Raw genomic sequence first — 57,671 nt, forward strand, 5'->3', positions numbered from 1 at the left:
GCTGACGTAGGCGAAGATCGACGCCATCGCCAGCCCGGCCACGAGCACCAGCCCGACGAAGGGCCGGTCGCGCAGCAACGAACGGTAGAGGCGCGCGGTGGACACCACGCCGCCGCGCTGGCGGCGGGCCGGTGGCAACGTCTCCCGCAGACCGAAGACGGCGACCAGCATCAGCAGGACGCCGAAGACGGCGAGCGCGGCGAACACGCCCTGCCACCGGGTCCAGCGCAGCAGTTCGCTGCCGAGCGTCGGCGCGAGGACCGGCGCGGCCCCCATCACCAGCAGCAGGCGGGACAGCACCTGCGCGAAGGCCGTACCGCTGAACAGGTCGCGGACCACGGCCATGGCGATCACGGCGGCGGCTGCGGCGCCCAGGCCCTGGACGACCCGCAGCGCGCCGAGCACGGCGACGTTCGGGGCGAGCGCGCAGAGCACCGAGGCGACGATGTGCAGCGCGGTGCCGGCGATCAGCGGCTTGCGCCGACCGACGGCGTCGGAGAGCGGGCCGATCAGCAGTTGGCCCAGCGCGAGCCCCACCAGCGTGCCGGTGAGGGTCAACTGGACCGCCGCCGAGCTGGTGGCGAAGTCCTCGGCGATGGCCGGCAGCGCCGGAAGGTACATGTCGATGGTGAGCGGCCCCACCGCGATCAGGGAGCCGAGGACGAGGATGAGCCGTACGCGTTGCCGGGGGCTCATCAGGTCGCCCGGCATCAGCGCGCCCGGCGGCGGGGCGCTCATCGGAGGATCTCCGGCCGGTCCGGACGCTGAGCAGGCAGTGGTGCGACGGTCATATCTGGCTCCAACCCGCAACCGGCGAGCTGATTCCCGGTCGACGTATTGGTAACGCAGCTCACAGCCGGTCGGGCGCGGGTGACCGCCCCGTCGTCGGGTGCGGGCGGACCGTCGGGTGGACGGCCCGCCCGACCGTCACGACAACCCGATCAGCGACCGGTGGACCTGCTGCTGGGAACCCTGCACGAAGAGGTGCACCTGACCGCCGTACAGGGTGGTGCCGGGCGCCGAGGCCAGGTCGACCGGGCCGGTCGCCGCCGACCAGCCCGACCAGGTGCCGGTGTTCAGCGTGTACGCGGCGGTGCGGACCGTGCCGCTGTCGGCGTCGCTGACGTACAGGCGCAGGTCACCGCCGTACACCTGGGCGGCCGGGCCCGACGGGGCACCCGCCGAGCCGGGCACCGTGGACCAGCTCGTCCAGGTGTCGGTGGACAGGTCGTACCGGACAGTGCGCAGGTTGCCGGCCGGGCCACGGACGAACACCCACAGCCAGCCCCCGTAGACCGCGGTGGCCGGCGCGGAGGTCGCGCCCTGCAGACCCGCCGGCGTCGACCAGGCCGACCAGGTGTCGGTGGAGAGGTCGTACCGGGTGGTGCGCAGGGTGCCCGCCGTTCCCCGGACGAAAAGGTGCAGGTATCCGCCGTACACCGCGACGGCCGGCTCCGACGTGACGGCGCCCGACCCGGGCACCGTCGACCAGGCCGACCAGCTCGCGGTCGTCAGCGAGTACCGGGAGGTCCGGATGGTGCCCGCCGGTCCCCGGACGAAGAGGTGCAGGTCACCGCCGTAGAGGATGACCGCCGGTGCGGAGGCCGCCCGGGCCGGGCCCGGCACGGTCCGCCAGCCCGACCATGCCTCGGTCTCCAGGGAGTACCGGTTGTGCACCACGCTGTCGCCGGGGCCCTCGGCGACCAGGTGCACCTCCCCGCCGTAGACGGTGGCCGCCGGCCGGGACAGCACCGGGGTGGTGCCGGGCACGGTCGTCCAGCCCGGGGGTGACGATGGCTGTGCCGGGGCGGCGCCGGCCGGTGCGGCGGACAGCACCGTGCCGACGAGGGTGAGGGCAAGCAGGCGGCTGACCAGCCGCACGCGGCGCATCGATGACATGGCGGACTCCAAGATGGACGGTGGTCGAAGCATACTGCCCTCAGGCGGCTCGGATGAGGTCTGCGGCGCGCCACGCCAGTGCCATCACCGGCGCGTTGAGATAGCCGCTGACCAGGGTCGGCAGCACCGAGGCGTCGACCACGCGCAGACCCGTCACACCCCGGACCCGCAGCTGCGGGTCCACCACGAAGTCGTCGCCGGGACCCATCGCGCAGGTGCCGACCGCGTGGTACCCGCAGTACCCGAGCGCCAGCCCCGCCTGGATGATCTCGTCGTCCTCGCGGACCGCCGGGCCGGGCAGCGTCTCCACCGAGACCCGCTTGGCGATCGGGCCGGTGGCGAAGAGTTCCCGGGCCCGCCGGAAGGCGTCGACCGCCACCCGCCGGTCGTGCGCCGCGTCGAAGTAGCCGGCGACGATCCGGGGCGGTGCCTCCGGGTCGGCGGAGGTGATGGCGAGGCTGCCCTCGCTCTCCGGCCGGGTCACCGTGACCTGCGCCATCAGCCCCGACTCGGCCTCCAGCTCCAACGCGCGTCCGGGCCGCCGGGGCGCCGCCGAGAAGGGCGCGACGAGCAACTGCGCGTCCGGGTGCCGGGCGGTGGGCGTGGAGCGGAGGTACGCGCCGACGTCGTACACCGGCAGGGCCAGCGGACCTCGCCGGGTCAGCAGGTAGCGCAGCAGCTCCCGGCCCTGCCTGAGCGGCCCGCTCAGGCGTGGGTTGTAGCCGACCCGGCCGGTCAGCCGGAACTGGATCGGGGTGGTCCGGTGCTCCCGCATCCCGGCACCGACCCGGGGCCGGTCGAGCAGCACGTCGACCCCGGCCCGGCGCAGCGTGTCGGCCGGGCCGATCCCGGAGACCTGCAACAGGTGCGGGGTGGCGATCGCCCCGGCGGCGAGGACCACCTCCGCCCGGGCCCGGAACTCGACCGGCTGCCCGCCCCGGTGCGCGTGCACCCCGACCGCGCGACCGTTCTCCACGAGGACGCGACGGACCACCGTGTTCACCGCGACGTGCAGGTTGGGCCGGTGCCGGACCGGGTGCAGGAAGGCGTCGGCGGCACTGCTGCGGCGGCCGTCGCGGATGGTGGCCATCAGGTAGCCGATCCGCTCGTCGTCACCGGCGTTCAGGTCGTCCGTCCGGCGCCAGCCGAGTTCCTCCCCGGCCGCGATGGTCTCCTCGCAGACCTCGTCGGTGCCGGTGGCGGTGGACAGTCGCAACGGCCCGCCGACACCACGGACGTCCGAGGCGCCCAGCGGGTTGTCCTCCAGCCGCTTGAAGATCGGCAGCATGGTGTCCCAGCCCCAGCCGGGGTTGCCGAGGCGCTCCAACTCGTCGTAGTCGAGCCGGTCGCCACGGGCGTACACCATGCCGTTGATCGAGCTGGAGCCGCCGACGAGGCGTCCGCGCTGCCAGACCTCCCGCCCGCCGGAGGGCACCTCGGCGGGGTAGTGCCACGCGGTGCGCCGGTCGTCCATCAGCTTGCTGAAGCCCTTGGGGATGCGGACCCACGGGCTGCCGTCCCAGCCGCCGGCCTCGATCACCAGCACCCGGACGCCGGGGTCCTCGGTCAGGCGGTTGGCCAGCACGCAGCCGGCCGAACCCGCGCCGACCACCACGTAGTCGTACTCCGTCATGGGAATCCTCCGGTTCGGCGGCCCGGCAGCGGACTTACCGTATTGCCTCGGTCACGCAAAGGGAAGAAGTTGTCGATACGTACGCGATTTCCGTACGCAGAGTGATCATGCATCGTGGTGAAACCACCGTCGTGGGCCAGGCGTCATGAGGCTGTACGGACCGACACCCGGACCGGTCGGACGGGCTCGGGGCGGTAGCCGGAAGGTGGGAGGCCATGATGGTGACGGGTAGGTGGCTCGCCGGTACGGGCCTGGTGGCGCTGGTCGCCGCCGCAGTGGGGGTGTACGGGGTGGCGTCGGCGTCGGAGAGTGCGCCACCGGCGGTCGCGCCGCTGTCGATGGCCGCGCCGGTCGTCGCGGCGACGTCCCAGCCGACGCCGAAGCCGGCGGTGGAGCCGGTACTCTCCGGCACGCGCCGGGTCACGATCGTCCGGGTCGGCGCGTTCGAGTCCGGGCTGTCGTTGCTCGACGGCGGGCGGCTGGCCGAGGTGGACGACGACCAGGGGCGGCAGGTGTTCGTGCCGACCCCGCTGGGCGGGCAGGAGTTCCTCATCAAGTCGTACTACGGCGGCGGCACCGGGCGGCCGGTCTGCTGGCAGGCGCACAACCCGGGCAACACCCGACCGCTGGTGGTGCGGGGCGCCACCTGCCGGGCCGGTGACCCGCTCCAGCGGTTCGTCGTCACCAGGGCGCAGGGCGGCGGCGCCCGCGAGTTCGTCATCAGCAACAGGTGGGCCTACCTGCGGACCACCGCGCGCAACGGGCTGATCCTGGAGGAGCTGGGCGACGCGTCGCCGTTCGACAGCTTCCGGTTCAACGACACCGGGCCCGCGCCTCGGCAGGGCTGACGTTCGGCGGGGATGCGGCATGACCAGGAGCGACCGGATCGGCTGGAGACCGTGATCGATGCGCGACGCTGACGAGTTCGACGCCTTCTACGCCGCGTCGGCCCAGCGGGTGCTGGGCCACCTCTACGCCATGATCGGCCGTCGGGCCGAGGCGGAGGACGCGGTGGCGGAGGCGTACGCCCGGGCCTGGGACCGGTGGGCGACCGTCCGCGAGTGCGACAGCCCGGAGGCGTGGGTGCGCAGCGTCGCGTACCGGGTGGCGGTGAGCGCCTGGCGCAAGGCGGTCAACCGGCTCACCGCCCACCGGCGTCAGGCCGCCGAGGAACACGTCGAGGGCAGCTCGGTCGACCACGTCGCGATCGTGGCCGCGCTGCGCCGCATCCCCGCAGAACAGCGCCGGGTGGTGGTCCTGCACCATCTGGTGGGCCTCAGCGTGGCGGAGATCGCCACCGAGGCGGGCACCAACGTGAACACCGTCAAGACGCGGCTCGCCCGGGGGCGACGCGCCCTCGCCGCCCATCTGGGCGACGACGAGCGCCAGGTCACCAGCGGAGGGAGGGGACATGACCGCTGACCGCGAGCTGGACGACGCCCTGCGCGGGTTGGCCCGGCACGGCGGGCAGGGCCGGGTCCACGCCGCCGCCGAGATCCGGCGTCGGGGGGACACCCGCCGTCGCCGTCGACACGTCGCAACCGTCACGGTCGGAGTCCTCCTGGTCGCCGCGCTCGGTGCCGGCACCGCCGCCATCCGCCTCGCCGGGCCGCCGCACACCATCCCGGTCGGGCCGGCCGGACCGACCCCGGTCCCGGCCACCGACCCACCCGAGGTCACGCCGGGTCCCGCCGTGATCGATCCCCCCACCGGCTCGTCGAGTCCGCCCACCGCGCCGTCCCGCCCCGGCCCGGACGGCACCCGGCCGTCCGTCACGGACCCGTCCAGCCCCGCCTCGGGCACCTCCGGGTCGCCCTCGGCGGGTGGCGGCGGGGTGCTGTCCGGGCAGCGCCAGGCCACCGTCGTCCGGGTCGACGGGATCGGCGGGGTGTCGCTGCGCGACGAGGGCGGTCTCGGTGAGGTCGACGGGGACGAGGGCCACCAACTGTTCGTCTTCGTGCCGCAGGGCGGCGACACCTATCTGGTCCGGGTCGCCGGGGCGGGCGACACCTGCTGGGAGTCGCGCTCCTCGGGCAGTTCGCCGTTGCGGGTGGTGGGTGCCGCCTGTGACCCGGACGCGCCGAGGCAGCGGTTCTCGATCGTGCGGGACGGCGAGCGGGGCGGCGCGCCCACGTACGCGATCAGCAACCACTCGGCGTTCCTCCAGCACTCGCCGACCCGGGGGCTGATCCTCGAAGAACTGGGCGACGCGTCGTTGACCACCTACTTCCGGCTGGTCGACAACGGGGCCGCGCCGGACTGACGAGGCGACGCCCGACCGGGCGCACCGGGTGCTGATCGGGCAACCCGGGGCGTCAAACGGGCGGTCGTTCTGCGCGGTAAGGGGCTGATGCCCGTTATGCGCTGCCCGTTCGGGCTGGCTTACGGGCAACAAACCCACCAGAATCACCCGCATGTGACCGGAGTCACCTCACCGTCCACGGTGGTACAAAAAGACACACACGCCGACGGGAGGTGCACAGTGGACGCGAACCAGCGCCGCCACCACATCCTCGCCGTCGCGCGCCGGCAGGGCGACGTGGACGTCCGTCACCTCGCCGCCGAGCTGAGCGTCGCGCCGGAGACCATCCGTCGCGACCTGAGCCTGCTGGCGCAGCAGGGCCTGGTCCGCCGGACACACGGCGGCGCCTACCCGATGGAGACCGCCCGCTTCGAGACGACCCTGGAGACCCGGGCCACCCGGATGGTCGTGGAGAAGCGGCGGATCGCCACCGCAGCCGTGGAACATCTCGGCGACGCAGAGTCGATCTTCATCGACGAGGGGTACACCCCGCAGCTCATCGCCGAGGCGCTGCCCACCCACCGGCAACTGACCGTGGTCACCGCCTCGCTGCACACCGCGGCGACACTGGCCGCGTACCCGTCGGTCACGGTGCTGTTGCTCGGCGGCCGGGTGCGCGGACGCACGCTGGCCACCGTCGACCACTGGGCCACCCGGATGCTCGCCGGCTTCGTCATCGACCTGGCCTACGTCGGGGCCAACGGCATCTCCCGCAAGCACGGGCTGACCACACCAGACCCGGCCGTGGCCGCCGTGAAGGCCCAGGTGATGTCGGTGGCCCGGCGGGTGGTGTTCGCCGGGGTGCACACCAAGTTCGGCGGGCACAGCTTCTGCCGGTTCGCCGACGTGGCGGACCTGGACACCGTCGTCACGGACACCGCGCTGCCGGCCTCCGAGGCGCACCGCTACTCACTGCTCGGCCCGGTGGTGCTGCGCGTCTGAGCGCCGGCCGATCGTCCCCTCACCCTCACCTCACCACCACTTCCGGAGGTTCGCTGTGCCCAGAACACGATCTCCGCGCCGATGGCGCGGCACGCTCGCCGTCGGCCTCGCCGTCGCGCTGGTCTCGACCGCCTGCTCCGGAGCCGGCGGCGGATCGTCCGGCGACGGCACGGCCATCACCGTGCTGATGGTCGGCAACCCGCAGATGGAGGACCTGGCCAAGGTCACCGCCGAGAACTTCACCAAGGACACCGGGATCACCGTCCGGTTCACCATCCTGCCCGAGAACGAGCTGCGTGACCGGGTCACCCAGGACGTGGCCACCCAGGGCGGCCAGTACGACGTGGCCACCATCGGCGCGTACGAGGCGCCCATCTGGGCGCAGAACGACTGGCTGCACGAACTCAGCTCGTACGCCGACGGGGACACCGGCTACGACAAGGGCGACCTGCTCGAACCGATGGTCGCCTCGCTCTCCGGCCAGGACGGCAAGCTCTACGCCGCGCCGTTCTACGGCGAGTCGTCGTTCCTGATGTACAACAAGGAACTCTTCGCGGCCAAGAACATCACCATGCCGGAGCGCCCGACCTGGCAGCAGGTCGCCGGGTTCGCCGCCCAGCTCGACGACAAAGATGCCGGAATCTCCGGCATCTGCCTGCGCGGGCTGCCCGGCTGGGGTGAGCTGTTCGCGCCGCTGACCACCGTGGTGAACACGTTCGGCGGCACCTGGTTCGAGAAGGACTGGACGCCGAAGGTCAACGCGCCGGAGTTCACCGAGGCGACGAAGTTCTACGTCGACCTGCTCCGCGCGCACGGTCAGCCGGGCGCCCCGCAGTCCGGGTTCACCGAGTGCCTGAACACGTTCGGCCAGGGCAAGGCGGCCATGTGGTACGACGCCACCTCCGCCGCCGGCACCCTGGAGGACCCCAACTCCAGCACCGTGGCCGGCAAGGTCGGCTACGTGTACGCGCCGGTCGAGAAGACCGACTCGTCCGGCTGGCTGTGGGCCTGGGCGCTGGCCATGCCGAAGACCACCAAGAACGCCGACGCCGCCTGGAAGTTCATCTCCTGGGCGACCGGCAAGGAGTACGAGCGGCTGATCGGCGGCTCGCTCGGCTGGTCCCGGGTGCCGGCCGGCAAACGCCAGTCCACCTACGAGATCGCCGAGTACCGCGAATCCGCGAGCGCCTTCGCCGACATCACGCTGAAGTCCATCCAGGAGGCCGACCCGGTCGACCCGGGCGTGCAGCCCCGGCCCGCGCTCGGGGTGCAGTTCGTCGGCATCCCCGAGTTCGCCGACCTCGGCACCAAGGTCTCCCAGGAGGTATCGGCGGCGATCGCCGGCCAGAGCACCGTCGAACGGGCGCTCGCCGACGGCCAGCGGTTGGCCGAGGAAGCCGCCAGCAAACACCGGTAGCCGCGCGTCGGGGCCGGTCGACCGGCCGGCCCCGACCCTGCCCTGTGAGGCGGATCGATGACCACGACCACCACCACCGGCCCGGACGCGAGCACGCGTCCCGCCGTACGTCCCACCCGGCCGGACCGCAAGCAGCGCTGGGCCCGCCGCGCCCCGCTGCTGCCCGCGCTGGTCTTCGCCATCGTGGTGACCCAGCTCCCGTTCCTGTTCACCCTCTACCTGTCCACCCAGAGCTGGAACGCGTTGCGTCCGGGCAGCCAGGAGTTCATCGGGCTGGCCAACTACGCGACCGTGCTCAGCGACGCGCGGCTGCGGGCCGCCCTGGTCAACACCGTGGTGCTCACCGCCTCGTCGGTGATCGTCTCGGTGCTGCTCGGCCTCGGCCTGGCCCTCCTGCTGGACCGGAAGTTCCCCGGCCGTGGCATCGTGCGGACGCTGCTCATCACCCCGTTCCTGGTGATGCCGATGGCGGCGGCGCTGCTCTGGAAGCACGCCATCTACAACCCGTCGTACGGCCTGATCAACGGCATCTTCGGCGGCAGCACCGACTGGGTGTCGCAGTATCCGATGGTGGCCGTGGTCGCCTCGCTGGTCTGGCAGTGGACCCCGTTCATGATGCTGATCATCCTGGCCGGGTTGCAGGGCCAGTCCCTGGAGACGCTGGAGGCCGCCCGGGTCGACGGCGCCGGACCGTGGCAGACCTTCACCCGGATCACGCTGCCCTACCTGCGGCCCTACCTGGAACTCGGTGCCCTGCTCGGCGCGATCTATCTGGTGCAGACGTTCGACGCGGTCTTCACCATCACCCAGGGTGGCCCCGGGCGGGCCACCACCAACCTGCCGTACGAGATCTACCTGACCACCTTCCGCAAGTTCGAGTACGGCGAGGCCGCCGCGGCCGGTGTGGTGGTGGTGATCGGCACGATCGTCGTCGCCACCTTCGCGCTGCGGCTGCTCTCCAGCCTGTTCCGGATGGAGGACGCGCGATGACGCGTACCGCTGCCCCGGTCCGGCGTGGCCCGGGCTTCACCGGCGCGGTCTGGACCGTGCTGGCCTGGCTCGCCGGACTGTTGTTCTTCCTGCCGGTGGCATGGATGGTGCTGACCGGCTTCAAACGCGAGGTGGACGCCGCCAGCAACCCGCCGACCTGGTTCTTCACCCCGGTGCTCGACGGCTACCGGCAGGTCTTCGACCGGGACCTGATGCCGTACCTGCTCAACTCGTTGATGGCCAGCGTGATGTCGACGCTGCTGGTGCTGCTGCTGGCCACCCCGGCCGCGTACGCGCTGTCCATCCGGCCGGTCGCCAAGTGGCGCGACGTGCTGTTCTTCTTCATCAGCACCAAGATGCTGCCGGTGGTCGCCGCGCTGCTGCCGATCTACCTGCTGGTGCAGAACCTCGGCATGCTGGACAACGTCTGGACCCTGGTCGTGCTCTACACGGCGATGAACCTGCCGCTGGCGGTCTGGATGATGCGGTCGTTCATGCTGGAGGTGCCGACCGCCCTGATCGAGGCGGCGGCGATGGACGGCGCCAGCCTGCTGGTCACCATCCGACGGATCCTGTTGCCGATCGTCGCGCCCGGCCTGGCCGCCACCGCGCTGATCTGCTTCATCTTCAGCTGGAACGAGTTCTTCCTCGCGGTCAACCTCACCGCCACCAGGGCCGGCACCTCGCCGATCTTCCTGGTCGGCTTCGTCACCTCCGAAGGGCTGTTCCTGGCCCGGCTCTGCGCGGCAGCGACGATCGTGTCGTTGCCGGTCGTGCTGGCCGGCTGGATCGCCCAGAAACAACTCGTCCGAGGACTCTCCATGGGGGCGGTCAAGTGAAGGCAGCAGTCATCGTCACGCCGGGTCAGATCAGCGTCGAGTCCGTACCGGACCCCACGCCCGGCCCCCGGGACGTGGTCGTCGAGGTGGCCGGCAGCGGGATCTGCGGCACCGACCTGCACATCATGGACGGCGAGTTCGCGCCCGCGTACCCGATCGTGCCGGGTCACGAGTTCGCCGGCACGGTGGTCGCGGTCGGCGGCGACGTCACCGAGGTCCGGGTCGGCGACCCGGTCGCGGTGGACCCGTCGCTGCACTGCGGCGAGTGCTACCAGTGCCGGCGCGCCCGAGGCAACCTCTGCGAACGGTGGAACGCCATCGGGGTGACCGTCGCCGGGGGCGCGGCCGACTACGCCCTCGCCCCGGTCCGCAACTGCGTGGTGCTGCCCGAGGGCGTCGCACCGGCCGACGCGGCCCTGATCGAGCCGCTGTCCTGCGCGGTACGCGGCTTCGACGTGCTGCCCCGGCGGCTCGCCGACCACTACCTGATCTATGGCGCAGGCACGATGGGCCTGATGATGCTCGAACTCGCCAAACGGTGCGGCGCGGCCACGGTCAGCGTGGTCGACCCGAATCCCGACCGCCTCGCCACCGCCGTCGCGCTGGGCTGTTCGGCGAGCGCGGCGGGCGCGGACGAGCTGGACCGGCCGCGCGGCTGGGACGTGGTGATCGACTGCACCGGCGTGCAGGCGGCGATCGAAGACGGCCTGGGCCGGGTCGCCCCCGCCGGCACGTTCCTCCAGTTCGGTGTCTCCGAGTACGCCACTCGGGTGCCGGTCGAGCCCTACCGCATCTACAACAAGGAGATCACCGTCACCGGCTCGATGGCGGTGCTGCACAGCTTCGAACGCGCCGCCGAACTCTTCGCCGTCGGGGTCCTGGACCCGGCCGTCTTCATCAGCCACCGGTTCCCGCTGGAGAAGTACGCCGACGCGATGGCGCAGTTCCGGGCCGGTGTCGGTCGCAAGATCCAGATCGCCGCCGCGTGAAATGCGCGGCGGCGTCTCCGATCCGGGCCGGGCCTAGCGACCCAGCGCGAACGCCAGCACGATCGTGGCGACCAGCGCCAGCGCGGCCAGCACCGCGAGGGTGATCTTCAGCGCGCTGTACGGGCGCTCGCCGATCACCTCACCGGTGCGGGCGTTGACCAGGATCTGGTACGACCGCCCGGCGTGCAGGTAGGCGGCGACCCAGACCGGCAACAGCATCAGCTTGTACGTCACGTCCGAGTAGCTGGTGTCGACGGAGTCGACGCGCTGTTCGTCGCCACCGATGTCGCGGCGGCAGTCACCCTGGATGACCGGTGCCATCCGGGTCTTCGCCGTGGCCAGCCCCGCCTCCGGCTCGGTGTCGTAACGCAGCGCGTGATAACCGGCCAGGTAGTCCCCGTGGTACGCGACCGCCTCGGTCAGCGGCCACGGGGCCAACCGGTCCAGTTGCTGCTCCGGGAGGTACCGGGTGGCCGGGACCAGCACGTCGTCGAAGTCCCGCCGAACGGTGCCGCCGGCCGGATACCACCGGGTGCGGCGTACCTGCCGGGTCCGCATCTCGGTCTTGCCGTCGACGATCACCGTGTAGCTCTCGGTGACCCAGTAGTGCTGGCCGCGCTGCCCCCGGTACTGCGACACGGTCCGCGCGTCGAACGTCCAGTGCGGCAGGTAGGTGCCCTTGAGCGTCTCCGCCTCGCTGACCTTCTTGAGGCTGTTCGGCGCGAACCAGCGGCTGCGGCACCAGGTGCTCAGCGCCGTCCGCACACCGGTGCGGTCCACCACGAACGGCAGCACCCCCTCGGGGGCGATCAGGCTGCCCGTCGCGTGGTCGGCCACCAGCGGCGCGGTGCAGAACTGGCAGCGCTTCGCCAGCGCGTTGCTCTCGGTCCGGGCACCGCAGCCCGGGCAGACGAAGGTGTACGCGCCGACCTGCGCCACCGGCTTGCGTGCCAGCGTGGCCAACTGGGCGTACGCGTGCTCGCGTACCTCCCGGCCGGCCCCGGCGATCTCCTGCTGGGTGCCGCAGTACGGGCAGCGCAGCACCGCCGCGCCCGGCGCGTACTCCACCCGGGCGCCGCAGCCGCCGCATCCGAACGTCGGCGGGACGGTCGCGCCGCTCATCGCGGCGGCAGCGGCGGCGGAACGCTGGCCAGCACCGAGGCGAGCTCGGGAAGCTGCCCGGCGGGCTGCCACTGTGCCATGCCGGACCGCCAGGCCAGGGTGTCCGGGCCCAGCCTCCCGGCGGCCACCTGGGCGGCCAGCCCACCGAGGTCGAACGGGCCCTGTCGCTGCCCGTCGACGCCGATGAACCACTGGGTCTGGTGCGGCAGCGGCGGTGGCTCGGCGCTCGGCGGTGTGGGGGCGTGCGTCGCCGGGGCCTGCGGTGTGGGCGCGTGCTGCGTCTCGCCGGCCATCGTGCGGGCCATCTGCTGCCCCATCGCCATGCCCATGCCGAGCCCGACACCGGCGCCCGCCTCGCCGCCCGGGTTGCGTGCCGCCTCCTCAAGTGCGGTCGCGGCCTGGAACTGGGTGAACCGGTCCAGATCGCCGACCGCGCCCATGCTGGTGCGCTTGTCCAGCGCCCGCTCGACCTCCGGCGGCACGGAGATGTTCTCGATGACGAAGGTGGGGATCGCGATGCCGACCTCGGCCAGCTCCGCCGTCAGGACCCCGGCCAGCCGCCGGCCGATGGCGTCCTGGTGCGCGGCCAGGTCCAGCAGCGGTACGCCGGCCGTGGCCAGCGCCCCGCCGAGCCGTCCCACGATGAGCTGCCGCAGGTACTCCTGCACCTCCTCGGTGCGGAACTGCGGATCGGTGCCGACCAGCTCCCGCAGCAGACGCTGCGCGTCCACCACCCGGGCCGCGTACGCGCCGAACGCGCGCAGCCGGACCACGCCGAACTCGGCGTCCCGCAGGATCACCGGGTTCTGGGTGCCCCACTTCATCTCGGTGAACTGCCGGGTGTTGACGAAGTACACCTCGGCCTTGAACGGCGAGTTGAAGCCGTACTTCCAGCCCTTGAGGGTGGACAGGATGGGCAGGTTGCGGGTCTCCAGGGTGTAGGTGCCGGGCGGGAAGGCGTCGGCGATCTGCCCCTCGTTGACGAACACCGCCGTCTGCGACTCGCGCACGATCAGCTTGGCGCCCATCTTGATCTCGTTCTGGTATCGGGGGAAGCGCCAGACGATCGTGTCCCGGCTGTCGTCCAGCCACTCCACGATGTCGACGAACTCGCCCCGGAGCCGGTCCATGAGTCCCATCGCGTCCCTCCCTGTCGGCCCACGTGATCATCGTCGTCGCGGGCGACCGTATCAACCGGTGACCACCAGCACCGCCCGGGTGCGGGCCTCGGCCGGATGCCGCGCCGGCCGCGCCTCCGGACGACGGTACCGATCGCCGGTCAGGTGCTCACCGCCGGTTGGCGCGGCGCGTCGACCGGGCGGCGGGGCTTGACCAGGTGGACGACGCCCTGTGCGGCGTCGACCTCGGTCACCGTGTAGCCGGCCCGTTCGTACACCCCGATGTTGCGGGTGCTGCGGTGGCCGGTGCACAGCGCGTGGTGCGTGGTGGTCTCCGGCGCCTGCGACTCGGCGTGGGCGAGCAGCCAGGACCCGATCCCCCGGCCGGCCTCGTCGGGAGCGACCATCAGGCGGCCGACCAGCCAGGCCTCCCCGTCGGCGCGAGCCCGCACCGACCCGACCAGGCGACCGTCGCGGCGCAGGCACCAGATCCGCCAGGTCGACATGGAGGCGCGCAGGTCCGCGAAGGACTCCTGCAACGGCGGCAGGTCGAGGGTGTCGTTGAGGATCGCCTCCTGCACCCAGCAGCAGCGCTGGAGCACGAACAGCTCGGCCAGGTCCTCGTCCCGGACCTCGGCCAGGGTCAGCCCCTCGACCGGCCCGGCGGTGAACTCCGGGGGCGCGGGCGCCCGCAACGGGCGCAGGGCCCGGGCCACCCGGTCGAGTTCGCGCAGCGCGGTGCGCGCACCGTCGGCCAGCGTGGGGGAGTCGACCACCTGCCCGTCGCGGGTGTGCTCGGCGAGGCGTAGCGCGACGGTGGCGCCGATCGGCACCATCCGCAGCGTGGTGACGACCTGCTTGGCCATCTGCACCGCTCGGGTGCCGGCCGAGGTGTTGCCGTAGCTGACGAACGCCACCGGCTTCCACGCCCACTCCTGATAGAGGAAGTCGAAGGCGTTCTTGAGCACCGCCGGCATGCCGAAGTTGTACTCCGGGGTGACCACCACGAACGCGTCGGCGGCGGCGACCCGGCGACTCCACTCGCGGGTGTGCTCGTGCGCGTACTCGCCGCGCGACGGGTGCTCGGGCTCGTCGAACATCGGCAGCCCGACGTCGGCCAGGTCCGCGACCTCGACGTGGGTCCGGTGCCGGGCGGCGTCCGGCGCGGTGGCCCGGACGAACCAGTCGGTGACGGCCGGTCCGAGTCGGCCGGGCCGGGTGCTCGCGACGATGACGAGGACGCGCAGGGGTGCGGACGGAACAGTCGATGACATGTCAACGAACGTACCCGGATTTTCGATGACATGTCAACGACAGGTACGGTGGTGGCATGGCGACACCGTGGCTGAACGCCGACGAGGAGCAGACGTGGCGGGCGTTCCGGCGTCTGCTCGTCACGCTGCCCGCCCGCCTGGACCGGGACCTGGTCCGCGACTCGGGGCTCTCGCCGGCGGACTACGAGGTGCTCAGCACGCTGTCGGAGAAGCCGGACCGCCGCTGGGCGCTCAAGGACCTCGCCGCCAAGATGGAATGGTCCCGCAGCCGGCTCTCCCACCACACCACCCGGATGCAGGCCCGAGGGCTCGTCGCCCGGGAACCCGACCCGCAGGACGCCCGGGGCTGCCTGCTGCGCCTGACCGACGACGGCTTCGGCGTGCTGGAACGCGCCGCACCGCACCACGTGGTGTCGGTACGCGCCCGCTTCCTCGACCACCTCGACGCCGACGAACTGGCGTTGTTGCGTGCCCTCTCCGCCCGCATCGCCGACCTGCCCGACTGAGCGGCGCGCGGCCGGACGTCGACGGGCGCGATCTCGTACTTTCGGTCGGGCCGCCTCCTGCCGGGGACCGGTGCGGTCGCGGCCCGCGTGCCGATGAGTCGCCCCCGCCGCGAACGCCACCATGGCGTCATGAAGGCGATCGTTGCGCACCGATACGGCTCACCCGACGTGTTGCGGCTCCAGGAGGTCGACCGGCCGGTCCCGGCCCCCGACGAGCTGCTGGTGCGGGTGCACGCGGCCTCGCTCAACGCGCGGGACTGGCACGTCCTGCGCGGCGACCCCTACCTGGCCCGGCTGGCCGCGCCGCAGATGATGGGGCTGCGCGGGCCCCGGCGCGTGATCCGGGGCACCGACTTCGCGGGCACCGTCGAGGCGGTCGGCGCCGACGTCGACCGGTACCGCCCCGGCGACGAGGTGTACGGCGACACCGGCGACCTGCACGGGGCGTTCGCCGAGTACCTGTGCGTACCCGCCGCGCAGGTCGAGTCGAAACCGGCGAGGCTCAGCTTCGCGCAGGCCGCGGCGCTGCCGCTGGCCGGCAACACGGCCCTGCTCGGGGTACGTGACGTAGGGCGGCTGCGCGACGGGCAGCACCTGCTGGTCAACGGCGCCTCCGGCGGGGTGGGGACGTTCGCCGTCCAGATCGGCAAGGCGCTCGGGGCCACCGTGACGGCGGTCTGCCGGACCCGCAACGTCGACCTGATCCGGTCGCTCGGCGCGGACCACGTGGTCGACTACACCACCCACGACTTCGCCCACGGGGATCGCCGCTACGACGTCGTGCTCGACCTGGTCGGTAACCGTTCGCTGGCCGACCTGCGACGCGCCCTGGTCCCCGGCGGCACGCTGGTGCTCTCCGGCGGCGGGACCTTCCGGGGCCGGCCCGCCCTGGTCGGGCCGATGGCGCTGCTCGTCCGGGCTCAACTGGCGGCCCGTGTCGTCGGTGAGCGGATGGTGCTGCTCACGACGCCGCAGAGCCGTGAGCTGCTGGCCGGGCTGCGCGACCTGGTCGAGGTCGGTCTGGTCGACCCGGTTGTCGACCGCACGTACCCGCTCGCCGAGGTGCCCGAGGCGATGCGCTACCTGGAGGGCGAGCACGCCCGCGCCAAGGTGGTCGTCACCGTCTGAGCGGGACCGGTGCGGTTCAGTCGCGGTGGATCGGGCTGTCCAGCTCGGTCAACGGACGACCCGAGCCGCCCCAGGACTCGGCGACGATCTCGGCGGCGATGGCCACCGCCGTCTCCTCCGGGGTACGCGCACCGAGGTCCAGCCCGATCGGGGAGCGCAGGCGGGCCAGGGTGTCCTCGTCCACCCCCGCCTCGCGCAGCCGACGCATCCGGTCGTCGTGGGTGCGGCGACTGCCCATCGCGCCGATGTAGCGCGCGGGCGTCCGCAGGGCGACCTGGAGCAGCGGGACGTCGAACTTCGGGTCGTGGGTCAGCACGCAGAGCACGGTGCGCTCGTCGACGGTCGTCTCGGCGAGGTACTCGTGCGGCCAGCGCACCACGAGGTCGTCCACGTCGGGGAAGCGCTTCCGGGTGGCGAACACCGGACGGGCGTCGCAGAGCGTGACGTGGTGGCCGAGGAACCGGCCGATCCGCGCGACGGCGGCGGCGTAGTCGATCGCGCCGAACACGATCATCCGGGGCGGCGGCACGTACGACTGGACGAAGACCGACACCTCGTCACGGCGCTGCTCGCCGTGCGTGCCGAGATGGACGGTGCCGGTGCTGCCCTGGGCCAGCATCCCGGCGGCCTGCTGCGCCACCGCGCGGTCCAGGTCGGGGTCGCCGAGGCTGCCGGCAACCCGGTCGGGCCAGACCACGAGCTGGGCGTCCCCGGTCGACGCGGTGGCCACCGGCCGGCCGCCGGTGATCGCCTCCAGGACCGCGTCGGTCTCGGTCAGCGCCGCCTGCGGTTGCACCAGGATCTCGATGGTGCCGCCGCAGGTCAGACCCACCCCGAACGCGTCGTCGTCGCTGACGCCGTAGATCTCGGTCCGTGCCTTGCCGGTCTCGATGGCCTCCCGGCACAGCTCGAAGACCGCGCCCTCGACGCAGCCGCCGGAGACGCTGCCCAGCACCTCACCGTCGGCGTTGACCGCCATGGTGGCCCCGGGCTGCCGGGGCGCCGAGCGCCAGGTGCGGACGACGGTGGCCACGGCGAACGCGACGCCGGCCGTACGCCAGTCCGTCAGTCCGTCCGCGATGTCCCGCATGGCTGCACCATCCGTGGCCACCGGTGTCATCGTCAACCCGACCTAAGCAATTGCTTAGGTCGACGTTGACTTTGTAAACGGCCCCGACCAGATTCTGGCGGGACCGTGGAGGAGCGACATCATGCAGGTTCCGGCACCGTTCGAGTACGAGCGCGCCACCAGTGTGGACCAGGCCATAGGTTTGTTGGAACGGCTGGGCGGGACAGCTCGGCTGATCGCCGGTGGGCACAGCCTGCTGCCGATGATGAAGCTGCGGCTGGCCAATTTCGACTATCTGATCGACATCAACGATCTGCACCCGGAACTCGGTTACATCCGGCCCGGCCGGCACGAATTGCGCATCGGCGCGCTGACCCGGCACCGCGAGTTGTTGGAGTCCGCCGAACTGGCCGCCGCGTTCCCGATCTTCGCCGACGCGGAGCGGGTGATCGCCGACCCGATCGTGCGTAACCGGGGCACTCTGGGCGGCTCGCTCTGCCAGGCGGACCCGTCGGAGGACCTGTCGGCGGTCTGCACCACGCTGGACGCGAGCTGCGTCATCCGAGGCCCCGGCGGTGTCGAGCGGATCGTGTCGATGGAGGAGTTCCACGTCGGACCGTACGAGACGGCGGTCGGCGAGGCCGAGATGCTGATCGAGGTCCGGCTGCCGGTACGCCCCGGCGGCGGCAGCGCGTACGAGAAGGTCGAACGCCGGGCCGGCGACTGGGCCGTGGTCTCGGCCGGCGCGGCGATCTGGCTGGACGGCGGCGTGATCTCTGACGCCCGGGTGGGGCTGGCCGCGGTCGGTCCGAACACCACCGGCATCCCGGAGGTGTCGGCTGCGCTGCGCGGGCAGGAGCCGACCGAGAGCGTGTTCGCGCGGGCCGGCGAGATCGCGGCGAGCCAGTGCGAACCGGTCACCGACCAACGCGGCAGTGCCGACTACAAGCGGCATCTGGCCGCCGAGCTGACCAAGCGGGCCCTGCGCCGGGCCGCCGAGCGGGCGAGGAGCTGAGCATGCAGGTCACCATGACCGTCAACGACGTCGAGGTCACCCGGGAGATCGAGGGTCGGCTGCTGCTCGTGCACTTCCTGCGGGACGTGCTGGGCCTGACCGGCACGCACTGGGGCTGCGACACCAGCAACTGCGGCACCTGCGTGGTCTGGCTGGACGGCGAGCCGGTGAAGTCGTGCACGGTGCTCGCCGCGATGGCCGGCGGCCACGAGGTGCGTACCGTCGAGGGGCTGGCCAAGGGCGCCGAGCTGGACCCGGTGCAGCAGGGCTTCATGCAGTGCCACGGCCTCCAGTGCGGTTTCTGCACGCCGGGCATGATGATGACCGCGCGGGCGCTGCTGAACCGCAACCCCGACCCGAGCGAGCCGGAGATCCGCGAGGCGATCTCGGGCCAGATCTGCCGCTGCACCGGATACTCCACCATCGTCCGGTCCGTGCGCTGGGCCGCCGTGCACGAGCAGGCCGCCGCGGCCAAGGTCGCCGAGTCCACCGAATCACCCGCCGCCGGCGAGATCTCCGACGCCGGCCAGCCTGCCGGGAGCCCCGCATGACGACCGTGCACGAGCCCGTGGACACGTTCCACGACAACGACCAGAAGCCGGTCGGGTACGGCCGGATGCTGCGCAAGGAGGACCCGCGCTTCGTGCGTGGCCGGGGCCGCTACGTCGACGACGTGCAACTGCCCGGCATGCTGCACCTGGCCATCCTGCGGTCGCCGGTGGCGCACGCCCGGATCGTCTCCATCGACACCAGCGCCGCCGAGGCGTCGCCCGGGGTCAAGGCGGTGGTGACCGGGGCGATGCTGGCCGAGCAGAACCTGGCCTGGATGCCGACGCTCTCCAACGACGTGCAGGCGGTGCTCGCCACCGACAAGGTGCGCTTCCAGGGCCAGGAGGTGGCCTTCGTGGTCGCCGAGGACCGGTACGCCGCCCGCGACGCGCTGGAGCTGATCGACGTCGAGTACGACATCCTCGATCCGGTCGTCGACGTGCGCCGCGCGCTGGAGCCGGACGCCCCGGTGATCCGCGACGACCTCGAGGGCAAGGCGAACAACCACTGCTTCGACTGGGAGACCGGCGACGAGGCGGCCACCGAGGCCGCGTTCGCCCGCGCCGACGTGGTGGTCAGCGAGGACATCGTCTACCCCCGGGTGCACCCGGCGCCGATGGAGACCTGCGGCGCGCTCGCCGACTTCGACCCGATCGAGGGCAAGCTGCGGCTCTGGTCCACCACCCAGGCGCCGCACGCGCACCGCACCCTGTACGCCATCGTGGCGGGCATTCCCGAGCACAAGATCCAGGTGATCTCGCCGGACATCGGCGGCGGATTCGGCAACAAGGTGCCGATCTACCCCGGGTACGTCTGCGCCATCGTCGCCTCGATCGTCACCGGCAAGCCGGTGAAGTGGATGGAGGACCGCTCGGAGAACCTGATCAGCACCGGTTTCGCCCGCGACTACATCATGCGCGGCGAGATCGCGGCGACCCGGGACGGCCGGATCCTGGCCATCCGCACCAACGTGCTGGCCGACCACGGCGCCTTCAACGGCACCGCCGCGCCGGTGAAGTACCCGGCCGGGTTCTTCGGCGTCTTCACCGGCAGCTACGACATCGAGGCCGCCTACTGCAAGATGACTGCGGTCTTCACCAACAAGGCCCCCGGCGGTGTCGCGTACGCCTGCTCGTTCCGGATCACCGAGGCCGTGTACCTGGTGGAGCGGATCGTCGACTGCCTCGCCGACGAGCTGGGGATGGACCCGGCCGAGCTGCGGCTGAAGAACTTCATCCAGCCCGAGCAGTTCCCGTACACGACGAAGACCGGCTGGGTCTACGACTCGGGCGACTACGAGCCGACCATGCGGCTGGCCATGGAGATGGCCGGCTACGCCGAGCTGCGCCGCGAGCAGGAGGAGAAGCGTGCCCGGGGCGAGCTGATGGGCATCGGCATCGCCTTCTTCACCGAGGCCGTCGGCGCCGGTCCCCGCAAGAACATGGACATCCTCGGGCTGGGCATGGCCGACGGCTGCGAGCTGCGCGTGCACCCGACCGGCAAGGCCGTGGTCCGGCTCAGCGTGCAGTCGCAGGGGCAGGGCCACGAGACCACGTTCGCGCAGATCATCGCCGAGGAGATCGGCATCCCGCCGGCCGACATCGACGTGGTGCACGGCGACACCGACAACACGCCGTTCGGTCTCGGCACGTACGGCAGCCGGTCCACCCCGGTCTCCGGGGCCGCCGCCGCGCTGGTCGCCCGCAAGGTCCGGGACAAGGCCAAGATCATCGCCTCGGCCATGCTGGAGGTGTCCGTCGCCGACCTGGAGTGGGAGAAGGGCGCCTTCCACGTCAAGGGCGACCCGGGCAAGTCCGTCACGATCCAGGACATCGCCATGCGCGCGCACGGCGCCGGTGACCTGCCCGACGGGATCGAGGGCGGACTGGAGGCGCAGATCTGCTACAACCCGTCGAACCTGACCTACCCGCACGGGGCGTACATCTGCGTGGTGGACATCGACCCGGGCACGGCCCAGGTGACGGTGCGCCGGTTCATCGCGGTCGACGACTGCGGCACCCGGATCAACCCGATGATCATCGAGGGGCAGGTGCACGGCGGCCTGACCGACGGCGTCGGCATGGCGCTGATGGAGATGATCGCCTTCGACGAGGACGGCAACTGCCTCGGCGCGTCCATGATGGACTACCTCATCCCGACCGCGCTGGAGGTGCCCGACTGGGAGACCGGCTACACGGTCACCCCGTCGCCGCACCACCCGATCGGCGCCAAGGGCGTGGGGGAGTCGGCCACCGTCGGCTCGCCACCGGCGATCGTCAACGCGGTCGTGGACGCCCTCAAGCCGTTCGGCGTCCGGCACGCCGACATGCCGCTGACGCCGTCGCGGGTCTGGGACGCCATGCGCGGCCAGGCCCGACCGCCGATCTGAGGAGGCGACGTGTCGACGACGATCACCGAACGCGCCCGCGCGCTGAGCGCCGCCCGGGAACCCTTCGTGCACGCCACCGTGGTCCGCGCGCAGGAACCCACGTCGGCGCGGCCGGGTGACGACGCGGTGATCCTGCCGGACGGGTCGATCGAGGGCTTCGTCGGTGGGGCGTGTGCCGAGAGCTCGGTCCGCGCCGCCGCGCTGGACACCCTGCGCGACGGCAACACCCTGCTGCTGCGCGTGCTGCCGGACGGCACGGACACCTTCCCCGACACCCCGGGTGCGCGGGTGGTGGTGAACCCGTGCCACTCCGGCGGCGCGGTCGAGATCTTCCTCCGGCCGATGCTGCCCGCGGCGGTGCTGGGGGTGGCCGGCACCAGCCCGATCAGCGCCGCCGTGGCGACGCTGGCACGCTTCCTCGACTTCGAGGTGGTCGAGGGCGGTGACTACTCCGGTGCCACCGCCGTCGTGGTGGCCGGTCTCGGCAAGGGCGAGCCGGAGGCGATCCGGGCCGCGCTGGACGCGGGCGTGGGCCACGTCGCGCTGGTCGCCAGCCGTACCCGGGCCGCCGCGCTGCTGGACGAGCTGACCCTGACCGACGACGAACGGGCCCGCGTACACGCGCCGGCCGGGCTGGACATCGGTGCGCGTACCCCGCCGGAGATCGCCCTGGCGATCATGGCCGACGTGGTACGCGCGGTCCGGCGCGACGACCTGCGGCCCCCGGCCGGGGCGCCCGTGGTCCGTCCGCAGCAGGCGGTGGACCCGGTGTGCGGGATGACGGTGACCGTCGGACCGGACACCCCGCACGCCCGGGTGGACGGTGCGGACCACTGGTTCTGCTGCCCCGGATGCCTCGCCCGCTTCACGGGCGGGTAGCCGTGAACGTGACCGGTCTGGTGCTCGCCGCCGGCGCGTCGGTGCGCCTCGGCGAGGCCAAGCAACTGCTGCCGTACCGGGGGCGGACCCTGCTCGACGCCACCCTGGACCTGGCCCGCTCGTGCGGCTTCGGTCAGCTCCTGGTGACCCTCGGCGGCGCGGCGGACCAGGTCCGGGACCGGGTGGACCTGACCGGGTGCGAGGTGGTGGAGAACGCGGCCTTCAGCACCGGCTGCGGCTCGTCGATCAGCACCGCCGTGCGGGCGGTCGACCCGCGCGCCGACGCGCTCGTGCTGCTCCTCGGCGACCAGCCCGGCGTACGCGCCGACGACGTGCGGCGCCTTGCCGCCACGGACACGCCGCTCGGGGTGTGCCGGTATGCCGACGGGCTGGGGCATCCGTTCCGGTTCGGTCGGGCGGTCTTCCCCGACCTGGTCGACCTGCACGGCGACAAGGCCGTCTGGAAGCTGCTGCACTCCGGCCGCCATCCGGTGACCGAACTGCCGGTGGACGGTCCGGTGCCGATCGACGTGGACACCCGCGCCGACTACGAGCGACTGCTGACGGAGCAGGCCCGGTGAAGGACGCACCCGACGTCGCGCGTCGCCTCGACGCCGTCGACTACCTCACCGACGACGGCCTGGCGATGGCGCTGTTCCTGGCCGTACGCCTCGGCAAGCCGTTGTTGCTCGAAGGGGAGCCCGGCGTCGGCAAGACCGCCGCCGCCAAGGCGCTGGCCCGGGCGCTGGACACCACGTTCATCCGGTTGCAGTGCTACGAGGGCCTGACCGCCGGTGAGGCGCTCTACGAGTGGAACTACCAGCGGCAACTGCTCGCCATCCGGCTCGCCGAGGCACAGGGGGCCCGGCTCACCGACGGCGACCTGTTCAGCGCCGAGTTCCTCCAGGAGCGACCGATCCTGCGGGCGGTACGCCACCCGGGGCCGGTGCCGCCGGTGCTGCTGATCGACGAGATCGACCGCGCCGACGACGAGTTCGAGGCGCTGCTGTTCGAGTTCCTCGGCGAGGCCGGCATCACCATCCCGGAACTCGGCACGTTCACCGCGCACACCCCGCCGATCGTCGTGCTCACCTCCAACCGCAGCCGGGAACTGCACGACGCGCTGCGCCGTCGCTGCCTGTACCACTGGATCGAGTTCCCGGCGCCGCAGCGGGCCGCCGAGATCGTCCGCCGGGCGGTACCGACCGCCGGCGAGCCGCTGATCCGCACCGCCACTGAGTTCGTCAGCGCCGTACGCGGCCGGGAACTGGACAAGGCGCCCGGGATGGCCGAGGCCATCGACTGGGTGGCCGCGCTGTCCGTACTCGGTGCCACCGACCTCGCCGGTGACGACGTCCTACAGACCATCGGCACCATCGCCAAGACCCCCGACGACCGCGTCACCGTGGCCGCCGCGCTCGGCACACACCAGGGGTCAGTGCTCGGCACACACCAGGAGAGTCAGTCGTGAAGCTCAGCAATGATTTCGTGGTCAACATCCCGATCGACCGGGCCTGGGCGGTCCTCACCGACCTGGAGGGGATCGCCCCCTGCATGCCGGGCGCCCGTCTCACCGGCGTCGAGGGAGACGTCCACAAGGGCAAGGTGAAGGTCAAGGTGGGCCCGGTCGTCTCCGAGTTCGCCGGCACCGCGCAGTTCGTCGAGAAGGACGACGCCGCGTGCCGCGCGGTGATCGACGCCAAGGGCCGCGACGCCCGCTCGGCGGCGAACGCCGCCGCCGTGGTCACCGCCGCCCTGCGGCCCGACGGCGACCGGACCCTGGTCAGCGTCGACACCGACCTGCGGATCTCGGGCAAGCTGGCCCAGTTCGGCAGCGGCATGATCAAGGAGGTGTCGGGCAAGCTGCTCGCCCAGTTCGTCACCAACCTGGAGGCCAAGCTGGCGGCCGAGGAGGCCGACGCCGCCGCACCGGCCACGGTGGACGCCGCGCCGGTAGCGGCCGACGCCGCGCCCGCCTCGGCCACGTCGCGCCCCGCGCCCGCCCCGACCGGCGCCGCAGCGGCGACCGACGCACAGGCCGCGCCGGCAGCGGGGGAGACCGTCACCGCCGGGGCGCACCCGAACTCGGTGGAGCTCACCCCTGCCGCAGAGGCCGTCGTCACCGAGGCGACCGCCGGCGGCGGGGACCCCCTGCAGACCGCGACCGCTGCCCCCGCCGCCGCGATGATGACCACTGGGGACGCCACGACCACGCGGCAGACCGTGATCGCCGAACCGGCATCGGTACCCACCGCCCCGGTGACCCGGGGCGCCGCCCCGCCGGCCCGTGCGGACGACGACGACGAGGCGCTGGACCTGCTCAGCATCGCCGGTGGGTCGATCACCAAGCGCGTGGTGCCGCTGGTCGTCGGTCTCGTCGTGGTCGGCGCGGTGATCGCCTGGTTGATCGCCCGCAGGTGACCTCCGGGGTGCTGCGCGGCGTCGACCGGGCCGCGTTCGCCGTGGCGCTGGCCGACCGGTTGCGTCGTGCCGGCGTCCCGGCCGGGCTCACCCAGGTCGACGACTTCGTCCGGGCGTTGGTCGCCGCGCCCCCGGCGGACCGTTCGACGCTGTACTGGAGTGCCCGGGTCAGCCTGGTGCGGCGACACGCCGACCTGGCCACCTTCGACGCTGTCTTCGAGGCGGTCTTCGCCGACGCGCCACCGTTGCCGTTGACCCGGGCGGCGACCGGGCCGGGTCGTCGTGACGAGGTGCACGTGCCGGTGCCCGCCGACACCGACAGCGCGGGGTCGGGCGGTGGGCTGCCCTGGGCGACGCTGCCTCCGGCGGTGGCCGAGGCGGAGGAGTCCGACACGGCGCTGCGCCTGCCCGAGCGGCGTCCGGCCGCCCTCGCCGGGCTCGCCGACCGGCCCTTCGAGGACCTCGACGACGAGCAGGTGGCGCTGCTCGGCGAGGTGCTGCGGGCCGCCGTGCGCCGCTGGCCCACCCGGCGTACCCGGCGGCACCGGGTCAGCCCGGCCGGTCGGCGGATCGCGCTGCGGCCGACCGTGGCCCGGGCCCGCCGCACCGGCTGGGAGCCGGTGGAGGTGGTCCGCGAACGACAGGTCCGCCGGCCGCGCCGGGTGGTGCTGCTCTGCGACGTCAGCGAGTCGATGCGGGCCCAGGCGACCGCCTACCTGCATCTGATGCGGGCGTTCGCCATGGTCGCCGACGCCGAGGTGTTCGCGTTCGCGACGAGGTTGACCCGGCTCACCACCGTGCTGCGGCACTCCTCGCCGGTGGCGGCGGTGGACCGGGCCGGTGCGGCGGTGACCGACCGCTTCGGCGGCACCCGGATCGCCACCAACGTGCGTACGCTGCTCGCCTCCCACCACGGCGATCTCGTCCGAGGCGCGGTGGTGGTCATCGGGTCGGACGGCTGGGACAGCGACCCGCCCGACGACCTCGCCGCCGCCATGGCCCGGCTGCACCGTCGGGCGCACCGGGTCGTCTGGCTCAATCCGCGCGCCGGGGTGCCCGGCTTCACCCCCCGGGTGGCCGGCATGGCCGCCGCGCTGCCCTACTGCGACAGGCTGCTGCCGGCCGGCACGTTCCAGGACCTGCTGGACGCCGCCGGTCAGCTCCAGAGCGTGACGTGGACCGCCGGCTTGAAATGACCCATGCTGACGCCCGCGCCCCGCATCATCGCCTGGATGGCACGCGAGGTGGAGGCGAACCGGGACAGCTCCGCCGCGGCCGAGGGCGTGCCCGAGCTGGACAGCAGCAGCGAGTGCCAGCCGTCCTCGACGGGGGTGTGCGGCCCGGCCAGCAGCAGCAGGTCACCGCTGCGGACCTCCGGTGCGACGGTGAACGCCAGCGCGGGCGCGACGCCCTTGCCCCGTTTCGCCTCGCCGAGCGCGGCGGCGTGGCTCTGGAAGATCTGCTGCCGGTCCTCGGGTACGGCGAGTCGGCGCAGCATCGCGGGCACCGCGCCCAACTGGGTGGTGGCCGAGGGGCCGAGCAGCCAGGTCTGCTCGCGCAGTTGGGCCGCTGACGCTCGTACGCCGGCCAGCGGATGGTCCGGTCCGACGACGGTCACGAGCCGGTAGTTCATCACCGGACGGCAGGTGATCGCCGGGTCGACCACCGGCGGCTGCGGCCCGATGGCGATGTCCACGGCGCGGGTCAGCAGCAGCGTCTCGAAGGAACCCGCGTCGCGCACGCTCAGTTCGACGTCGAGGTCGGCGGCACGCCTGGTGAACAGCTTGATCAGGCCGGGCGCGGCGAGTTCGGCGAAGAGGCTGCACGCGGCGACGCGCAGCATCCGGCGTCCCCGCGCCGCAGCGGTCACCTCGACCACCGTGCGGTCCTGCAGGCCGAGCAGTTCCGAGGCGCGGCTGGCCAGCCGCAGCCCGCCGGGCGTGAAGGCGAGCCCGACGGCGGTGCGGGAGAACAACTTGTCGCCGAACTCCTTGCGCAGTTGCGCGATGTGCAGCGAGACGGCCGACTCGGAGACGTCGAGTTGGGCGGCGGCCTGCTTGACCGAGCCCATCCGCACCACCGCGACGTACGCGCGTAGCTGTGCCGGCGTCATCGACGGCGTCCCTCCTCCCACCCCGATCTCACGATCCGGACGGTCCCTCGCAGCGAAACACGATCATGCCCGTTACGCCGCGTCGTCGCCAACTCTCCTGTCGGCCACCATGGTGCCCTGCCGCCGGGGCGGACGGAGGACCCGCCCGCCCCGGCCGCCCACGTCAGAGCCGACAGCCGCCGGAGACCTCGATGTCCTGGGCGGTGATCCAGCGACCGGCGTCGTCCAGCAGCGCGGCGATGGCCACCCCGATGTCGTCCGGTTCGCCGACTCGGCCGAGCGCGGTCCGGGCCGCCAGGTGCGGGATCACCTCCGGGTGTCGGGCGAAGGCGTCGTCGGCGATGCGGGTGCGGGTGGAGCCGGGGGAGACCGAGTTGCGGTGGTCAGCACCCGGGCGAGCCAGTCGGTGCGGGTACGGCGGGCCGTGGTGGAGATGGCCGCCTGCGGCAGGATCGCGTCGAAACCGTGGCAACCGCCCGCCCACACGTGCAGTTCGGCCTGCCCACCGGCGGCCCAGATCCGGCTGGCGTAGTCGACGCTCTCGTCCCGGAAGACCTCGGCCGAGCCGACGTCGACGTAGGTGGTGGGCAGTCCGGACAGGTCGTCGGCGAGCGCCGGTGACACGTACGCGGGCACCGGCCGGTCACCGTCCTCGCCCAGCACGCAACGCCAGCAGAACTCGTTCGACTCGCCGGTCCAGACGTCGGGACCACCGGCGTACTGACGACTGGAGACGGTGTCGTTGCGGTGGTCCAGCATCGGACCGATCAGCATCTGGGCGGCGATCGGCGGGGTGCCGAGGTCACGGGCCATCAGGGTCACCCCGGCGGCCAGGCCACCACCGGCGCTGGCCCCGGCGACGACCAGGCGGGCCGGGTCGATGCCCAGGTCGGCGGCGTGCGTGGCGGTCCAGAGCAGGCCCTGGTAGCAGTCCTCGACCAGCGTCGCGCCGCTGAACTCGGGCGCCAACCGGTAGTCCACCGAGATGACCACGGCACCGAAGCGGTCCAGCCATTCGAGGGGGATGTCGAGTTGGGCGTAGCGGTCGCCCAGGACCATCCCGCCGCCGTGGATCCAGTAGACGCACGGCGCCGGTGTGTCGCCGGTGCTTCCGGCGGGGCGCAGCACGGACAGCGGGATCGGGGTGCCGTCGGCGGCTGGGACGGTGATCTCCTGTCGGTCCACGGACGCGCCGTCGAGCAGGGTTTCCACGGGCGTGGTGGCGTAGGGCCGGATCTGCGCGAGCACGTCGAGGTCGAGTCGGGCGACCAGCGGCAGGTCGGCGAGCAGCGCCCGCAGGTCGGGGTCGAGGTCGGGGCGGGGCAACGTCATGTCGGGTCCTCGGGTCGGCGGGGTGGGTGTCGGCTCAGAGGGCGGCTCTGCCGCCGACCGGCACCTCGTCGGTGTAGGTCGCCTCGGCGGCGAGCAGCGGTTCGAGTCGCGTGACGAGGTCGCGCGCCGGGGAAGCCCCGGTCGACGGTCATGTCGGTGATTCCTCCAGGTGAGCCGCTGTCGTTGGTAGATCGACCAACCCATATAAGCATTGTGGGCAGCGAGGACGGTAGGCAGTTTCTCCCGGCCTCTTGCCTGATCCTCTCGTTGTGGCGAGGATCGGTTTCCTGCTCCAATGGCCCGGTGAGCCTCGACGAGTTACGTGACCTGCTCGACCGTCACGCCCGCCCGGACCAGCACATCGCCATCGACGACCTGCTGATCTCGCGGGTCGACCGGTCGGCGCCGCCGTCGCCGTCGATGTCGGGCACGGTGTTGGCGCTCATCGCCCAGGGCGCGAAACGACTCGCGACCGGCGACCGGGTGTACGAGTACCGCGCCGGGCAGTACCTCGTCGCCTCGGTGGACCTGCCGGTCACCGGCGAGTTCCTCGGGATCGACCCGGACCACCCGGCGCTCGGCGTCGGCCTGGTCCTGCGTCCGGCAGCGGTCGCCGAGGTGCTGCTGCGGGCGACGCCCGGAGACCTGCCGCAGGTCGGCGGCGGCGCGCCGTCCGGCCTGGCCGTCAGCGACGCGCCCCCGGAGCTGCTCGACGCGGCGGTCCGACTGGTCCGCCTGCTCGACCGGCCACGCGACGCGGCGGTGCTGGCGCCACTGGTCAAACAGGAGATCCTCTGGCGGCTGGTGACCGGCGAGCACGGGGCCACCGTGCGGCAGCTCGGTCTCGCCGACAGCAGCCTCAGCCACGTCGCCCGCGCGGTCCGGTGGATCCGGGAGCACTACGCCCGAGCGTTCCGGGTGGAGGATCTCGCCCGGCTCGCCGGCATGAGCGTCTCCGCCTTCTATCGCAACTTCCAGGCGGTCACCGCGATGAGCCCGATCCAGTTCCAGAAGCAGATCCGGTTGCAGGAGGCCCGACTGCTGCTCGCCACCCGCCCCGACGACGTCACCGGCGTCGGCCGTCAGGTCGGCTACGACAGCCCGTCCCAGTTCAGCCGCGAGTACCGCCGCCAGTTCGGCCTGCCGCCCCGCCAGGACGCCGCCCGCCTGCACGGCGAGCTGGGCCGACCCGCTCCGGTGCCCCGTCCGGTCCCCACGCCGGCCGGTCTTCTTCCGTAGGGTGGCGGCATGGCGGTGCCACGGGAGCAGCGGAACGTGTTCGGCGAGGTCGCCGAGGCGTACGAGCGGAGTCGGGCGGACTATCCGGCCGCCCTGCTGGACCTGATCACCGGGTACGCCACCGGCACACCGGCCGAGGTGGTCGAGGTGGGCGCGGGCACCGGCAAGGGCAGCGCGTTGCTGCGTCGTCTCGGCGTACCCCTGACCTGTGTCGAGCCGGACCCGGCGATGGCCGCGCTGCTGGCGCGACGCTTCACCGACGACGACCTGGTGTCGGTGGTGGTCGACCGGTTCGAGGACTGGCGTCCGCCGCCCGGCGGGGTCGACCTGCTGGCCAGCGCGCAGGCGTGGCACTGGGTCGACCACACCCGACGGACCGGCCTGGCCGCCGAGGCACTGACGCCCGACGGGGTGCTCGCGATCTTCGGGCACGAATACGGCTTCGCCGACGCGGAACTGCGCGCCGCGATGGACGCGGTCTACCAGCGCCACGCCCCGGAGATCGCCGACCTGCCCGGACGGCCGGTGCACACCCGGCACCCGGGCGCCTTCGACCCGCAGGAGCTGCGCACGGCACCCGGGTTCACCGACGTCACGCACGAGCGGGTGGTGACCGTGGTGCCGTACGACACCGCGCGCTACCTCACCCTGCTGTCCACCTTCTCGCCGCACCGGATGCTGCCCGAGCAGCAGCGGGTCCGCCTGCACGACGCCCTGGCCGACCTCGTCGACAGCCACGGTGGCGTCGTCGAACACGAGCTGACCACCGGGCTGTGGCTGGCCCGGCGACGCGGCCCGGCGGTGGCCGGCGGTTCTTGACCCTCGAGCAGGTCGAGGGCGCAACCTGGTGCGGTGCGGGACACCGACCCGCCCGGTGCGCCACCCGCCGCTGCGGCCCGCCACCGGTCCCCGACACACCAGGAGGAACAGCCGTGCCGGAGTCCACGACGGACGTGACGGATGACGTGATGGCCGCCATCGGCGTTGCCGTCGAGACGGGCCGCGCCGGGGACCGCGCGGGCGCGCGGGACGCGCTGGAACGGCTCTGGGAGACGATCGGGGTCGACGGGGACGCGCTGCACCGGTGCACCGTCGCGCACTTCCTCGCCGACCTGCAGGACTCGGTCACCGACGAGCTGACCTGGGACCAGCGGGCGCTGGCCGCGATCACCGACCTCAGCGAGGAGCGGGCCCGCCGGTACCACGACTCGCTGCGGGTGCGGGCCTTCCTGCCGTCCCTGCGGCTCAACCTGGCCGACGCCCACCGCAGGGCCGGCGACGCCGCCGAGGCGCGTCGCCACCTGGCGGCGGCGGAGGCGGACCTCGACGCGCTCCCCGACGACGGGTACGGCGCGATGATCCGCTCCGGTGTCGCGCGGGCCCGGCAGGCGCTCGACGCCGGATCGACCGCGCCGCTGACGCCGTGACCCGCGCCGTCGCGCCGGACAGGGCGTTCGGCATCCGGCGCGTCATGCCGCGATCGTGCCGATCATGGTCCATCTGCGCCGGGTGACGACGGGTACGGCAACCTGGAGGCATACCTGAACCGTCGAGTCGCGGGGTGGTGATGTCACGTGAGACGAGTCCTGGTCTTCTCCCGGACCACCGGGTACCGGCACGATTCGATCCCGGCCGGTGTCCGGGCCCTGCGCGAGCTGTGCTCCGACGTGACGGCGACCGAGGACCCGGACGTCTTCGCCGCCGCCGAGTTGGCCGACGTGGGGGCGGTCGTCTTCCTCAACACCAACGGCACGGTGCTCACCGAAGCCGGTCGGGCGGCGCTGGAGGCGTACGTACGTGGGGGCGGAGGGTTCCTCGGCGTGCACTCCGCCGCCGCCACCGAGTACGACTGGCCGTTCTACGGCGAGCTGGTGGGCGCCGCGTTCGACAGGCATCCGCCGGTGCAGCCCGCCACGGTCACGGTGACCGATCCTGATCATTCAGCCACCGCGCATCTGCCGGCCCGCTGGGAGTGGGTCGACGAGTGGTACGACTTCCGGTCGTACCCGCGTGCCCGGATCCTGCTGCGGGTCGACGAGTCCACGTACGACGGTGGCCGCACCGGGGCCGACCATCCGCTGGCCTGGTGCCACGACCGGCTGGGCGGACGGGCGTTCTACACCGCCCTCGGGCACACCGTCGAGGCGTACGCCGACCGGTCGTTCCGTGCCCACCTGGCCGGGGCGCTGCGGTGGGTGACCGCGGCACCCCACCCCGACGACCCCTTGCCGACACCCTCGTGACTCCTCTATAACGATGCAGCAAGGTCGATCTCTGTCCGAAGGGTGCGGCGTGAAGCTACTACGGGTGGGCGCGGTCGGTCAGGAACGTCCCGCCGTACGCGACAGGGACGGTCGGCTTCGGGACCTCTCCGGCCTGGTGACCGAGATCGACGGGAGCTTCCTCGCCGGTGACGGCCCGGCCCGGGTCCGCACCGCGCTCGCCGACGGGCGGCTGCCCGTGCTCGCGGACCCCGCGCCACGGATCGGGGCGCCGATCGCCCGTCCCGGCAAGATCGTGTGTGTCGGGCTCAACTACTCCGACCACGCGGCGGAGACCGGCGCGCGACTGCCGACCGAACCGATCCTGTTCATGAAGGCGCCCAACACCGTGGTCGGCCCGGACGACGAGGTGCTGATCCCGCGCGGCAGCGTCAAGACCGACTGGGAGGTCGAACTCGCCGTCGTCATCGGCCGCACCGCGCGGTATCTGGACAGCGACGACGAGGCGATGGCCTGCGTCGCCGGCTACACCGTCTCCAACGACGTCTCCGAGCGCGAGTTCCAGCTCGAACGCGGCGGCCAGTGGGACAAGGGCAAGTCCTGCGAGACCTTCAACCCGCTCGGTCCGTGGCTGGTCACCGCCGACGAGGTGCCCGACCCGCAGCAGCTCGGTCTGCGGCTGAGCGTCAACGGCACGCGCCGACAGGACGGCAGCACCAAGAACATGATCTTCGGGGTCGCCGAGGTGGTCCGGTACGTCAGCCAGTTCATGGTGCTCGAACCGGGCGACGTGCTCAACACCGGCACCCCGGCCGGCGTGGCGCTGGGGATGCCCGAGCCGAAGCCGTACCTGCGTCCCGGTGACGTGATCGAGGTCGAGGTGGATGGTCTCGGCACCCAGCGGCAGACGGTCGGGCAGGCGTCGTGACCGACGAGTTCACCGGGCTGGCCGTGGTGGTCACCGGCGGCGGCTCGGGCATCGGCCTCGTCACGGCCCGGCTGCTGGCGCAGCGGGGAGCGGCGGTGGCCTGCCTCGACCTGGACCCCTCCGGCGTACCGGCGCCGCTGCTCGGGGTGCGGTGCGACGTCACCGACGCGGCCTCGGTGACCGAGGCGGTGACCGACGCCGCGAGCCGGCTCGGCGGGCTCGACGTGCTGGTCAACAACGCCGGGATCGGCGCACGGGGCACCGTCGAGGCCAACCCGGACGACCAGTGGCACCGGGTGTTCGACGTCAACGTGGTCGGGATCGTCCGGGTCACCCGGGCGGCCCTGCCCCACCTGCGGCGCTCCGCCCACGCCGCGATCGTCAACATCGGCTCGATCGCGGCGAGCACCGGACTGCCCGACCGGGCGCTGTACGGCGCGACGAAGGGTGCCGTGCAGGCGCTGACCCTCGCCATGGCGGCCGACCACGTCGGCGAGGGCATCCGGGTCAACTGTGTGAACCCCGGCACCGTCGACACCCCGTGGGTACGCCGGCTGGTCGACGCCGCCGCCGACCCGTCCGCCGAACTGGCCGCCCTGCGAGCCCGACAACCCACCGGGCGGCTGGTCGCCGCCGACGAGGTGGCCGCCGCCGTCGCGTACCTGGCCGGTCCGTCGGCCGGTGCGACCACCGGGACCGTGCTCGCCGTGGACGGCGGGATGCACTCCCTGCGGCTGCGCGCTGCCGCCGCGACCTGACCACCTGTCGCCGACGGCGACGCCCTCGTGAGGAGGCGGCGATGCGACACCCCCGACTGGGTCGCACGGCGGTGCCGGTGAGCGCGCTCGGCTTCGGCGCGGCCGGGATCGGCAACCTGTACCGCGCGGTGGACGACGAGACGGCACGACGCGCCGTGGACACCGCGTGGCAGCTGGGCGTCCGCTACTACGACACCGCGCCGCACTACGGCCTCGGACTGTCCGAGCGTCGACTGGGCGCCGCGCTGGCCGGGCGTCCCCGCGACGAGTTCACCGTGTCCACGAAGGTCGGCCGGCTGCTGGTGCCCTCGCCCACCACCGCGCACCTGCGCGACGACGCCGGCTTCGACGTGCCCGCCGACCAGGCCCGCCGCTGGGACTTCAGCGCCGACGGGGTGCTCCGGTCGCTGGCGGCCAGTCTGGACCGGCTCGGACTGGACCGGGTCGACGTGGTGCTGCTGCACGATCCGGACGCGCACTGGCGGCAGGCCGTCGCAGAGGCGTACCCGGCGCTGCACGAGCTGCGCGACCAGGGGGTGGTGGGCGCGATCGGGGTCGGCATGAACCAGACCCGGATGCTGGAGCGGTTCGTCGCCGAGACCGACGTGGACGTGGTCATGCTCGCCGGCCGCTACACGCTGCTGGACCAGACGGCGGCCGAGCGGCTGCTGCCCCGGTGCCGGGAACGCGGCGTGTCCGTGCTGGCCGCCGCCGTCTTCAACAGCGGCGTGCTGGCCACCGCCGAGCCGGGCGACACCTACGACTACGGCCCGGTGCCGCCGTCGCTGCGCGACCGGGCGGTCCGCATCGCGCAGGTGTGTCGGCGGCACGGCACGACCCTGCCGCAGGTGGCGATGGCCTTCGTGGCCCGCCACCCGAGCGTCGCGTCGGTGGTCGTCGGGATGCACACCGCCACGCAGGTCGCCGACAACGCGGCCCGCTTCGCCGCACCGGTGCCCGACGCGCTCTGGACCGAGCTGGTCAGCGAGGGGCTGATCCCGGCGGAGGAGCGGCCCCGGGAGCCGTCGGCGTGACCCACACGTCCTCGCCGTCGACCCGGACCCGGACCGGGTCGCGGTGCGGTGCCCGGTCGGCCACGATCGTGAAGTCGACGACCCGGCCGTCCCGCCAGGTGCAGTCGACGCGGTAGCCGCCCCGGGCGCGGAGGCCCCGGAACGCGCCGTCGGCCCACTCCCGGGGCAGCGCCGGCAGCAGGTGGACGACGCCCTGGTGGCTCTGCAGGAGCATCTCGACGACGGCGGCGGTGACGCCGAAGTTGCCGTCGAGCTGCATCGGTGGATGGTCGCAGAGCAGGTTGTCCAGCGTGTTGTAGCGCAGCAGGCCACGGATCATGTGACGGGCCCGCTGCGCCTCGCCGAGGCGGGCGAAGACTGCGGCCCGCCACGGCCACGTCCAGGAACGACGGCTGTCGCCCCGGACGGTGGACTCGTCGAACGGTACGCCGTCGCGCTCGCCGCAGCGGGCGGTGAGCGAGACCAGGGCCGCCGCCGCGAGGTCGGGTGTCGCCGTCGGGGTGATCTGGCGGCCGGGGAAGACCGCGAACAGGTGCGAGGTGTGCCGGTGCACGTCGTCCGGGTCGTCCCGGTCGGTCAGCCACTCCTGGAGCTGACCCCACCGTCCGATCCGGTGCGGCGCGAGCCGGGCACGCAGGTCGGCGACGACGGCCCGGTACTCGGCGTCGACGTCGAGCGACTCGGCGCAGTCCAGGTAGTTGTCGAAGAGGTCGGCGACGATCTGCTGGTCGTACGTCACGCCGTGCTCGCGCGGGCCGTGCTCCGGCGACCAGCCGTCCGGCGCGACGAGCCGACCGTCCCGCTCGATCAGCCGGTCCTGCCAGAACTCGCAGATCTCCCTGATCATCGGGTACGCGGTGTCCCGCAGGAAGGCGTGATCCGGGGTGAAGGCCCAGTGCTCGTAGAGGTGCTGCGCGTACCAGGCGCTGGCGACGGTGTTCCACTCCCAGGCGTTGCCGCCGACGATGCTCTGGCTGGTCCGGGCCGTCCAGCCCCGGGTGTCGGCGCCGAAGGCGTGCCGGGTCGCGACGCGGCTCGGCACCGCCACCTGGCGGACGAACTCGACCAGCGCACGATGGCTGTCGCCGAGGTCGGTCGTCTCGGCCGCCCAGTAGTTCATCTGCACGTTGATGTTCGTGTGGTAGTCGCAGGCCCACGGCGGCCGGTCGCTGTCGTTCCAGAGTCCCTGGAGGTTGGCGGGGAGCCCGCCCGGCCGGGAGGAACTGTGCAGCAGGTAGCGGCCGAGGACGAACATGGTCTGTTCGAGTGCGGTGTCCTCGCCGCCCGCGCGGTAGCGGGCCAACCGGACGTCCGTCGGCAGTGCGAGGAGATCCTCGTCGGACTGTCCCCAGGTGACCGACACACGTCGCGCCATCACCGTGCTGTCGGCGAGGTGCGTCTCGCGCAGCGCCGGGTAGGACCGGTCCGCCGCCGCGTCGAGAGCGGCCTCGACGGTCGGCTCCGGCGCGCTGCCGCGCCACCCGGCCGAGGCGTCCATCCGGTAGTCGGTGCGGGCGTCCAGCAGCAGCGTCATCCAGGTCGCCGCGCGTACCCGCAACCGCCCACCCACGGCGGTGACCACGCCGTCGGTGCCGGCCAGCCGCAGCCCGGCCGCGTACCGCAGGCCGTTGCCCAACCGACCCCGGAAGGCCGCGGTACGCGCGGCGGCGTCCACGGTCGTCGGCGCGCCCTGCGCACTGGTCAGGGCGATGTCGCAGTCCAGTGGGCCGGCGTGCGCGGCCTGGTAGCGCAGCACCAGCACGTCGTCGGCGCGACTGGCGAACGCCTCCCGCCGGACCCGCTGCCCGGCGACGACGAAGCCGGTGGTGTGGATCCCGGACTCCAGGTCGAGCGCCCGGTGGTAGTCGGTGACCAGGTCACCGCCCCGGCCCGCAACGTCGGCGGCGACCGGCCCGCTCGGGAGGACGAAGGTGAGCAGCAGGTCACCGAAGGGGCGGTAACACCCGAAGCCGGTGTCGCTCAGGTCGAAGTCGTCGTCGGGTCGGCCGGCGAGGGCGTTGTCGTAGTCGTTGGCCCCGCCCCACAGGCTCTGCTCGTTGAACTGGATCCGGTCCCGCTCCGGCCCACCGAACAGCATCGCACCGAGTCGACCGTTGCCGATCGGCAACGCCTGGGACTGCCAGTCGGTGGCGGGACGCGCGTACCAGAGGCGGTGGCGGCCCGGCGGACCGTCGGGTGCGCGGGACATCGGCGTGGGTCACCCGGTCGCCGCGAGCGCGTCCCGGATCATCCGGTGCCCCTGCTCCTCGAAACGTTCGTCGCCCACCCGGTACGCCCACCCCGCCGTGCCGATCGCGTCGCGGACCCGGGTCCGGTGCCAGCTTCCCGGCTCGCGCGGATCGGTGCCGTACCCGTCCAGGAACGCCCGCTCCAGCGCCGGGTCGCGGCGGAAGTCCTGCACGGCCAGCCGGCCGAAGTCGGTGTACGCCGGTCGTAGCGCGGCCCGACCGAAGTCGATGATGCTGACCCGGCCCTGGTGGACCAGCCAGTTGCGGGGCTGCCAGTCCCCGTGCGTGGGGACCAGCGTGGCCGGCGGCGTCGGCCAGGCGGCGATCTCGGCGCGCAGCCGCTCCACCGTGGCCGGTGCGATCCGGTGCGGGCCGGCGAGCCAGGCCAGCGCCCGGGCGTTCTCGCGAGCCTCGTAGTCGTCGTCGGTGGCCGTGGTCTGTGCGTGCAGCAGGGCCAGCAACTCGCCCGCCTGCCGGTAGGCGGCCGGATCGTCGACGTGTGCGGTGTCGAGCACCAGTTCGCCGGGGAGATACCGGGTGACGAGCAGCTTGGCCGACTCGTCGCCGTGCACCAGCACCGGCGCGCGGTCCCGACTGGTCCACGGCGTCAGCCAGTGGTGGTGGGCGCGCAGCTCACGTGCGATGTGCCCGTCCTCGGGGCCACCGGCCTTGACGACGTACCGTGCCCCGTCGTGGGCGACCTCCAGCACGGTGGTCGGCAGCAGGTCCCACCCCAGGTCCCGGATCACCGTCGCCTCGGGGAGCCACCGGTCCAGCAGGTCCCGCTGTGCTCGGGAGAGTCGGTCGCGTACGGAGTTCACCGCCGGATCCTACGTGTGGCGGTCCGAACGGGCGGACGCCGGCGGCCGAAACCGGCCACCGGCGTCCGCGCCACGATCCGTCCTACTCGGTCGCCGCCGCACCGATCGCCGCGATGACGCGCGGGCGGAGTTCGGCGGCGCGGATCACCGCGTCGACCGAGCCCACCTCGACCGCCCGGGCGATGTTGTGCACCCGGTCGAACTCCGTGGCCACCTCACCGAGCTTCTCCGCGCGCACCGACGAGCGGAGTTCGTCGAGTTCGGCGGTGAGCGTGGCCCGCTCGGCGCCGGACGCGGACGCCACCCGGGCCTCCAGGTCCCGGACCCGGGGGTCGGCCGCGGTGCGGGCGTCGACGTCGCGGGAGAACACCACGGCGGCGGCCGGGGCGCCACCGAGCACCGAGGCGTACGAGCCCTCCAGCGCCAGCACCGTCATGCGAGGGTTCAGCGCCTTGGAGAAGACCACGAACGCCCCACCGTGGTACCGCGAGATGACGCAGAAGACGATCGGGCCACGGAAGTTCACGATGGCCCGGCCGATCTCGGCGCCGTACTCCAGTTGCAGTTTGCGCATCGACTCCGGCGACCCGTCGAAGCCCGACAGGTTGGCCAGCACCACCAGCGGCCGGTTGCCGCTGGCCGCGTTGATCGCCCGCGCGGCCTTCTTGGAGGAGCGGGGGAACAGCGTGCCCGCCGTGTAGGTGTCCGGGCCGTCGGTGGGCGGGAAGCCCCGGCGCGGCACCGCACGCGACTCGATGCCGAGCAGGCAGACCGGTACGCCGCCGAGGTGGACGTCCTGCACCACCGCGGTCTCCGCGTCGGCCATGCCGGCCCAGCGCTCCAGCACCGGGTGGTCCTGGTCGGACAGCGCCCGCATCACCGTACGGATGTCGAAGGGCTTCTTGCGGTCCGGGTTCGCCACCGGGGAGAAGATCTCGCCGACGGTCGTGAAGTCGCTGCCGGCCACCACGTGCGGGAAGTCGGAGACGTCCCGGTCGACCGGGTCGGTGGTGGTGCCCGGTCGCGGCCCCTGCTCGCCCGGCGCGACGTACGTGTGCTCGTAGTGCGACATCAGCACGTCCCGCGCGGCGGGCAGGTCCGGTGCCCAGTACTGCGCCTGCCCGTTCGGGCCCATCACCCGGTCGTAGCCGCCGATGCCGAAGTTGTCCTCGGCGGACACCCCGCCGGAGAAGTCCAGCGACTGCTTGCCGGTCAGCACCATCGCCGAGTCCGGCGTCATGACCAGCACACCCTTGGTGTGCATGAGCATCGTCGCCTCGGCGTTCCAGTACGGCTGCGCGCCCACGTTGATGCCCGCGACCACGATGTTGATCTCGCCGCCGTCCTGGGTGAACTCCACGATCCGCTTGAGCGCGGCGGCCACCCAGTCCATGTTCTCGGTGCCCGAGGTCATCGAGATCCGGGCACCGGCGGAGAGCGCGTACCACTCCAGCGGAACCTGCATCCGCTCGGCCAGGTCCAGGGCGGCGATCACCCGGCGGCACTCCGGCTCGGAGAGCGCACCAAGCGACTTGGTCGGGTCGCCGAGCAGCACCACCCGGGTCACGCCCTGCGGGTGCCGGGCGGTCGGGGTGGTCACCACACCGGCCACGATCGCCGCGCGGTTGCGGCCCTTCGGCCGGTCCACCGGCACCAGCACGTGCGCGTCGTCCAGGTCGTACTCGACGAAGTCACCGAGCAGGCGGGTCAACTCGTACGGGTAGACGGTGTTGCGGCTGCTCGCCCCCAGCACCTTGAGCCGGTAGTCGTCGAGCGGCTCGACCGGCTCGACCGGCGGTTCGCCCACGGTCAGCTCGGCACCGCCGGTGGCGTCGAAGGAGATCCGTACCGCGATCTTGGTCAGCTCGCCGGTGCGGCGGTTGCGCTGCCGACCGATGAACAGGATCTCCTCCAGCCCGGCGCCGGCCGTGGTCGGGCGGATCCGGGCGGCGAGGTTCTCCATCTCCTCCAGCGTCAGGCTGCTCGGCGGCCAGACGTAGATGACGATCCGGTTGGTGTGGAAGCGCTTCTTCGACGACCGCCGGGACTGCGCCCGGCGGATCGAGTCGAGGCAGGCGGCCACGGTGTCCTCGGTGGTGGGCAGCGCGACCAGCCGACCGTCGTGCTCCCGCAGCTCGGTCAGGTCGCGGATCTGCGCGAACGCCACCAACCGCTCGTCGGACGGGTTCTCCCGGGCCACGCACTGGAAGAGGTAGACCTCCTCGTCCGCCGACGGCAGCCGGGTCAGGTCGAACTTGTGCAGCCGCTCCAACTGCATCCGCTGCGCGATGTGCGGGTGCAGGCCACGGATCAGCCGCTCCTCGGCCATCCCGGCGCTCGACGGGCGGAACGTGAAGTGGTGGTGCATCACCGCGCCGTCGCTGCCGGCGACCGTGGCGGTCAACCGGCGGACCTGCGGCGGCAGCGGGTGCGCGGTGACGACCGCCAGCAGCGCCGCCGCCATCTCGTCGAAGCTCTCCGGCTGGTTCTCCCACGCCAGATAGATGTCGGCGTCGACAGCGGAGCCGTCGGCGGCCAGCTCGGCGAGCCCACGCAGCGCGTCACCCAGCGCGTCGAAGCCGACGGCGGCCGAGACCAGCTCGGAGTCCGCGCGCCCGGCCACCACGAAGCGGCAGCCGGCCGCCTCGCGCCCGGTCACCCCGGTCAGCCCCTTGTTGCCGTAGTAGCGCCGGGTCAGCACCTCGAGCATCACGGTGTTGTCCAGGCGTCCGCGCTGCAACCGCTGGCCGAGCAGTCGGACCAGCGGCTCGGTGCTGCGGACCATCGCGGCGACGCGCTCGGCGCGGTCCGGCGCGTCCGGCTGCGTGTCCAGGTGCCGCAGGTGGCGGCGGACCTCGGCGTAGACCCGGGCCCGGTTGCGGCGCAGCAGCGGCTGGGCGAACCAGGCGAAGGCCACCCCTCGGGCGAGGTCGGCGATCACCGGGTAGCGGACCTGCGTCGCGGCCAGCAGCCGCTCCAGCGCGAGGCCGGTCGGTTCGCGCAGCGCCTCGTCCGGCGGCGGCTCCCGCAGCCAGGTACGCAGCAGCGTCGCAATGACGGTGGCGTCGGCGGCGGCCCGCTGCTGGGCCAGGAAGATCCGGAAGACGGCCCCTTCCAGCGCGGGGGCGCGGTCCAGCTCGGCGACGCCGTAGCGCCCGAGCGCCCGGGCCAGCTTGGCCTGGAAGGCGTCCGGCACACCGGCCCGTTCGACGTCGAGGCTCTGCAGATAGGTGTGGAAGTACTCCCGGGCGCTGTGCACGTGGGCGGCCCCGCCGTCCTCGCCGGTGGGCCGGTTGCGGCTCAGCTCGGCCAGGTCGGCGAAGACGTCGACGAGGTCGAGTTCCTCGGCCAGCGGCCGGTACCCCTCCTCGACGGCGGTCTGCCGCGCGGCCAGGTACTCGTCGAGCACCCGCCCGCCGTCGTGCGGGTCGACGTCGAAGCCGAGCAGCAGGCCGCGCAGGTCCTCGTGACCGCGCCGGACCCGCTGACGGGCCGGGAGCTGGGCGGGCCGGGTGGGCAGGTCCAACTCGACGGCGGCCACCGGGGCCTGCGCCGTCTCGGCCTCCCCGTCGGTCAGCGGCTCCAGCCGCAGCAGTGCCGCACCGGCCGCCACCTGGCTGCCGACCGAGACGGCGCACTCCTTCAGCCGGGCCCGGAACGGCGCCCGCAGCACCGTCTCCATCTTCATCGCTTCCAGCACCAGCACCGGCGCGCCCGCCTCGACCTCGGCGCCGACCGCCAGCGGAGTGGCGACGACGAGCGCCGGCATCGGCGAGCGCAGCACGCCGCCCTCGTCCCGGCTGACCCGGTGCGCCACCCCGTCGACCTCGACCAGGTGCACCGGACCGTGGGTGCCGGTGAGCAGGCGGTGCCGGGCGCCGTTGACGACGATCTGCCCGGTGTGTCGGTCGAAGCGGTCCAGCTCGACGTCGGCGGTGTGCACCGTGTCGCCCGTCTCGATGCCGACCCGGAACCGGTGCGCGCCGGTGCGGGCCACCCGCATCCGGTACGCGACGCCGCGCAGCTTGAGGTCCAACGGCCGGCCGCTGGCGTGCTGTACCTGGGGACGTCCGCCGGAGGCGGTGGCCAGCAGCCGCTGCTGCTCGACGCGCTCCTCCTCCTCGTACGCCTCGATGGCGGCGGCGGCCAGCGCGATGCCGGAGTGCCGGTGCGCCACCAGCCGGCCGGAGCCCCGGACCCGGTCGATCCAGCCGGTGTCCGCGCTGGCGTCGATCACCTCGGGTTGGTCGAGTAGGTCGAGCACGAAGCTCTTGTTGGTCGCGCCGCCCTCGATGATCACCGTGGTGTCCGCCATCGCGCGGCGCAGCCGGCCCAGGGCCTCGTCCCGGTCCCGGCCGTAGGCGATGATCTTCGCGATCATCGAGTCGAAGTCGGCGGGGATGGTGTCGCCCTCGCTGACGCCGGTGTCCACCCGGATGCCCGGGCCGGCCGGCAGGTCCAGCCGCGCGATCCGGCCGGGGGAGGGCGCGAAGTCGCGGTCCGGGTCCTCGGCGTTGAGCCGGGCCTCGATGGCGTGCCCGCGCTCGACCGGCGGCCGGCCGGTGAGCCGCTTGCCCGAGGCCACGTGCAACTGGGCCTTGACCAGGTCGAACCCGGTGGTGGACTCGGTGATCGGGTGCTCCACCTGGAGTCGGGTGTTGACCTCCAGGAAGGCGAACAGCCGGTCGCCGGGGTGATAGAGGAACTCGACGGTCGCCGCGCCCCGGTAGCCGACCGCCACGGCCAGCCGCTCGGCCGACGTCTTCAACTCGGCCGTCTGCTCGGGGCCGAGCACCGGCGACGCCGACTCCTCGATCACCTTCTGGTTGCGGCGCTGCACCGAGCAGTCCCGGACGCCGAGTGCCCAGGCGGTGCCCTGACCGTCGGCGATCACCTGGACCTCGACGTGTCGGGCGCCGGTGACCAGGCGCTCCAGGAACACCACACCGCTACCGAAGGCCCGCGCGGCCTCCTGGCTGGTGCGCTCGTACGCGTCGGCCAGCTCGGCCTCGTCGGTGATCACCCGGATGCCGCGTCCGCCGCCGCCCGCGGTCGCCTTGAGCATCAGCGGGTAGCCGATCTCGGTGGCCGCCGCGCGGGCGGCGTCCAGCGTCTCGACCGCGCCCCGGCTCCACGGCGCGACCGGCACGCCGACCTGCTCGGCGATCAGCTTCGCGCCGATCTTGTCGCCGAGCTGGCGCATCGCGTCCGGGCTGGGCCCGACGAAGGTAACGCCGATCTTCTCGCACAGCTCCGCGAAGGCCGGGTCCTCGGCGACGAAGCCCCAGCCGACCCAGGCGGCGTCCGCGCCGGTCTCCACCAGCGCCCGCTCCAGCGTGGCCAGGTTCAGGTACGGGCGCGCGGCGGCGGGCCCGAGGTCGTACGCGACGTCCGCCTCACGGACGAACGTGGCGGTGCGGTCGACGTCGGTGAACAGGGCCACGGTCTCGATGCGGGCGCCGGTCTCCGCTGCCAGCTCCCGGACCGCGTGGATGAGCCGCATGGCGGCCTCACCACGGTTGACGATGGCGATACGGCTGAACACCCGACGGACCCCTCCGGTAGACCTACGGCGACACGCGTCAGGGCACGGTGGCCCCCGCACAGATCACTGTTCTGCCTACGGGCAACCAGCGCCATGTCGTAACCGCCGAACCCTGGCCAGCCCGAGTTGTGGGAACCCCACAAAACCTTTTGGCGGTCGCCCACGTGGGCAGCGGGTACGGCGCGATCACGGCCGATCGGTTCGTCATCCCGCCGGTGGCCCTTTTCAGCATGCTCTCAGCGCGACCGATTACTCTCTGCTGCTCATGGATGATCTTCCGCATCATAGTCCGAGGCCCCTCGTCGTCCCGGTCGCCCGTACGGCCGTCGACCCGCGACAGGGGCTGACTCGTGTCTGAATGGATCCTGCTCGGAATAGGCCTGTTGCTCACCGTGGGCACCGGCATGTTCGTGGCGTCCGAATTCGCCCTGGTCAATCTGGACCGGGGGGAGCTCGAGGCGCGTCAGTCCCGGGGTGAGAAGCGGCTCGGTCCGACGATCGCCGCCCTCAAGATCACCTCGACGCACCTGTCCAGCGCGCAACTCGGCATCTCGTTGACCACCCTGCTCACCGGTTACACCTTCGAGCCCGCGGTCAGCTCGCTGTTGGCCGAACCGCTCGGCGCGGTCGGCGTACCGGACGGGGCGGTGACCGCCGTCGGCGCGGTCGTCGGCATCCTGCTGGCGACGCTCTTCTCGATGGTGATCGGTGAGCTGGTGCCGAAGAACTTCGCGCTGGCCGTGCCGTTGCAGACGGCGAAGTTCGTGGTGCCGTTCCAGGCGCTGTTCACCACCGTGCTCAAGCCGGTGATCCTGCTGTTCAACAACACCGCCAACGCGGTGATCCGGGCCTTCGGCATCGAGCCGAAGGAGGAGCTGTCCGGTGCCCGCAGCGCCGAGGAGCTCAGCTCGCTGCTGCGCCACTCGGCCCGGGCCGGCGTGCTCGACCCGGACCACGCCACGCTGCTCGACCGCACGCTGCGCTTCTCCGCGCACGACGCGTCCGACGTGATGACGCCGCGGGTCCGGATGACGGCGGTCGACGCCGCCGCCACCGCCGACGAGATCATCGAGCGGGCCACCGCCACCGGCCTGTCCCGGTTCCCGGTGATCGGCCGGGACGTCGACGACATCGTCGGGGTGCTGCACGTCAAGCGCGCCTTCGCGATCCCGCCGGCCGAGCGCGCCGGGGTGCGGGCGCAGGACCTCGTCGTCGAGCCGGCGCGGATCCCCGAGACCATGCACCTCGACGTGCTGCTGCCGACCCTGCGCGGCGGCGGCCTGCAGTTCGCGGTCGTCTACGACGAGCACGGCGGCACCGCCGGGATCGTCACCCTGGAGGACCTGGTCGAGGAGATCATCGGCGATCTGGAGGACGAGCACGACCGGGCCCGCACCGTCATGCGGCGCCGGGGCCGCTCGGTCTACTTCGACGCCTCGCTACGGCCGGACGAGATCTTCGAACGGGCCCGCATCGTGGTCCCCGAGGACGAGGAGTACGACACCGTCGCCGGCTTCGTCACCGCCCACCTCGGCCGGTTCCCCACGGTCGGTGACGAGGTGGCCATCGAGGGCGGTGTGCTCCGGGTCGAACACCTCAACGGCGTGCAGGCCGACCGGCTGCGCTTCGTGCCCACCGAGACCACCGGCGGCTCCGGCGGAGACCGCCGGGTCGACGACCGCCAGGAAGGGGCGATCCGATGAGCGCCTACCTGCCCGGCATCATCTGGCTGTTCATCCTGCTGGTGGTCAACGCGTTCTTCGTCGGCGCCGAGTTCGCGGTGATCTCCGCCCGGCGGTCCCAGATCGAGCCCAAGGCGCAGGCCGGCAGCCGCGCGGCGCAGACCACGCTCTGGGCCATGGAGCACGCCACCCTGATGCTGGCCACCAGTCAGCTCGGTATCACGGTGTGCTCGCTACTCATCCTGAACGTCTCCGAACCGGCGATCCACCACCTGCTGGAGATCCCGCTGGCGAACACCCCGTTGTCGCCCAGCATGGTCTCGGTGCTCGCGTTCGTCGTGGCGCTGGTGCTGGTCACCTTCCTGCACGTGGTGTTCGGTGAGATGGTGCCGAAGAACATCTCGTTCTCGGTGCCGACCCGGGCGGCGCTGATTCTCGCCCCGCCGCTGGTGCTGGTCGCGCGGATCTTCAACCCGATCATCTGGACCCTGAACGGGATCGCCAACGGTGTCCTGAGACTGTTCCGGGTGACCCCGAAGGACGAGGCCACGAGCACGTACACGCTCGACGAGGTGGCCACCATCGTGGCGCAGTCGACCCGCGAGGGAGTGCTCGTCGACGGCAACGGTGCCCTCACCGCGGCCGTCGAGTTCACCGGCAAGACCGTCGGTGACGTGGAGGTGCCGTTGGTGGACCTGGTGATGCTGCCGGCGACGGTGACACCCGCCGCGATCCAGCAGGCGGTGGCCGCGCACGGCTACTCCCGCTACCTGCTCACCACGGACGGGGAGCCCAGCGGGTACCTGCACATCAAGGACGTCATGGACCTGACCGGCGACGCCTGGACCAGCCCGGTCCCGGCCAAGCGGGTCCGCCGGCTCGCGTCGGTGCGGCGCGACAGCGAGTTGGAGGACGCCCTGGCCGCGCTCCGCCGCAGCGGTGCCCACGTGGCCCGGGTCCTCGACTCCGACGGCGGCTCGACCGGCGTCATCTTCCTGGAGGACATCGTCGAGGAGCTCATCGGCGAGGTCCAGGACGTGACCACCCGCTGACCTGACCGGTCTCCCCGGCGCGGAGCACCCGACTGCGCGCCGGGGAGGACCGGCCGTCACCGCGCTCTCACCACCGGCGACCCCGGGAAAACTCAGGGTCGCCGGTGGTCGCTGATGCGTGGTGGCTGCTCACGACCGCCGGGTAGCGTCATCGGGGTGCTCGCCACGAGCACGTCCACGCGCGTCATCCGGGGGGAGCAACCACGTGGAATCCGTCGGTGCCGCCGGTCGAGGGCAGGCCACGGACGAGTTGGCTCCGGTCGTCACGCAGGGTCCCGACCCGGTCACCGCAGAGCGGATCCGGGACGGGCTGTCGGTCGCCGAGGTGGCCGAGCGGGTCGCCGCCGGAGGAGTCAACGACCTGCCGCCGACCACCAGCCGCAGTCTCTGGCAGATCGTCCGGGCCAACCTGTTCACCAGGATCAACGCCATCATCGGCGTGCTGTTCGCCATCATCGTGGTGGTCGGCCCGCTCCAGGACGCCCTCTTCGGCGGCGTGATCATCGCGAACACCCTGATCGGCATCATTCAGGAGGTCCGCGCCAAGCGCACGCTGGACCGGCTGGCGATCGTCGGCGAGGCCCGCCCCCGGGTCCGCCGTGGCGGCCGGACCGTCGACCTGACCTCGTCCGAACTGGTCCTCGACGACGTGATCGAGCTGGGCGCTGGCGACAAGATCGTGGTGGACGGGCGGCTGGCCGCCGTGGACGGCCTGGAGGTCGACGAGTCGCTGCTCACCGGCGAGGCGGACCCGGTGGTCAAGGCACCCGGCGACAACGTGCTCTCCGGCAGCTTCGTGGTGGCCGGCAGTGGCGTCTTCACCGCCACCCGGGTCGGCCGAGACGCGTACGCGGCGCAGATCGCCGAGGAGGCCAAGCGCTTCACGCTCGTCGACTCCGAGCTGCGCAGCGGCATCGACCGGATCCTGCGTTTCGTCACCTGGGCGATCGTCCCCGCCGGCATCGCGCTGATCATCAGCCAGTTGCTGGTCAACCGGGACGACCTGCCCGAGGCGGTCCGCCGGATGGTGGCCGGGCTGGTGCCGATGGTCCCCGAGGGCCTGGTGCTGCTCACCTCGGTCGCCTTCGCGGTCGGCGTGATCCGGCTCGGCAAACGGCAGTGCCTGGTGCAGGAGCTGCCGGCCATCGAGGGCCTGGCCCGGGTCGACGTGGTGTGCCTGGACAAGACCGGCACGCTCACCGAGGCGACGATGGACGTGGCGGAGATCCGGCCGCTGACGCCCGACGTACCGGTGGAGACGGTGCTCGGCGCGCTCGGCCTCGTTGACGAGCGCCCCAACGCCAGCATGCGGGCGATCGTCGAGCGGTGTCCCGCCCCGGCCGGCTGGAGCGTACGCGAGACGGCACCGTTCTCCTCGGCGCGCAAGTGGAGCGGTGCGACGCTCGTCGAGCCGTCCGGCCGCACCGGCACCTGGCTGGTCGGTGCGCCGGAGATGCTGCTCACCGAGCACCCGGCGTTGACCGAGGCGGACACCTACGGCCGGCAGGGCCTGCGGGTGCTGCTGCTCGCCCGATACTCGCGCCCGCTCACCGAGGCGTTGGCGGAACCGACGGCGGTGCCACAGGCCACCGTGCCGGTCGCGCTCGTCGTGCTCCGGCAGCGGGTCCGCCCGGAGGCGTCGGACACCCTGCGCTTCTTCGCCGACCAGGGCGTCGCCGCGAAGGTCATCTCGGGCGACAACGCGGTCTCGGTCGGCGCGGTGGCCCGCAGCGTGGACGTGCCGGGCGCCGCCGAGCCGGTGGACGCCCGGACCCTCTCCACCGACCCGCAGGTGCTGGCGAGCACCGTGGAGACCCACTCCGTGTTCGGTCGGGTCGGCCCGCAGCAGAAGCGCGCCATGGTGGGCGCCCTCCAGTCCCGGGGGCACACCGTGGCCATGACCGGCGACGGCGTCAACGACGTGCTCGCGCTCAAGGACGCCGACATCGGCATCTCGATGGGCTCCGGCAGCGCGGCGGCCCGGGGCGTCTCCCAGATCGTGCTGCTCGACAACAACTTCTCCGCGCTGCCCTCGGTGGTGGCCGAGGGCCGCCGGGTGATCGGCAACATCGAGCGGGTCGCCAACCTCTTCCTGACCAAGACGGTCTACTCGGTGCTGCTCGCGATCATCGTGGTGCTCGCGTCCGTGCCGTACCCGTTCCTGCCCCGGCACCTGACCCTCATCGGGTCGCTCACCATCGGCATCCCGGCGTTCGTGCTGGCGCTGGCGCCGAACGTGGAACGCGCCCGGCCCGACTTCGTCCGCCGGGTGCTGCGGTTCGCGGTCCCGGGCGGCGTCCTCGCCGCCGCCGCCACCATCGGCGCGTACGCGTACGCCCGCGCGCACTACGGCGGCGACCTCGCCGCGGAGACGTCGGTCGCCACGCTGACGCTGTTCGTCGTGGCGCTCTGGGCGTTGTCCATCATCGCCCGGCCGTACACCTGGTGGCGGATCCTGCTGGTGCTGGGCATGGGCCTGGCCTTCGCCACGGTGCTGGTGGTGCCCGCCCTCCAGGAGTTCTTCCAGCTCCGGCTGGTCGGCGTCCAGGCCCCGTTGACCGGAGCCGCCGTCGCCCTCGGCGCGGGCCTGCTGATGGAGGCCGTCTGGGCGGTCACCCGCCGCCGGGCGGCGACACCACCGTCCGCCCCGACCGACTGACCACCCGACCGGGCCGGCCTTCTGCGGAGTCCCGACGACGCGGAGCCCGGCACCCCCCGAGGGGTGCCGGGCTCCGGTGTGGGTGGGCGCTACTTGAGGGTGAAGGTCTGCTTCGGGTTGAACACGCAGATCCAGCTCATCATCGGGGCACCCGCCGAGTGGCCCTCGACGTCCAGGCACCGGTCGGTGTCCCGGTTGAACAGGGAGCGGCGGCCGTTGGACTCGATCCACTCCCACTTCTGCGCGGGGTTGCCGCTGCAGAGGGCGACCTGCACCGGAGTGCCGTCCTTCCGCTCACCCCAGGCGACGTCGAGGCAGAGGCCGTTGGCCCGGACGCTGCCGTCGGACCGGAAGGTCCACCACTGCGACTGCGTCTCCCGGCACCGTTCCAGCTTGGCGCGCACGCCGTCGCTGGTGCCGGCGGTGACGCAGAGCCCGGTCTCCATGCCGACGAGCTGCTTCGCCCCGGACGGACGGGTCGGCGGCTTCGCCACCGGCGTCTCGTCCCGGGTCCGCGACGGCGAGGCGGAGGGGCGCGGCGACGGGCTGTCCGGGTCGGCGTCCGGCGACGACGAGCCGGAGGACTCCGGGGACGGGCTGCCGCTCGTCGACGGGCTGCCGGTCGGGGAGGGGGAGACCGACGGGGCCGGACTCGTCGTGCGTACCTTCACCGCGAGCCGGCTGTCCAACTCGTAGTACTCGGTGTGCTCGCGGACCGTGCGCAGGAACGCCTGGGTCGTACGGTCCAGCTCACCACCGGTCTGCCGCACCGACGCCGGCCCGCCGCGGTACGCGGCCAACGCCAGCAGGTACGGGTCGCCCTCGATGCCGGCGAGTTCGGTCCGCATCGCGCACATCGTGGCGCCCAGCGCCGGGATGGCCACCCGAGGCTCCCAGACCGAGGCGGCGGTCGGGCCGTACTCCTGCCACACATCCGGCAGGAACTGGGCGATGCCGCGCCGGCCGTCCGCGCCGAGCAGGTTCGGGTCGAACCCGGACAACGCCATCACCTGGGCGGCGACCGCTGCGGGCGGCACCTGCGGGCAGATCGTGCCGGCACGGACGACGAGCCGGACGAGGTCGGCCGGGACCGCCTTCGGTGGCTGCCGGTCGGGGCTCGGCCCGGACTCGTCGGACCGGCCGAACGCGGGCAGCCTGTCGTAGTACGCCGAGTAGCCGCTGACCCGGTCGACGTACTCGACCGCCGACGGCGGGATGCCGCCGCTGTCCCGGACGTCGTCGAGCCCGGTGTGGTACGCGGCCAGCGACAGCCGCCACGCGTCCCCGTCGACCCGGGACACCCTGATGTGTCCACTGAGGTCACACATGTGGTGGGCGAGTGCCATCACGTTCGCCGTGGTGTCCGAACGCCGCGCGTTCGGCCACGGTGCCCAGGACCGCCACGCGTCGGAGTCGAGCCCCGCGATGCCCTCGCCGCCGGAGGCGGTACCGGTGGCGGTGGTGCGCATCCCCGACTCGGCCATGAGCTGGCCGGCTAGCCGGGACGGGGTCAGGACGGGACAGGACCGGGCGGCGGCCTGGATCGCGGTCAGGTGTTCGTCGGAGACGGGACGGCCGGTCGGCTCGTCCTTGTCCGACGCCACACCCCAACCGACGGCGGCGGCCACCGCGCACAACGCGGCCAGGCCGGCGATGCCACCGGCGACCGCGCGACGCGAGAACGTGCCCAGCCGGGGCCGGGCGGAGGGGCGTACGGGCTCCACGGGTCTTCCCTTCCGGTGCTGACGTCACCGCCCTCGACGCGTGCGCGGCGCGCTCCGTTCAGCGCGGGCGGCACGATCCCGGTCGGTTTCTCGCCACCCGTCGGGCCCGGTACGCCCACCGCCGCAGCAGGGGCGGCGGGACGTCCCCCGACGGGGACTCCGGGGCGCCCCCGTCCGAAGGGCGGGCCGTGACCCGGCCGGGTCGGTGACCCCGAGGTGATCGGGGACTACCGATGTCCCGATCGGGCTGGCAGGCTCTGGGCACCGTGCGGCGGGGCGGGTCGGGGTCCCCGTCCCCGCGCCACGGCCGACCGGCAACCGCTGCCGGCCGGGACGGCTCGGCCGGAGGGGAACCAGGGGTGCGACGACTGCGGCGGGTCGCCGTCTCGGGTCTCGGCACGTTCGTGCTGACCGTGCTCCTGCCGGCCGGTCCGGCCCAGGCCGCCGCCCCGACGCCGTTCCAGCCAGGGGCGCCGCTGACGCAGGCCGCAGGTGTGTTCGGCGCGGTCATCCTGTTCGCCCTCGCGGTGGCGGTGCTGCGCGGTCGCTCCCGCCCGACCCCGGCACCCGGCCCCGACCCGGCCCCCGACCCGTCGATGTCGGCCGGATCGCCACCGACGATCACCCTGCTGACCCCGTCCGCGTCGGCTGCGGTGCCGACGCTCGCCGATCGCTTCTCGCCGCTGCACACCGGGACGCTGCCGGCCCGCACCGCCGTCCTGTCCCGCCCGAGCGGACCCGCCGCCGCGCCGAGGCCGGGCGCACGTTCCCGGCCGCCGGTCGAGCGGACCGCGCCGGGTCGGTCGACCCTGGTCGACCCGTACGCGCTGACCGCCGAGGTCCGGCTCGACGGCCGGACGGTCACGGTGTCCCTCGACGGTGCCCGCACCGATCGACCCGGCCCGCCGCACACCTGGTACGCCGAGTCCGGGACGTTCTCCTCGGCGACCCTTCCGCTCCTGCTCGGCGAGGCGTCCGGTCGCTGGCTCCAGGTCGACCTGACCCGCTGTCCGGACGCGCTGACCGTCGGCGGTCCGCCGCCGGAGCAGCGGTGGTACGCGTTGCGTCTGGTCCGGCAGGTCATCGACGCCGGTGGTCAGGTCACCGTGGTGGGCGACCTGACCGACGACCGTCTGCCGGCCCAGTGCCACCGGGTCGCGGACGTCTACGACCCACGGCTGCCGTACGCCTCCGGCATCGTGCTCGCCGCCGGGCTGGACCGACGTGCCGTCCAGGTGGCCCGGCAGGTGAGCGTCTGCGGCGGACCCGTGCCGGTCCTGCTCGGTGACGCCGTGCCGACGCGCTGGTCGATCCGGATCAGCCCGACCGGATAGGAACCGACCGGCGACAGCGGGGGAGACCGGCCCGGGCCGGCGTGGCATGCCGGTCCGGGGCGGGTGCCGCGCTACGCCTGCGGTCGGGCGGACTCGCGCAGCGCCCAGGCGACCGCCGCCACCGCCACCGGTGACAGCCAGCCCAGCCCGGCGGCCACGGCCCGTACGGCGCCGAGCAGGTCAGCCGGCTCGTGGTGCCCGTACACCAGGCAGCCCTTGAACGGCGCCCGGAGCATGGTGCTGATCGTGCGGTGCTCGGTGGCGGCGGTCAACGCGATCACCGGCGACCGCCGGGCCAGCGCCCGCACCAGGTCGGTGCCCTCGGGGGCGGTGATCCGATCGTCGAGCAGCGTCACGGTGGGCCGCATCCGGTCGGCGAGTGCCACCGCCTCACCGGCGTCGCCGGTGAGGGCGACCACCCGGATCCGTTCCCCGGTGTCGAGCACGGTACGGATCATCGACCGCTCGCCCGGGTGCGGATGCGCGACCAACACCCTGATCGTCGGCGCGGTCCGACCGACCGCGCGTACCTGCGGACTAGCCATCACGCCGAAGCCGCGCCTGGGCTGATACGGCTGCCATCCGGTCCCCGCTCCCGTCGGTGTCGGGCGGTGCGACGTCACCACCGCCCACACAACGGAGCCGGAGCGCGCCGCGTTCAGCCCGTCACCGATTCGGCGTACCGTCCGGGCCCGACCAGCGCACCACCGCCTCGGTCCGGTTGGTCACGCGCAGCTTGGCGAAGATGTGGTTGAGGTGGTTCTTCACGGTCTTCTCGGTGAGCAGCAGGCGTCGGGCGATCGCCGCGTTCGAGTGTCCGGCGCAGAGCAGTTCGACCACCTCCTGTTCCCGACGGGTGAGTCCGAACTCCTGCCGCATCCGGCGGATCTGCTCGGCCCGGCCCACCGTGTCGCGCTCCCGGTTCGCCTGTTCGCGCAGCACCGCGATGGTCACCGAGGCGCCCCGGGGAGAGAGCCAGCCCTGGCCGGCGGCCACCGCGTGGACGGCGCGCAGCAGCTCCGCCGGGTCGAACTCGCCGTGCACGAGGTAACCGCTGGCACCGCCGCGCAGCATGCCGGCGATCAGCTCGTCGTCGGAGTCGCTCGTCAACACCAGCACCGACGTCTGCTGGGCGAGCTGGTGCACGACGCTGAGCCCGTCGGCGATCGGCATGCGGTGGTCGAGCAGGGTCACGGTCGGCCGTAGCCGGGTGGCCACGGTCACCGCGGTGCGCCCGTCCGGGGCCTCACCGACCACCCGGACGTCCTCCGCGCTGGAGAGGTAGCCACGGATGGCGGTCCGGACGATCGGGTTGTCGTCGACGATCAGCACGTCGATCATCGGGAGGCCACCTGACGGGCGCGGCCGGACTCCGGCACCGGGCCGGACAGTGGCACCCGTGCCACCACCCGGGTGCCCAGCCCGACGCGGGACTCGACGCGCAGGGTGCCACCGACGGCGTGGGCCCGCTCCGCCATGCCGACGATGCCGAAACTGCCCGCGCCGGAGAGGTCGGTCAGATCCCCGGGCATCGGGAAACCCCTGCCGTCGTCGGTGATGGTGAGTTCCACATGTGCCTCCGAGCGGTGGAGTACTACCTGGACCAGCGTCGCCTCTGCGTGCCGGGTCACGTTCTGCAACGCCTCGCTGAGGATCTGGGCGAGTTCGTAGCGGGCTGCCACGGGAGGCTCGACCGCGTGCGCGATCACCTGGACCGGGACGTCACTGCGCGTCGACCAATCCGCGCAGATGCTCCTCACGTTATCCGGGAAGGGCCGGTCCGGCAGGTCGCGGCGCAGGCCGGCGAGCAGGTCACGGGCCTCTCGTACGGCCGCGTCGGCGCCCTCGGAGACGGTGCCGGCGAGTTGCTCGGCCAGGTCCGGTTGCCGACGGAGCAGACCGGGCAGCGCCACCGCGGCGAAGGAGACACCGCGCAGCGTCTTGGCCACCGAGTCGTGCAGCTCCCGGGCGAGCCGGGCCCGTTCCGAGGCGGCGGCGGACCGCTGGGCGGCGGTCACCGTCGTCACCGTCGCCTCGATGTAGCGGGCGAGCGCGGCGGTGGCGACCGCCGCCCCGAACCCGCAGACGATGTTGATCATCGGGAAGGCGAGCATGAACGGCGCGGCGACCGAGGTGCCGGCCACGCCGCCGTCGGCCCGGAGCAGTTGTGTCGCGACGGCGAAGCCGAGCACCGCGTTGACGGTCCAGAGCGGCAGTCCGTGTGTACCCAGCAGCGCGCCGGTGAGGGCGGCGTGGCCGGCCGCGTAGCAGAAGAAGCCGATTCCCCCGCCGCTGACCACCAGCACGCTGATCATCAGGGCGGCGTCCAGCGCGAGGAAGCTCATCCGCCACCGGATCGCGGTCGGCCACTTGCTCAGCACGGTGACCTGCACCGCGGTGGTGGCGGCGATCAACCCGAGCGTGTGCACCGCCGCCCAGGCGTCGTCCACCAACCGCAGTCCCACTCCGACGGCGGCGATGGTCACGACGAGCCGGCCGAGCAGGACTGCCCGACAGAGAGCGGCGTATGCGACGAACCGGCTCATCCGTTGCCGTCAGCTGATGGTGACTTTGTCGATGTCGGGCGCCGACTTGTCACTCCAGAGGCGCACCGCGACCCGTCCGGCCGGGACCGAGGCGTCGAACTGGACGCTGCGCGGCGAGTCCCAGGCCGTGCCGGTGACGGCGAAGGTGTGCTGGCTGGCGTCGTTGATGGAGACTCGCAGCTCCCGTGGCCCGTCCACTGTGTAGTGCACGGTGACGGTCCGGCGACCGGCGGACGGGACGTCGAAGTAGACGGTGAGGTCGCCCAGGTAACGCACCCGGGCGCCGCCGTCGCAGGACGAACAGGTGGCGACCTGGGCGCCACCGCCGAGCGTGTTGCCCGGGGCCTCGGCCTGCACGGTGAGCGGCCGGAACCGCTCGGTCTCGGTGGTCGTGCTGGGGCTCGCGGTCGGGCCGGGGTCCCGGCTCGTCGCGCCGGTCGCCGGTGTTCGCGACGGTTCGGCCTCCGGTGGCGGTGCGGCCGTGCCACCACCGCCCGGGCGCGGTGTCCCGCTCGGGCCCGGGCTCGGCGTCCGCTCCGACTCGGGCGGGACGGCGGGTCCTTCGGGCTGCTGACCGACCACGCTGGGCGGGGCGCTCGGCGGGGCGCTCTGGCTCTGCGTCGAATCCGACCGGCCGTCGTCGGTGGCGAGGATCAGCGGCGGGATCAGCACCGCGGCCAGCACCATGGCGCCGGCCAGGCTGCCGATCCCCGCCCAGAGGGGTACCCGCAGTGATGTCGACTCTGTCGAGGTGCCGAGGAACCGCTGGTCAGGACCGCTACTGTCCGGGGGCGGGTCAGACGGCACCGTGGAACCCCCTGAGTCGGGAGTCAGAAATCGGACGAGGGGCCCGCTTCTCCGTACACACGGCAGCGAATGTACACAACACCTATGTGTACTTGCCTCGGCAAGGGTCGCTGTTAGCTGACCGTGACTTTGTCAATATCGGGGGGTGGCGCGCTGTCGTGGTAGAGCGTTACGGCGGTGCGTCCGGCGGGTATCGACGCGGTGAACCGGAGGCTGCGCGGTGTCACCCAGCTACTGCCGGTGACGGTGAAGGTCTGCGGTGCGCCGCCGTTGACGACCACCTTGAGGTCACGAGTGCCGTCGGCCGTGTAACCCACCGTCACGGTGCGTGTCCCCGCGGCCGCCACGTCCAGATAGACGGTGAGCTGACCGAGGTAACGGACCCGGGCACCACCGTCGCAGGAGTCGCAGTAGGCGACCTCCGCGCCGCCGCTGCGCAGGTTGCCGGGCGCCTCGGCCTGGACCGTGACCGGCCGGAACTGCGCGGCCGGGCTCCGGCTCGGCGTCCTGCTCGGGGTGACCGCAGCGGACGTCGGCAGGATTGACGCCCCCGGCGTCGTGGTCGACGGGACGGGCCCGGCGCTGGTGCGGGTGCGGCCGGGCGACGGCGTGGCCGGGCCGCTGGTGGTGACCGACGGGGTGCTCTCCGGGGAGAGGCTCGGGACCGGTTCGTCCTCCGTGCCCAGAGGGAACAGGGTCGGCGGGTCGGACGGCGGGTCCGCCGGTGCCAGCGACGGCGTCTGGTCCAGCGCGCGGCTGCTCCCCTCCGGCGGCTCCGGCTGCCGGAAGGTGGACCACAGCACGATCACACCGAGACAGGCCAGGGCGGCAGCGCCGATCAACCGCCAGAGTCCGGGACCGGTCGGACCGGGTTGATCATCGCTTGCCGCAGACATGGCCACGACGGTAGACGCCGGGGCGGTGCCCGTTCCTGAGCCGAAAGACCCAGTCGGGCCCAGAGAAGGTCAGGACCGGGTGCCGGCGCCGGCCTGCTGGGCCCTGGACGGCCCTCGCCTGGGTCCTAAGCCTCATCTCCCGGGCCGCCGGGCGTGGTTAGCGTACCGCGACATTCGTCGCCGACGAACGGATCGAGACCTCGGAGGTTCCATGCCAACCCGCGACCTGCCCGCGTCCGGGCCGCGCCGCCGGCCGCGCTGGCGGTACTGGATGGTGGCGGTGACCCTCGCCGTCACCGCCGCGCTCACCTCCTGGACCGCGATGGGGCCGCTGCGGCTGACCGCTGGTGAGGAGACCCCGCTGTCCCAGGGCAAGCCCGCCACTGCCTCGTCCAGTGAGGGCGACCGCTGGTCCGCCGAGCGCGCGGTCGACGGCGACACCAAGTCCCGCTGGTCCAGCACGTTCACCGACCCGCAGTGGCTGGGGGTGAACCTGGGGGCACCGGCCCGGATCGACACCGTGGTTTTGAACTGGGAGTCCGCGTACGCCACCGAGTTCGAGATCCAGGTGTCCCCGGACGGGCTGGCTTGGACCTCGATCTACCGCACCAGCAGCGGCACCGGCGGCACCCAGCGCCTCGACGTGTCCGGCGAGGGCCAGTACGTGCGGATGTACGGCACGAAGCGGGCCACCGGATACGGCTACTCGCTGTGGGAGTTCCAGGTGTTCGGGGCGTTGACCGGCGCGGGCGCGACCCCCGCCGCCCCGCAGACATCGGGCGCCGCCTCCGGCACGCCCAGCGCGTCGGGCACCCCGGGATCGAGCAGCCCGAGCCAGTCCCACCCGGCCGGCCACGGCAACGGGGCGACCGGCGCGCCGAGCCCCGGCGACTACGTGCTCGCCGAGCGGCCGGTCACCGGTGTGACGCCGTCGACGGCGAACCCGCCCCGCCGCGACCACCGCGAGTTCCAGGCCAACTGCGCGGTCAGCCACCGGCTGGAGGACGACCCGATCGTCTTCTTCAACCGGCCCGGGGCGTCGCACGACCACACCTTCATGGGCAACACCACGACCAACGCGGCGAGCACCATGCAGTCGCTGCCGAGGGGCGCGACCACCTGCCGGGTGCCGGGCGACAAGTCGGGCTACTGGATGCCGACGCTGCTCAACGGCAACACGCCGATCGTGCCGCAGGGCCCGCAGGTCATCTACTACAAGAGCGGCGTACGCGACTACACCAGCGTCCGTCCGTTCCCGCCCGGCCTGCGGTTCCTCGTCGGCAGCCCGATGACCACCGCCGCGCAGTTCGAGTCCTCGCCGGCCTACCAGAAGGGCTGGGAGTGCGGGAACAGCTACGACAACGTGGACTTCCCGGCGAACTGCCCCGCAGGTACCCAGCTCAACGTCCGGATGCAGGCGCCGAGCTGCTGGGACGGGCGGCACCTGGACACCCCCGACCACGTCAGCCACATCGTGTACCCGGTCAACGGTGTCTGCCCGACCAGCCACCCGGTCGCAGTGCCGATGATCGAGTTCAAGATGGCCTGGCCGGTCAGCGGTGACATGTCGCAGGTGCGCCTCTCCAGCGGACGGGGCTACTCGTTCCACTACGACTTCTACAACGTGTGGGACACGCCCACCCTGGCCGCGCTGGTGAAGCACTGCATCAACGCCGGTCGCCAGTGCGACAGCCGGGGCTTCGACCAGTTCGAGCCCGGTGCCGGCGCGGCTCTCGACGAGCAGTACCAGGTGCCCGGCAGCCGTACCGTCCTGAGCCGGTCCGGCTGGACCGCCACCGCCTCGGGCGGCGGCGCGGACACCCCGGCGCGGATGCTCGACGGTGACACCAACACCCGGTGGACCTCCGGTGCGCCGATGACCAACGGACAGTCGTTCACCGTGGACATGCGGTCGGTCCGTACGGTCAGTGGGATCTCGCTGCTCTCCACCGGTGCCGACCACGCCCGGGGCTACCAGGTGTTCCTCTCCACCGACGGGAGGAACTGGGGCAGTCCGGTCGCCAGCGGCAAGGGCTTCACGAACCAGACCCTGGTCGACTTCCCGGCCCGGGACGCCCGCCACGTGCGGGTGGTGCAGACCGGCTCGGCCAGCAACTGGTGGTCGGTGGCGGAGTTCACCGTCTTCTCCGGCTGACCTCTCACCCCGCACGACGAGGCGGCGTGGCCCGGACCGGGCCACGCCGCCTCGCGCTGTCCGGCGCGCACTCCCCGCTGGACGGTTGACTGGT

General features: G+C 72.7%; 49 protein-coding genes (1 of these 49 cut by a window edge). 30 read left to right on the forward strand and 19 right to left on the reverse strand.

Translation table 11 applies throughout. From position 1 onward, the window contains the following. The 3 genes from ABT008_RS20555 to ABT008_RS20565 all read right to left on the reverse strand — a co-directional run. A protein-coding gene (locus ABT008_RS20555; RefSeq protein ID WP_350697832.1) for a multidrug effflux MFS transporter crosses the window boundary here: on the reverse strand, positions 1-738 show its 5' portion. It extends 534 nt beyond the left edge of the window; only the first 738 of its 1,272 coding nucleotides appear in the window; its start codon is at positions 736-738; its stop codon lies beyond the left edge, outside the window. Between the two features lie 189 nt (positions 739-927). Further along, on the reverse strand, positions 928-1,899 hold the full coding sequence (locus ABT008_RS20560; RefSeq protein ID WP_350697833.1) for a DUF8189 domain-containing protein: 972 nt from the start codon (positions 1,897-1,899) through the stop codon (positions 928-930). Positions 1,900-1,939: 40 nt separating this feature from the next. After that, positions 1,940-3,532: a GMC family oxidoreductase gene (locus tag ABT008_RS20565; RefSeq protein ID WP_350697834.1), complete on the reverse strand. Its 1,593-nt coding sequence runs from the start codon at positions 3,530-3,532 to the stop codon at positions 1,940-1,942. Positions 3,533-3,747: 215 nt separating this feature from the next. On the opposite strand from ABT008_RS20565, the gene ABT008_RS20570 reads away from it, so the two are divergent. The 8 genes from ABT008_RS20570 to ABT008_RS20605 all read left to right on the forward strand — a co-directional run bounded on the left by ABT008_RS20570 (position 3,748) and on the right by ABT008_RS20605 (position 11,011). Next, a complete protein-coding gene (locus ABT008_RS20570) occupies positions 3,748-4,380 on the forward strand; it encodes a hypothetical protein (RefSeq protein ID WP_350697835.1) in 633 nt (210 codons plus the stop codon). A gap of 58 nt (positions 4,381-4,438) precedes the next feature. After that, positions 4,439-4,954 (forward strand): sigma-70 family RNA polymerase sigma factor, encoded by a 516-nt coding sequence (locus ABT008_RS20575; protein ID WP_350697836.1) that lies wholly within the window; start codon positions 4,439-4,441, stop codon positions 4,952-4,954. Beyond that, positions 4,944-5,795 carry a hypothetical protein gene (locus tag ABT008_RS20580; RefSeq protein ID WP_350697837.1) on the forward strand — a complete coding sequence of 284 codons (852 nt, stop codon included), beginning with the start codon at positions 4,944-4,946 and terminating at the stop codon, positions 5,793-5,795. Before ABT008_RS20575 ends, ABT008_RS20580 begins: the two co-directional genes overlap by 11 nt. A gap of 219 nt (positions 5,796-6,014) precedes the next feature. Next, the gene (locus ABT008_RS20585) at positions 6,015-6,776 is read left to right on the forward strand and encodes a DeoR/GlpR family DNA-binding transcription regulator (protein WP_350697838.1); all 762 of its coding nucleotides are present in this window, start codon (positions 6,015-6,017) and stop codon (positions 6,774-6,776) included. Positions 6,777-6,831: 55 nt separating this feature from the next. Beyond that, positions 6,832-8,193, forward strand: a complete 1,362-nt coding sequence (locus ABT008_RS20590; RefSeq protein WP_350697839.1) for an ABC transporter substrate-binding protein — start codon at positions 6,832-6,834, stop codon at positions 8,191-8,193. 57 nt (positions 8,194-8,250) lie between these two features. Beyond that, entirely contained in the window at positions 8,251-9,183 is a 933-nt protein-coding gene (locus ABT008_RS20595) for a carbohydrate ABC transporter permease (protein ID WP_350697840.1), read from the forward strand. Then, positions 9,180-10,022 (forward strand): carbohydrate ABC transporter permease, encoded by an 843-nt coding sequence (locus ABT008_RS20600; protein WP_350697841.1) that lies wholly within the window; start codon positions 9,180-9,182, stop codon positions 10,020-10,022. The genes ABT008_RS20595 and ABT008_RS20600 overlap by 4 nt, the downstream gene beginning before the upstream one ends. Further along, positions 10,019-11,011, forward strand: a complete 993-nt coding sequence (locus ABT008_RS20605; RefSeq protein ID WP_350697842.1) for a zinc-dependent alcohol dehydrogenase family protein — start codon at positions 10,019-10,021, stop codon at positions 11,009-11,011. Before ABT008_RS20600 ends, ABT008_RS20605 begins: the two co-directional genes overlap by 4 nt. A 33-nt stretch (positions 11,012-11,044) precedes the next feature. On the opposite strand, the gene ABT008_RS20610 is transcribed toward ABT008_RS20605, so the two are convergent. The 3 genes from ABT008_RS20610 to ABT008_RS20620 all read right to left on the reverse strand — a co-directional run bounded on the left by ABT008_RS20610 (position 11,045) and on the right by ABT008_RS20620 (position 14,525). Then, a complete protein-coding gene (locus tag ABT008_RS20610; RefSeq protein WP_350697843.1) occupies positions 11,045-12,133 on the reverse strand; it encodes a TFIIB-type zinc ribbon-containing protein in 1,089 nt (362 codons plus the stop codon). Then, a complete protein-coding gene (locus ABT008_RS20615) occupies positions 12,130-13,272 on the reverse strand; it encodes an SPFH domain-containing protein (RefSeq protein ID WP_350697844.1) in 1,143 nt (380 codons plus the stop codon). The genes ABT008_RS20610 and ABT008_RS20615 overlap by 4 nt, the downstream gene beginning before the upstream one ends. Before the next feature lie 140 nt (positions 13,273-13,412). Then, positions 13,413-14,525 (reverse strand): GNAT family N-acetyltransferase, encoded by a 1,113-nt coding sequence (locus tag ABT008_RS20620; protein ID WP_350697845.1) that lies wholly within the window; start codon positions 14,523-14,525, stop codon positions 13,413-13,415. A 56-nt stretch (positions 14,526-14,581) separates the two neighbouring features. On the opposite strand from ABT008_RS20620, the gene ABT008_RS20625 reads away from it, so the two are divergent. Together ABT008_RS20625 and ABT008_RS20630 are read left to right on the forward strand one after the other, a co-directional pair. Next, a complete protein-coding gene (locus ABT008_RS20625) occupies positions 14,582-15,031 on the forward strand; it encodes a MarR family winged helix-turn-helix transcriptional regulator (RefSeq protein WP_350697846.1) in 450 nt (149 codons plus the stop codon). 129 nt (positions 15,032-15,160) lie between these two features. Next, positions 15,161-16,159: an NAD(P)-dependent alcohol dehydrogenase gene (locus ABT008_RS20630; RefSeq protein WP_350697847.1), complete on the forward strand. Its 999-nt coding sequence runs from the start codon at positions 15,161-15,163 to the stop codon at positions 16,157-16,159. Positions 16,160-16,175: 16 nt separating this feature from the next. Here ABT008_RS20630 and ABT008_RS20635 read toward each other — a convergent pair whose 3' ends face one another. Continuing rightward, entirely contained in the window at positions 16,176-17,249 is a 1,074-nt protein-coding gene (locus ABT008_RS20635) for an XdhC family protein (RefSeq protein ID WP_350697848.1), read from the reverse strand. 121 nt (positions 17,250-17,370) lie between these two features. Here ABT008_RS20635 and ABT008_RS20640 point away from each other — a divergent pair, with 121 nt between their 5' ends. Genes ABT008_RS20640 through ABT008_RS20675 form a run of 8 tightly spaced genes read left to right on the forward strand, consistent with a single transcriptional unit; the run spans position 17,371 to position 25,677 of the window. After that, entirely contained in the window at positions 17,371-18,243 is an 873-nt protein-coding gene (locus ABT008_RS20640; RefSeq protein WP_131053981.1) for an FAD binding domain-containing protein, read from the forward strand. A gap of 2 nt (positions 18,244-18,245) precedes the next feature. Then, the gene (locus tag ABT008_RS20645) at positions 18,246-18,794 is read left to right on the forward strand and encodes a (2Fe-2S)-binding protein (protein WP_350697849.1); all 549 of its coding nucleotides are present in this window, start codon (positions 18,246-18,248) and stop codon (positions 18,792-18,794) included. Next, positions 18,791-21,181 carry an aerobic carbon-monoxide dehydrogenase large subunit gene (locus tag ABT008_RS20650; RefSeq protein ID WP_350697850.1) on the forward strand — a complete coding sequence of 797 codons (2,391 nt, stop codon included), beginning with the start codon at positions 18,791-18,793 and terminating at the stop codon, positions 21,179-21,181. The genes ABT008_RS20645 and ABT008_RS20650 overlap by 4 nt, the downstream gene beginning before the upstream one ends. Before the next feature lie 9 nt (positions 21,182-21,190). Continuing rightward, the gene (locus ABT008_RS20655) at positions 21,191-22,060 is read left to right on the forward strand and encodes an XdhC family protein (RefSeq protein ID WP_350697851.1); all 870 of its coding nucleotides are present in this window, start codon (positions 21,191-21,193) and stop codon (positions 22,058-22,060) included. A 2-nt stretch (positions 22,061-22,062) separates the two neighbouring features. Beyond that, positions 22,063-22,641, forward strand: a complete 579-nt coding sequence (locus ABT008_RS20660; protein WP_350697852.1) for a nucleotidyltransferase family protein — start codon at positions 22,063-22,065, stop codon at positions 22,639-22,641. Next, positions 22,638-23,531, forward strand: coding sequence for an AAA family ATPase (locus ABT008_RS20665; protein WP_350697853.1), 894 nt, complete (start codon positions 22,638-22,640; stop codon positions 23,529-23,531). The genes ABT008_RS20660 and ABT008_RS20665 overlap by 4 nt, the downstream gene beginning before the upstream one ends. Continuing rightward, entirely contained in the window at positions 23,528-24,481 is a 954-nt protein-coding gene (locus ABT008_RS20670) for an SRPBCC family protein (RefSeq protein ID WP_350697854.1), read from the forward strand. Before ABT008_RS20665 ends, ABT008_RS20670 begins: the two co-directional genes overlap by 4 nt. Next, entirely contained in the window at positions 24,478-25,677 is a 1,200-nt protein-coding gene (locus tag ABT008_RS20675; RefSeq protein ID WP_350697855.1) for a vWA domain-containing protein, read from the forward strand. The genes ABT008_RS20670 and ABT008_RS20675 overlap by 4 nt, the downstream gene beginning before the upstream one ends. Here the strand turns inward: ABT008_RS20675 and ABT008_RS20680 are convergent. From ABT008_RS20680 to ABT008_RS20690, 3 genes are all read right to left on the reverse strand, one after another. Continuing rightward, on the reverse strand, positions 25,638-26,594 hold the full coding sequence (locus ABT008_RS20680) for a LysR family transcriptional regulator (RefSeq protein ID WP_350697856.1): 957 nt from the start codon (positions 26,592-26,594) through the stop codon (positions 25,638-25,640). The two genes, ABT008_RS20675 and ABT008_RS20680, sit on opposite strands and share 40 nt — an antisense overlap. A gap of 163 nt (positions 26,595-26,757) precedes the next feature. Then, complete coding sequence (locus ABT008_RS20685; RefSeq protein WP_350697901.1) at positions 26,758-26,997, reverse strand: SDR family oxidoreductase; 240 nt, start codon at positions 26,995-26,997, stop codon at positions 26,758-26,760. Continuing rightward, positions 26,901-27,926 carry an alpha/beta hydrolase gene (locus ABT008_RS20690; protein ID WP_350697857.1) on the reverse strand — a complete coding sequence of 342 codons (1,026 nt, stop codon included), beginning with the start codon at positions 27,924-27,926 and terminating at the stop codon, positions 26,901-26,903. Before ABT008_RS20690 ends, ABT008_RS20685 begins: the two co-directional genes overlap by 97 nt. 303 nt (positions 27,927-28,229) lie before the next feature. On the opposite strand from ABT008_RS20690, the gene ABT008_RS20695 reads away from it, so the two are divergent. The 7 genes from ABT008_RS20695 to ABT008_RS20725 all read left to right on the forward strand — a co-directional run bounded on the left by ABT008_RS20695 (position 28,230) and on the right by ABT008_RS20725 (position 34,107). Beyond that, the gene (locus ABT008_RS20695) at positions 28,230-29,165 is read left to right on the forward strand and encodes an AraC family transcriptional regulator (RefSeq protein WP_350697858.1); all 936 of its coding nucleotides are present in this window, start codon (positions 28,230-28,232) and stop codon (positions 29,163-29,165) included. Positions 29,166-29,174: 9 nt separating this feature from the next. Further along, a complete protein-coding gene (locus tag ABT008_RS20700; RefSeq protein WP_350697859.1) occupies positions 29,175-29,984 on the forward strand; it encodes a class I SAM-dependent methyltransferase in 810 nt (269 codons plus the stop codon). A 113-nt stretch (positions 29,985-30,097) separates the two neighbouring features. Beyond that, positions 30,098-30,592 carry a hypothetical protein gene (locus tag ABT008_RS20705; protein ID WP_502890469.1) on the forward strand — a complete coding sequence of 165 codons (495 nt, stop codon included), beginning with the start codon at positions 30,098-30,100 and terminating at the stop codon, positions 30,590-30,592. Between the two features lie 147 nt (positions 30,593-30,739). Next, positions 30,740-31,408: a ThuA domain-containing protein gene (locus ABT008_RS20710; RefSeq protein WP_350697860.1), complete on the forward strand. Its 669-nt coding sequence runs from the start codon at positions 30,740-30,742 to the stop codon at positions 31,406-31,408. 49 nt (positions 31,409-31,457) lie between these two features. After that, positions 31,458-32,315, forward strand: a complete 858-nt coding sequence (locus ABT008_RS20715; RefSeq protein ID WP_350697861.1) for a fumarylacetoacetate hydrolase family protein — start codon at positions 31,458-31,460, stop codon at positions 32,313-32,315. Beyond that, positions 32,312-33,073: an SDR family NAD(P)-dependent oxidoreductase gene (locus ABT008_RS20720; RefSeq protein WP_350697862.1), complete on the forward strand. Its 762-nt coding sequence runs from the start codon at positions 32,312-32,314 to the stop codon at positions 33,071-33,073. The genes ABT008_RS20715 and ABT008_RS20720 overlap by 4 nt, the downstream gene beginning before the upstream one ends. Before the next feature lie 41 nt (positions 33,074-33,114). Beyond that, entirely contained in the window at positions 33,115-34,107 is a 993-nt protein-coding gene (locus ABT008_RS20725; RefSeq protein WP_350697863.1) for an aldo/keto reductase, read from the forward strand. Here ABT008_RS20725 and ABT008_RS20730 read toward each other — a convergent pair. From ABT008_RS20730 to ABT008_RS20740, 3 genes are all read right to left on the reverse strand, one after another. Next, entirely contained in the window at positions 34,055-36,316 is a 2,262-nt protein-coding gene (locus tag ABT008_RS20730) for a glycoside hydrolase family 95 protein (RefSeq protein WP_350697864.1), read from the reverse strand. The genes ABT008_RS20725 and ABT008_RS20730 overlap by 53 nt on opposite strands. A gap of 9 nt (positions 36,317-36,325) precedes the next feature. Continuing rightward, positions 36,326-37,177 carry a phosphotransferase gene (locus ABT008_RS20735; protein ID WP_350697865.1) on the reverse strand — a complete coding sequence of 284 codons (852 nt, stop codon included), beginning with the start codon at positions 37,175-37,177 and terminating at the stop codon, positions 36,326-36,328. Positions 37,178-37,259: 82 nt separating this feature from the next. After that, positions 37,260-42,722, reverse strand: a complete 5,463-nt coding sequence (locus ABT008_RS20740) for an ATP-binding protein (protein WP_350697866.1) — start codon at positions 42,720-42,722, stop codon at positions 37,260-37,262. 350 nt (positions 42,723-43,072) lie between these two features. Between ABT008_RS20740 and ABT008_RS20745 the strand changes: the two genes are divergently transcribed. The 3 genes from ABT008_RS20745 to ABT008_RS20755 all read left to right on the forward strand — a co-directional run bounded on the left by ABT008_RS20745 (position 43,073) and on the right by ABT008_RS20755 (position 48,115). Next, a complete protein-coding gene (locus ABT008_RS20745) occupies positions 43,073-44,425 on the forward strand; it encodes a hemolysin family protein (protein ID WP_350697867.1) in 1,353 nt (450 codons plus the stop codon). Further along, positions 44,422-45,456 (forward strand): hemolysin family protein, encoded by a 1,035-nt coding sequence (locus tag ABT008_RS20750; RefSeq protein WP_350697868.1) that lies wholly within the window; start codon positions 44,422-44,424, stop codon positions 45,454-45,456. The genes ABT008_RS20745 and ABT008_RS20750 overlap by 4 nt, the downstream gene beginning before the upstream one ends. Before the next feature lie 205 nt (positions 45,457-45,661). Beyond that, positions 45,662-48,115, forward strand: a complete 2,454-nt coding sequence (locus ABT008_RS20755) for an HAD-IC family P-type ATPase (RefSeq protein WP_350697869.1) — start codon at positions 45,662-45,664, stop codon at positions 48,113-48,115. Positions 48,116-48,204: 89 nt separating this feature from the next. On the opposite strand, the gene ABT008_RS20760 is transcribed toward ABT008_RS20755, so the two are convergent. After that, positions 48,205-49,839 carry a ricin-type beta-trefoil lectin domain protein gene (locus ABT008_RS20760; RefSeq protein ID WP_350697870.1) on the reverse strand — a complete coding sequence of 545 codons (1,635 nt, stop codon included), beginning with the start codon at positions 49,837-49,839 and terminating at the stop codon, positions 48,205-48,207. 359 nt (positions 49,840-50,198) lie between these two features. Here ABT008_RS20760 and ABT008_RS20765 point away from each other — a divergent pair, with 359 nt between their 5' ends. Next, positions 50,199-51,173 (forward strand): hypothetical protein, encoded by a 975-nt coding sequence (locus tag ABT008_RS20765; protein WP_350697871.1) that lies wholly within the window; start codon positions 50,199-50,201, stop codon positions 51,171-51,173. A 71-nt stretch (positions 51,174-51,244) separates the two neighbouring features. Here ABT008_RS20765 and ABT008_RS20770 read toward each other — a convergent pair whose 3' ends face one another. The 5 genes from ABT008_RS20770 to ABT008_RS20790 all read right to left on the reverse strand — a co-directional run bounded on the left by ABT008_RS20770 (position 51,245) and on the right by ABT008_RS20790 (position 55,422). After that, entirely contained in the window at positions 51,245-51,718 is a 474-nt protein-coding gene (locus tag ABT008_RS20770; protein ID WP_350697872.1) for a response regulator, read from the reverse strand. Positions 51,719-51,839: 121 nt separating this feature from the next. Beyond that, positions 51,840-52,514, reverse strand: coding sequence for a response regulator (locus ABT008_RS20775; protein WP_350697873.1), 675 nt, complete (start codon positions 52,512-52,514; stop codon positions 51,840-51,842). Beyond that, positions 52,511-53,719, reverse strand: a complete 1,209-nt coding sequence (locus tag ABT008_RS20780; RefSeq protein ID WP_350697874.1) for a sensor histidine kinase — start codon at positions 53,717-53,719, stop codon at positions 52,511-52,513. Before ABT008_RS20780 ends, ABT008_RS20775 begins: the two co-directional genes overlap by 4 nt. Positions 53,720-53,728: 9 nt before the next feature. Then, entirely contained in the window at positions 53,729-54,526 is a 798-nt protein-coding gene (locus tag ABT008_RS20785) for a carbohydrate-binding protein (protein ID WP_350697875.1), read from the reverse strand. A 113-nt stretch (positions 54,527-54,639) separates the two neighbouring features. Beyond that, complete coding sequence (locus tag ABT008_RS20790) at positions 54,640-55,422, reverse strand: hypothetical protein (RefSeq protein WP_350697876.1); 783 nt, start codon at positions 55,420-55,422, stop codon at positions 54,640-54,642. A 211-nt stretch (positions 55,423-55,633) separates the two neighbouring features. Between ABT008_RS20790 and ABT008_RS20795 the strand changes: the two genes are divergently transcribed. Then, positions 55,634-57,577 carry a DUF1996 domain-containing protein gene (locus tag ABT008_RS20795; protein WP_350697877.1) on the forward strand — a complete coding sequence of 648 codons (1,944 nt, stop codon included), beginning with the start codon at positions 55,634-55,636 and terminating at the stop codon, positions 57,575-57,577. The last annotated feature ends 94 nt before the right edge of the window (positions 57,578-57,671 follow it).

Origin of the sequence: Micromonospora sp. NPDC002389, from assembly GCF_040296095.1 — a bacterium.
Taxonomy (GTDB): Bacteria; Actinomycetota; Actinomycetes; order Mycobacteriales; family Micromonosporaceae; genus Micromonospora.

Coding starts and splice junctions, on each gene's coding strand:
- ABT008_RS20560 (WP_350697833.1), bottom strand. CDS start 1,899: ATGTCATCGATGCGCCGCGTGCGGCTGGTCAGCCGCCTGCTTGCCCTC.
- ABT008_RS20565 (WP_350697834.1), bottom strand. CDS start 3,532: ATGACGGAGTACGACTACGTGGTGGTCGGCGCGGGTTCGGCCGGCTGC.
- ABT008_RS20570 (WP_350697835.1), top strand. CDS start 3,748: ATGATGGTGACGGGTAGGTGGCTCGCCGGTACGGGCCTGGTGGCGCTG.
- ABT008_RS20575 (WP_350697836.1), top strand. CDS start 4,439: ATGCGCGACGCTGACGAGTTCGACGCCTTCTACGCCGCGTCGGCCCAG.
- ABT008_RS20580 (WP_350697837.1), top strand. CDS start 4,944: ATGACCGCTGACCGCGAGCTGGACGACGCCCTGCGCGGGTTGGCCCGG.
- ABT008_RS20595 (WP_350697840.1), top strand. CDS start 8,251: ATGACCACGACCACCACCACCGGCCCGGACGCGAGCACGCGTCCCGCC.
- ABT008_RS20600 (WP_350697841.1), top strand. CDS start 9,180: ATGACGCGTACCGCTGCCCCGGTCCGGCGTGGCCCGGGCTTCACCGGC.
- ABT008_RS20610 (WP_350697843.1), bottom strand. CDS start 12,133: ATGAGCGGCGCGACCGTCCCGCCGACGTTCGGATGCGGCGGCTGCGGC.
- ABT008_RS20615 (WP_350697844.1), bottom strand. CDS start 13,272: ATGGGACTCATGGACCGGCTCCGGGGCGAGTTCGTCGACATCGTGGAG.
- ABT008_RS20620 (WP_350697845.1), bottom strand. CDS start 14,525: ATGTCATCGACTGTTCCGTCCGCACCCCTGCGCGTCCTCGTCATCGTC.
- ABT008_RS20625 (WP_350697846.1), top strand. CDS start 14,582: ATGGCGACACCGTGGCTGAACGCCGACGAGGAGCAGACGTGGCGGGCG.
- ABT008_RS20630 (WP_350697847.1), top strand. CDS start 15,161: ATGAAGGCGATCGTTGCGCACCGATACGGCTCACCCGACGTGTTGCGG.
- ABT008_RS20635 (WP_350697848.1), bottom strand. CDS start 17,249: ATGCGGGACATCGCGGACGGACTGACGGACTGGCGTACGGCCGGCGTC.
- ABT008_RS20640 (WP_131053981.1), top strand. CDS start 17,371: ATGCAGGTTCCGGCACCGTTCGAGTACGAGCGCGCCACCAGTGTGGAC.
- ABT008_RS20645 (WP_350697849.1), top strand. CDS start 18,246: ATGCAGGTCACCATGACCGTCAACGACGTCGAGGTCACCCGGGAGATC.
- ABT008_RS20650 (WP_350697850.1), top strand. CDS start 18,791: ATGACGACCGTGCACGAGCCCGTGGACACGTTCCACGACAACGACCAG.
- ABT008_RS20680 (WP_350697856.1), bottom strand. CDS start 26,594: ATGACGCCGGCACAGCTACGCGCGTACGTCGCGGTGGTGCGGATGGGC.
- ABT008_RS20690 (WP_350697857.1), bottom strand. CDS start 27,926: ATGACGTTGCCCCGCCCCGACCTCGACCCCGACCTGCGGGCGCTGCTC.
- ABT008_RS20700 (WP_350697859.1), top strand. CDS start 29,175: ATGGCGGTGCCACGGGAGCAGCGGAACGTGTTCGGCGAGGTCGCCGAG.
- ABT008_RS20725 (WP_350697863.1), top strand. CDS start 33,115: ATGCGACACCCCCGACTGGGTCGCACGGCGGTGCCGGTGAGCGCGCTC.
- ABT008_RS20730 (WP_350697864.1), bottom strand. CDS start 36,316: ATGTCCCGCGCACCCGACGGTCCGCCGGGCCGCCACCGCCTCTGGTAC.
- ABT008_RS20750 (WP_350697868.1), top strand. CDS start 44,422: ATGAGCGCCTACCTGCCCGGCATCATCTGGCTGTTCATCCTGCTGGTG.
- ABT008_RS20770 (WP_350697872.1), bottom strand. CDS start 51,718: ATGGCTAGTCCGCAGGTACGCGCGGTCGGTCGGACCGCGCCGACGATC.
- ABT008_RS20775 (WP_350697873.1), bottom strand. CDS start 52,514: ATGATCGACGTGCTGATCGTCGACGACAACCCGATCGTCCGGACCGCC.
- ABT008_RS20780 (WP_350697874.1), bottom strand. CDS start 53,719: ATGAGCCGGTTCGTCGCATACGCCGCTCTCTGTCGGGCAGTCCTGCTC.
- ABT008_RS20790 (WP_350697876.1), bottom strand. CDS start 55,422: ATGTCTGCGGCAAGCGATGATCAACCCGGTCCGACCGGTCCCGGACTC.
- ABT008_RS20795 (WP_350697877.1), top strand. CDS start 55,634: ATGCCAACCCGCGACCTGCCCGCGTCCGGGCCGCGCCGCCGGCCGCGC.